This is a genomic window from Simiaoa sp., from assembly GCF_051972595.1.
GTDB lineage: Bacteria > Bacillota > Clostridia > Lachnospirales > Lachnospiraceae > Acetatifactor > Acetatifactor hominis.
Genome location: NZ_JBOKRY010000003.1, coordinates 57672 through 115342, shown reverse-complemented (window position 1 = coordinate 115342; position 57671 = coordinate 57672). Strand labels below are relative to the sequence as shown.

Sequence of the window (57671 nt, the reverse complement as noted above, 5' to 3'; positions counted from 1 at the left end):
TCGGACGGAGAGCTGGGAGAGGAGCTTATGCGACGCAGTGTCCTGGCAGCAGAAGCATTGGGAGTAAAGTGGATGGTAGTTCATCCTTACACTGTAAGACGTAACGGCGGCGGTTATGATTACAGAAAATCTTTTGAATATAACAAAGAATACATGAAGCATTGGGGTGAAATTTTTGCGGATCATCATGTGGGAATGGCTATCGAAAATATGACAAAGCCTACCCATTACGGCAGCTGTGCGGAAGAACTGCTGGAGCTGATTGATGTCATTGACAATCCGAATGTACAGATATGTATTGATACCGGTCATGCAAATATGGTGGGTCTGAATGTTCCCGATATGATCCGTCAGGTAGGATCTCATCTGAAGGCTACCCATATTAACGATAATTACGGTATCAAGGACGAGCATTTCTCACCGTTCAACGGAACGATTCCCTGGAAAGAGGTAGTGCAGGCTCTGCGGGATATTGATTATCAGGAATGTTTTGCTTTTGAAACACATCATCTTACCAGTATGTATCCCAAGGAGGTACAGCCGTACCTGGTAGATTTCTCTTATGCGCTGGGAGAATATCTTCTGAATCTGTAATTTTGTAATAAAAAAGCGCTGTAAAACAGCAGATATTTTAAAGGATAACGAAGGCCGGTACAGTTTGCGACAAGAGACTATGCCGGCCTTTCTTATATGAAAGTATGAAAGGAGAAATACATATGCAGAACTTTGCAAATTATTTTGCGGAATTTACGAATGGAGCCATAGCCTTGCGATTGCTATTAGCGGCTGTACTGGGGTGCGTGATTGGACTGGAGAGAGCAACGAAACATCATCCGGCAGGAATGCGGACATTTGCATTAGTGTGTCTTGGAGCGGCGGCTTCCGCTGTCGTCAATATCTATCTTGGGACAGCCCTGGGCGTCGGAAGCACAGATATGGGACGTATCCCAGCCGGCGTGGTCAGCGGTATTGGCTTTCTGGGGGTGGGAACCATCATTATTACCGGGAAAAATCAGGTCAGAGGACTGACAACGGCTGCCGGATTGTGGACAACGGCAACCCTTGGAATTATGTTGGGATCCGGAATGCTGGAGGTCAGTCTGATGATGTTTGCACTGATCATTGTCACAATGTTCGGAATTGCCAGAGTCAGTCGTGTGCAGGAGCAGTACAATCGTTACATTGGTCTGTATATGGAAATTGATAAGTCAATGACAAGGGGAGTCTATGACTATATCAATGAGTGTGGATATGAGCTGAGTTCTGTGGAGAAAAAGAGAGATAAGACCTTAAAGGGATCCGATATTGTCCTTACAATGATGATGGATCTGAAGAAAAGAAGAAATCATGCAGAGGTTTTGTCGGAAGTGAGTCAGATAGAGGGTGTTCATTATCTGGAAGAAGTATAATTTGAAGTATATTTGTATGGTTTTAATGCAGAAAAAAGGCAATTTTCCTATTATGTCACTAAATATTACAGACATTTATAGCATAAATTTTAAAATATGTATTGACATATTACATGCATAAGCATATTATATAGACATAAGTTACAACATAAAAGGTGAACGAAATGTCAAAGAACAGAAAAGTTAAAAAAGCTGAATATGATGTTGTAGTAATCGGTGGTGGAATGGCTGGCATCTGTGCGGCACTTGCATCTGCAAGACACGGAGCCAGGACAGCGTTGGTGCATGACAGACATGTACTGGGAGGAAATGCATCCAGTGAAATCCGAATGCATATCTGCGGAGCATCCGAGAATCTTGCGAAACCGGAGCTTGAAGAGAGCGGAATTCTCCATGAAATCATGCTTGACAACAAGAGCAGAAATGATTATTTTAATTATTCGATCTGGGATATGGTATTATTTACCGCAGTGAAGAGTCAGCCACATCTGACAGTGTATCTGAATACCGCGATGGAGGATTGCCGGATGGAAGGCAATGAGATCCGTGAAATCGACGCATACCAGCTCACGACAGAGACACATTGGCAGATCAGAGGGAACATATTTATTGACTGTACCGGCAATGCGACCCTGGGATATTATGCAGGAGCGGAATATCGTACCGGCAGCGAGGGAAGGGCAGAATTCAATGAACCGGATGCGCCGGAACAGGCCAACAATGACCGTATGGGAAATACGCTGTTATTCAAGGCGGTGGACAGAGGACATTCGGTGAATTTTAAACGACCGAAGATCGCCAGACATTTTACGGAAGAGGAACTCAAATACAGAACACACTCTGCCGTGCACGAAGCTAAGACAAAGGGAGATGTGGATAAGGCATACTTACGTATGACCTCCTACAGTACCTCCTCTGTGGACTATGGATACTGGTGGATCGAGCTTCCCGGCAAGACAGAAGATATCATAGATGAGTATGAAGAAATCCGTGATGAGTTGGTGTCTTGTATCTATGGGGTATGGGATCATCTGAAAAACGGTGGTGACCATGGAGCCGAGAACTATGATCTGGAATGGGTCGGTATGCTGCCCGGTGTCAGAGAGAGCAGACGTTTGGTTGGAGATTATATATTAACCGAAAATGATATTTTGTCCAATAAAGTATTTGAGGATGCAGTGGCATACGGCGGCTGGGCGATGGATATCCATACTCCCGGAGGTCTATATGATTTTGATGAACTTCCTTCCAGAGTTGTCAGCTTTGACGGAGCCTATACGATTCCGTACCGGTCATATTGCTCCAGAAATATTCCCAATATGATGATGGCGGGACGAAATATCAGTGCTACCAAAATGGCAATGGGATCCACAAGAGTTATGGGAACCTGTGCCATAGGAGGACAGGCAGCGGGAACCGCAGCGGCACTTTGCATCAAATATCACTGCGGGCCGAAAGATATGCCGGAGCACATGGAGGAATTGCAACAGCTTCTGCTGAAGGATGACTGTTATATTCCGGGTTATCGAAACACCGATCCGCAGGATCTGGCGAGAACCGCGCAGATCAGTGCAACCTCTGCCAGAGAAGGGTTCGCTCCGGAGAAAGTGATCAACGGAGTGTCCAGAGATGAAAACGGAATTCGAAATATGTGGAGCTCCGATGGCATAAGCCCGGAAGGAGAGACGTTAACCTTAAAGCTTGCCTCGGTGAAAAAAGTATCCCAGGTCAGACTGACGTTTGATTCCAACTTTAATTATCCGATCAAGATTACTTTATCGAAGAAACGTCAGCTCCAGCAGAGGATAGGAGTACCTCCCGAATTGGTAAAAGATTACACTGTGACACTCTGGCGGGGAGAACAGAAGATGGCAGAACAGAAAGTGACAGAAAATGACCAGAGACAGAATGTTGTAACCTTTGAGCCTACGGAATGTGATAAAGTAACCATTACGATTCATACCACCAATGGGGAAAAAGACGTACATATTTATGAAGTAAGGGTGTATTCCTGAGAAAAACTCAGGTTAACCATAGAAAACTAAAATGTAGGAGGATTACAATTATGAAGAGGAAAATCGCACTTGCATTGACAATGGCAATGTTGGGTACCTGTCTGGCAGGATGTGGACAAGCAGATACAGACACAAATGCATCTACAGAAGCAAAAGATACTACAGCAGCCGTAGGAACCGAAGCAGCGGAAACCACGGAAGCCGAGAAGGAATGGTATGGCACGGAAGACGGAAAGACGATCACACTTCATTTCTGGGGTGGTGTTCAGCCGGAGTACGGATATGATGATCTGTGTGCCAACTTCAATGAGGAGTACAAAGACAAAGGACTTCAGGTAGAATATGTAAGATATGTAAATGATGATAACGGTAACCTTCAGTTGGAGACCTACTTAATGGGCGGTGGTGATGTCGATCTGTTCATTGGCTATGGCGGACGTACCAAAATGGACAAGCGTGTAGACTCCAACCTGCTGCTGGATATGTCCGGTATGCTCAATGATATCGGATTCAATCTGGATGATGAGCTGGGTGTGGCAAATATGGCAGAGTATCACTACGATGATGGTGCCGTATATGGATTCCCTACCAAATACGAGAACTCAAGATGGATTCTGATCAATGAAGATATGTTTAAGGAAGCAGGACTGGATATTCCTTATGATGGATGGACCTATTCCGAATTCCTTGCGGATGCCGAGAAGCTGACACATGGCGAGGGCCAGGATAAGGTATACGGAGTATGCTGGGCACGTAAGCAGAGCGGTAAGAGTATTCTGTATGCATTAGACGGTGTACTGGGTGCAAATCAGATTTACAAGAATGAAGAAGGTACAGAGGTGAACTTCGATAATGATGTATATCGTGCAGGTCTTAACCTTGTAAAAGAGACGCTGGATAAGGGTTATGCGATTCCCATCGAAGATGAATTCTCCGAGGATATCAGCGTTGCCAATACGTTCCTTCAGGGTAAATGTGCCATCATGCTTGGTGTAGCACAGATGAGACTGTGTATGGATCAGGAGAATTATCCTCATGATTTCATGACTGCACTGGTACCAGCACCCGTTCCCGATGATGAGAAATACAACACCGAATTTTATCGTAAGCAGATCGGTACTACCGGTGCAGGAGACCTGCTGAGCATTTCAGCAAATACAAAGTATCCGGAAGCAAGCTTTGAGTTTGCAATGTGGTATTTAAAGGGTGGTATGTCCCCTCTGGTACAGGGCGGAAGAATCCCTCTGTGGAATGGTGTTAATAAGGATGAAGTATTGAGCGTGCTGAAGCAGAAGGCACAGGGCTCCATTGATATGGATTCCATGGAGAACTATCTGTCTCTCGATACTACGCAGGGTGTTGCCGCTATTAAAGGACATGCTTCCTCTGAAATCAGTTCTGCCTGGTTCGAAGAGTTTGATGCTATGTGCTATGGAAAACAGTCTGTAGATCAGACCGTTCAGAACATGGAGAAGAGAGGTAACGAACTGATCCAGACCGAATTAAGCAGTCAGAAGTAAAAAAATAAAAACAGCAGTGGGAAGGGGCGGTCGTTTTCACAGGCGAACCGTCCCCTGCTCTGAAACGAACAAAAGAGGGATAAAGCAAATGAAGAGCAAGAAAAAGAAGACTAAAGGAGAAAGACGAAAAATATTGCATCAGAACCTGGTTGCATATTCCTTTTTGGCACCGAGTCTGATAGGTGTAATATGTTTCAGTCTGATTCCGCTGATAATTTCTTTATATGTAAGCCTGACTGACTGGAATTTCTCTCAAGGACTCGGCAACTGGAATTTCATCGGACTGACAAACTTTATCAATCTGTGGAAGGATGAATGGTTCCTTGCATCTTTGAAAAATACATTGATCTTCACCGTCGTAACCGTGCCCATAGGACTTTTCCTGGCAATTATAATGGCGGTACTGATTGATGAATTTTGTCATAAGAAAATAGCGGGTGTGGTACGTGTCGCTATGTATATGCCGCATATCTGTAATATTGTGGCAATTTCCGTTGTATGGATGGCGTTGTATTCTAAATACGGACCCTTTACACAATTGATGAGGGCTCTCGGATGGCAGGATCCTCCCCGATTCCTGGCAAGCTATGAATGGGCACTTCCCGCGATCATGCTGGTCGTAATCTGGGCAAGCCTGGGATACCGCGTATTTATGTACAGCGCCGCAATCACCGGACTTCCGAGAGATTTGTATGAGGCTGCTGAGATTGACGGAGCGAATTCTATTCAGAAATTTTTCAAATTAACGGTTCCGCTGTTGAAGCCTACGACTTTTTTCCTGACAATTACAGGTATTATATCCAGCTTTAAAGTATTTGGATATACGAACGTTATGACAGGCGGTGGTCCCGGAAGCTCTACCTACACACTGGTTTATTATATTTATACATCAGCATTTAAGTATTATAAGATGGGTTATGCTTCGGCAATTGCCGTAATTCTGTTTGTGATGCTGCTTATTGTGACCATTATCCAGTGGGTACATAACAATAAAGAAGAGAAAGGCTAGGGATTAAGATGAGGAAGAATGTACCTGTTTCCAAAAAGGTAGCCAGAGTATTGATTACCATTGTAATTATTCTGGTTACATTGGTTATGATTGTTCCTTTTGTCTGGATGATCTCAGCATCTTTCAAGACAGAAGCGGATGTTATGAAGATCCCTATTGAGTGGATCCCGAAGTATTTTTACCCGGATAACTATAAGAGAGTATTAAGCATAGGAACGACCAGCTCCACAAATTATCATTTCGGTCTGGCTTATTTTAACTCTATCAAGGTAGCTGTAATCAGTACGGTAGTGGCAATTACTTCCGCAACACTTGCCGGATATGCATTTGCCAAGTTGAAATTCAAGGGCTCCAATGTATTGTTCATTGTATATCTGGCGCAGATGATGGTGCCTTCACAGCTGACACTGATTCCCAGATTCATAATGTTTATGCAGCTGGGATGGATGAATACCCATTTGTCATTGATCGTACCGAAGATCATAGCGGTATCTTCCACCTTTATGCTCAGGCAGTCCTTCTTAAGTACTCCGGATGAACTGCGGGAAGCTGCCAGAATTGATGGAGCCGGTGAATATAGAGCCTTTGCACAGGTTATGCTGCCACTTGTCAAGCCGACGATAGCGGCGACGGCGACAGTACAGTTCCTGGATGCATGGAACAGCTACCTGGATCCTCTGGTATTTATCTCCAACTGGAAGAAATGGACGATTCCTCTGGCTTTGAACCAGTTTGTCGGTACAGAGGTAACACAGTATAACCTGACAATGGCGGCCTGTTGTATGGCGGTTGTGCCGGTATTTATCGTATTCCTGTTCGGACAGAAGTTCTTCCTGAAGGGATTGTCTGTAGGTGCGGTTAAGGGATAATAAATTGAAAATGACAGACACAGTGTGGCAGGACAGGAGAAAACTCTTTTCCTGCTATATTGTTATAAAGGAGAAAATAAAGAGAATAATATGTCAATTCACAGTGAAACCAGAAAATATGAAGTTGTAGTGGTGGGAGGCGGCCTGTCCGGTGTCTGTGCAGCAATCGCTTCCGCCAGAAAAGGGGCCAAAACGGCAATTATACAGAATCGTTCTATGTTCGGTGGCAATGCCAGCTCGGAGATCCGTATGCACATTGTGGGAGCCAACTCCCACGGTGCCAAAAAAAATCTTGGAGAGACAGGAATCCTGCTGGAGATTCTGCTGGCAAACAAACGCAGAAATCCCTATGCATCTTTTCCGGTATTTGATTCCGTCATCTGGGAAAAAGTGCATTTTCAGGAAAATCTGGAATCCTTTCTGAATACGAATATGGATGACGTGATCCTGGAAGGGAAAAAAATAAAGGCCGTAGTCTGTCATCAGAACAGTACGGAAACCGAGTTTACCATCTACGGAGACATCTTTGTCGATGCCACAGGGCACGGTACCTTAGCTACCATGTGCGGTGCGACGGGGCGTATGGGCAGTGAAGGAAGAGACGAATTTAAGGAACCCGATGCTCCGGAAGAACCGAACAGCGATACGATGGGAAACACTTTGTTGTTTTCCGCTGTGGACCGTGGAGAGCCGGTAAAATTTGTGTGTCCGGAATGGGCAAACCATTACACGGAGGAAGATTTGAAATACCGGGAACATGCGAACAGTATTGCCTCCCATATGGAAGGCGGTAAGCTGACCAAATTCGAAGAAGGAAGCGGGAGACTGCCACACTTTTCCAATGTGGACTCCGGATATTGGTGGATTGAACTGGGTGGTGAGGATGAAGATATTATCCGTGACGGTGAGAAAATCCGTGATGAATTGCTGAAATGTGTGTACGGCGTATGGGATCATCTGAAAAATGTGGGAAACCACGGTGTGGAAAATCTGGAGCTGGATTGGGTTGGATTCGTGCCGGGATATCGTGAAAGCAGAAGAATCGAAGGAGACTATCTGTTGAATGAAAAGGATGTACTAGCCAACAGGATATTCCCGGACGCAGTAGCTTATGGTGGCTGGCAGATGGATCAGCATGTGCGCAGGGGACTTCTGGATACGGATAAGATTCCTTCACAGATCCTGAATTTCAACGGTTGTTATACAATACCATGGAGATGCTATTATGCAAAGGATCTGGAAAATGTAATGCTGGCGGGACGTGACATCAGTACTACAAAAATGGCATTTGGATCAACGAGAGTTATGGGAACCTGCGCTGTGGGAGGACAGGCGGTAGGCACGGCAGCAGCAATGGCTGTCAGATATGGCTGTACCCCCAGACAGATCGGGGAACATATGGAAGAACTACAACAGGAGCTTTTGCGGGATGATTGCTATATTCCGGGAGTCCGTAACCGGGATCCGGCTGATTATGCAAAGTCAGCTAAGGTAGCTGCATCCGGATATACACATGGAAATGAACCATGGAAAGTATTGAACGGAATTGCCAGACAGGAGCAGGAAGAAAGTAACTGCTGGGAGGCACCGATAGGAGAACAGGGTGCCGAAATAACCCTTACCTATGACGGGAAACTGGTGCTACATCAGATTCAGCTGACATTTGATACGAACCTGACAAAAGAGATCATGCCATCTCTTACAAGAAATGTACGGAACCGACAGGTAAAGGGACTGCCGGATGAACTTGTACGGGATTATGATGTGCGTGCTTTCAGAGAAGGAAAAGAAGTATTTTGCAAGGAAATACATGACAATTATCAGCGATTGAACAGAATTCCGCTGGGAAATGTAATTTGTGATACCATAAAGGTGACGGTTCACCGTGCTTACGGTATCCATTTTGCAAGAATTTTTGAAATTCGTACATATTAGTACGCTCGATTATTGACATTAAATTCCCAAATTCGCTATACTGTTAGTAATATGTAATATCATAATGAGATTGAATAACAAAAACACAGAAAACGAAAAGGAAAGTGTTAATAGGGGGAAATATGGCAGCCAGATATTCAGAGATTGAAGAATATATCATGAACAAGATTCATACGGGAGAATGGCCGATCGGTTATAAAATTCCGAAAGAAGTGGAGCTTTGTGAACAATTTGGTGTCAGTCGTTCCACAGTGCGTACGGCAATGCTGCGGATGGTGCAGGATGGACATCTGAAAAGAGTTAAGAGAAAAGGTACCTTTGTTACAGCACCACGCGTATTGGAGGATACGACGGTATTTATTGAGAGCTTTTTTAATGAAATGTTTCGCCGGGGCATTGAGGTAGAGACGGAAGTGCTGGAATTCCGTTATATGGAGATGACGGAGGAACTGGCGAAAAAGTTCGAAAACGGTGACAGCAGAGTCATTAAACTGAGCCGTCTCAGATACGTAAAGGATTCTTTTGACAAAGGACCGATTGTATTGACAACGTCCTATATGCCGGAGAGTGATGCATTTTTGTTTGACTATGATTTTACCAAAGCATCTCTGACGAAGGCACTCAATGATCATTCCAAGAATCGATTCAGTCTGGAAAAAGAAATGACGGCCCGTCCGCTGGAGAGCAGAGAGAGTCATCTGATGGGAATGAAGGAAAATGCTCTTGCGATGCTGATTTCTTCTGTTACCAGGAATGAAGAGGGACAGATTATTGAAATATCGGAAAGTATTTATCCTTTGGAGAGAAACAAGTTTGTATGGAAACTGAAGCTGTAACGCTTCGGATACGAGGAAGAATATGAATGAAAAATTGAATAATGTAGAATGGAGTTTCACGCAGGAAACAGGATGCCTGACGATTACAGGGACCGGAAAGATGCAGAACTGGGCGGAACATCAAGAGAGACCATGGGAAGAAATCAGAGATGAAATCCGCCGGGTCAGAATTTGTGTGGGAATGGAGAGCGTGGGAGATTGTGCTTTTCAGAATTGTACTTCACTGAAGGAAGTAGAACTGCCGGAGACGCTTGTCTATCTCGGGGTGTATAGCTTCCGCGGATGTACCGCATTAAGGGATGTAAAATTGCCGGAAGGAATATGCATTATCTGTGCGAAGGCGTTTCATAATTGTTCGGCACTGGAGAAGGTGGAATTGCCTGTCAGCCTGAAAAATATTGATATGAGAGCGTTTGCGAAAGATGAGGCTCTTCATACGGTTATTTATCATGGAACGGAGGCACAGTGGGAGAAAATTCTGATCAGTGGAACCGCATCCGATAATCAATATCTTCTGGCAGCGGAACGAAGATGCCTGAAGGAAGAACCTGCAGGATACCAAAAGACTAATGATAATTCGGTTGCAGATCACTATGAAGAGATGGTTTATTGTGTAAAAAAAGCGTTGTCTTACGGCGGAGACGGTAATCTGTATTTTCTCACACCGGATCTGACAGAGGCGGGAATCCGGGCAAAATGCGGAGATTGTACGCTTGTGGTATTCCCGAATGGCAAAACAATGATGATAGATGCCGGTTACATTGCCTGCAGTGAGCATATTATTTCATTGTTGGATGATCTGGGACTGCATCATCTGGATTATTTTGTATTGTCTCATGCGCATGATGATCATGCAGGAGGAGCCCTGGCTGTGGCACAATATCTGTATGAGCATGGAGGAGGGATTGATGCCTGTTATCGGAGCTCCTATATAGCATCCAGTAAGCAGGAGCCCTTATTTGAGGAATATCTTAAGCAGAAAGGGACACATGTTTATGAAAATGTCCTGGCGGGATATCAGTGGACGGTAGGGGATGTACGTATAACCGCATATCATCCGACGACTGAGGATCTGGAGAAATGTGTCGGAAATGATGAGAGCGTGAACAATGTATCTATTTTGATGAAATTTGTCTATGGAAGATCAAAATATCTCACCGGTGGAGACTTGTATATAGAGATGGAAGAAAAACTGGCAGAGCAATATGGTGATCTTCTGAAAGCAGATGTAATGAAATCGAATCATCACGGCACCTATACCTCAAATGGACAAAAGTGGCTGCAAACAGTACAGCCGAATGCCATTATCACGGATGCGGAGGATATTGGAAATGCACTTTTGGCAGAGTATGCTGCAGAGCATGGAATCAAATATTACAGCGCCGGGATACAGGGACTCATTTTACTGCGAATGAGCAGAATAGAATATGAGATACAATGCCAGACAGGAGACTGTCTGTAAAGATTGTAACAAAAGGGGACATTTATAGTGTCTCCTTTTTGGTAGGAAAAAAAATAAAATATAAGGTTTATATGGTTAGGAAAAATGTGGTAAACTGCACTTTGTAAGGAAGAGTAGCATAATAAATATAGATAGAACAGAGGAGAAAATATATATGCAGATCCATGATACAGCATTTATAGCTCCCGGTGCGGTGGTGTTGGGAGATGTGACGATCGGAGAAAACAGTGGAATCTGGTACAATGCGGTGGTCCGGGGCGACCGGGACTCCATTGTCATCGGCAAAGAGAGCAATATTCAGGACAATGCGGTAGTGCATCTGGGCAGTGGATATTCGGTGAAGATCGGAGACCATGTGACCATAGGACACGGTGCGATCATCCACGGCTGTAAGATCGGCGATAATACCATGATTGGTATGGGAGCCATTCTGATGAATGGCTGTAAGATCGGGAAAAACTGCATCATCGGTGCCAGAGCGCTGGTGACACAGAACGTGGAGATTCCGGATAATTCATTGGTCATCGGCAATCCCGGAAAAGTAAAACGTGCTGTTACAGAAGAAGAGATCCGGTGGAATCTGGAAAACGCACGCATTTACGTAGAGGAAGCACAGAAAGAATTAAGCGACTCTTATCGGCAAAATACAAATGAAATATAAAAGAAAAAAGTTTGAGATATATTGCCGATAATGATATAATATTTCCGGTGAGTAGTTTTGCGGAGGTTGTGTATGAAATATGTAAATGTAAATGAAATAGCTGCAAAATGGAATTTATCAGAAAGAAGTGTAAGAAATTATTGCGCCCATGGAAAAATTCCGGGTGTAATTCTTGATGGGAAAACATGGAGGATTCCGGAGGATGCCGTAAAGCCGGTCAGAAAGAAACGAGCGGAAAAAATAGCAAATGATCTTTTGACCAGATTAAAAATGGAAAAGGAAGCAGGAATACCGGGAGGAATCTACCATAAGGTTCAGATCGAACTGACATATAATTCGAATCATATGGAAGGCAGTCGTTTGACCCATGATCAAACCAGATATATTTTTGAAACGAATACCATTGGAATTCAGGATGAAGTTGTGAATGTGGATGACATTGTTGAAACAGCCAATCATTTCCGATGCATTGATCAAATAATAGAGTTAGCAAACTATCCCCTGAGTGAGGCATTTATTAAACAGTTACATTATATTTTGAAATCAGGAACGTCAGATAGTAGAAAAACGTGGTTTGCTGTTGGTGAATATAAACGTTTTGAAAATGAGGTCGGAGGAAGCGCAACCGCAAAGCCCGCCGATGTACCCGGAGAAATGCGGAATTTATTAAGTAGATATAATCTTTCAAAACAAAAGACGTTGAGGGAAATAATACAATTTCATTATGAATTTGAGAAGATACATCCTTTTCAGGATGGAAATGGCCGTGTTGGAAGATTAATTATGTTTAAGGAGTGCCTCCGTAATGGAATTACCCCTTTTATTATCGAGGATGATATAAAGGAATTCTACTATCGGGGTCTGAAGGAATGGAAGAACGAACAGGGATATCTTATGGATACCTGTCTGACTGCCCAGGATAGATTTAAGGTATACATGGATTATTTTGGACTGGAATATAGGGATTAAAAACTATAACGAAAAAAGAGATCAAAAGAGCCGGATGACTACATTATGTTCGGTAAAAAGAGCACTGTCCTAGCGGAAGTGCTCTTTTGCAAATTCCATATCCTGTACCAGCTCCAGTGTACCAAGATATTGTTCGTTTTTATCCCGGACGGCATAATAGGTCACGAGAAAAGTCCGGCCGCCCTTGTCCATCCAGACCGGTACCTGGTCTAGATTCCCTGTGCGGAATTCTCCGATAATGCGGCGAACCCGTTCTTCGATTTTAGGCGGATGACAGGTGAAGACCTCCCGGCCCAATGCCATACCGGGACGCTTGAATACCTTGGGACCTTCGTTGAAATAACGATTGACATTATCGATGTCTACGAAGGTAATCTCCAAAGGAATCGTATTCAACATGGCGGTCAGTTGTGACAGGGTCAGACTGCCGCCGGGAAGGTGGATTCTGGTCTCACCATCTGCAAAAGCATGTTCCGCAGACATGGTGCCAACCGTAGAGGCAGTGTCAGCCAGATGTGCTTCCGCAGCCTCCCAACTGTCACCCCGGATACCGAAGCATTCCGCATAATCTTTGGCATCCCGGTAGATGTGATACCATTCCTCCTCCGAGAAATTCAGTGCGCAGTTGGGGAAGAGGATATTGGATTCCTTGTAGATCATTTCTTCCATGCGGGATAATACGGCTTTCAAACGTTGTTTCCATGCATCGGTTTCTTTTTGGTGTTTTTGTTTTGCAAGGGCATTCAGTTCATCCCGGATCTCATCATCCACTGTCCACATGACTGCAGAGGGACCGCTGATCCCATATTGCACCTTCAAATGTGGATAAAGTAAGTCTCCCTTTCTGGCATAGTGGATAGCGATCTGGCGCAGCTCATTTAATGATCCGTCATCTATTGTTCCATTTTCCAGAACCTGCTTCGCGCGGGCAATCAGCTTTTCCAGTGCTGCATTTTCCAGCGTAAAAGTCTGCAGGGGATGCCCGGAGATCTGGATCAGGGCGGCAGCAGCGGAGAGCCGTTGGTCCTGTATGTCCTTAGCGTGCAATTTCTGGGCATCTGGAAAATGGGCTGTTGTTTTTTCGGCATTGGAAGTTTTTTCTTCTGTCGTGGAACCATGGAACAGGGCGGAATGCACATCACAGAGCCGCTGCAATTCTTCGATGGAAGTACCCTCCCGCAGCAGCTCCTGCTCGGCCTGCATAATTGCGGCAGGATCCACATCCTTACATTCCCGGACGAAATCCGCCTGGACACTTTCCAGAGTTTCTCCGTGATTCAAACGTTGTAAGTAAGACTTAATCTGATCTTTCATATAAAAATTCCTCCGGAACCAGTATGCCCCGGAGGAAAGTTTGTTATTCTTTTATTTTTATGATTAATCATCGTAGTGTGTTTTGATAAATTCGCAGTCCACTACCAATACATAGAAAACCGAGCCATAATGTTCACTCTCCACGATACGCCCATAATCCAGAACCGTCTTATAAGTTCCATCTTTGACAGCAAGTCGGTATTTGACATAATCATTGTATCCGTTCATGCCGGATTCTATCTGCTGCCAGATGCTTTCTTCTACCTGTGTCAGATCTTCAGGATGCACCAGATTACGGAATTGATGTTTCGTAAAATGCATAAAATCATCCAGATCCGTACATCCTGTCAGCTGAAGCATTTCCTGATTAGCATACAGGATGCGTTCATCCTCCTTTTCGGCCCGGTAGATGAAAAAGGCACCCGGCAGGTTGTCAGAAATATCCGATAATGAAAAACCAAGCTGTGTCCGTTTCGAATTGTGGAAATCCGGCCGGTAGGCCAGAGCACCATGTTTTCCCTGTAATTTTACCTCATAGAGTGCAATGTCGGCATAACGGAGAATGTCAGAGACTTTTTCTGCGTTGGCGGGGTATTCCGCATAGCCCAGGGAAATGCTGTAATTGTGTTCGACGCCTTTGGCTGAAAAAGAGCGGGAAGTCTTGCTGAAAGCGTCTATCATTGGGGCAGCCTCTTCTGCACTGCAATCCTTCAGGATAATACAGAACTCATCACCGCCATTTCTGGCAATAATGGAATTATCCGGAAAAGCCTGCACTAAGGATTGTGAAAGCTGCAATAGAACCTGATCACCGATAGTATGACCATAGACATCATTGATAAATTTAAAATTATCCACGTCAAGTAATATACCGACACAGTTTTTCTGCTTGTTTCCCTCCAGATACTCCTCCAGTTGCAAATTAAATCCGTTACGATTTAAGAGACCGGTCATAGAATCCGTCAGGGAGAGTCTGCGAAATTTTTTGCGTTGCTCGTCAACGAGTAGTATAGATATCGTTAGAACCATCAGTAGTAGGATCACTGTAATGCCACATAATACTATCAGTTGTAAAAGTGTGCCATTCTTCCAGCCACCGGTGGGCATGATTTCCAGCCTCCAGTTACATCCACCCAGAGTAAAATCATAAGAGACGGGATCCATCAGAGTCTCCTCCGACTGGTCTACCACAGTATATTCATCGGTCAGAGGTGAGATGGTCTTCGATAGCCGGTATTGATAACCGAAATTGGTTAAGGCATCAGCGGAATGCTGAAAAATATCAGGAACCTTGATGATAACCATAGTCATGCCCCAAAAATAGGGAGTACCCTTCTCATCCTGTAAAAAAACTGGATTACGGATTGAAAGAACGTGTCCTCCCTGCTCCAGCTCAAAAGGACCATGTATGATAAGCGCATCATTGGCAATGCTGTATTTTACAGTCTCTCCGCGGTATTTGTCATGGATCAGGTCTATTTTACCTGCTTCGTTGCCTTCGGCGGGATAGATATCTGTTACGATGCCCCCGGGAGCCACTTGGATGCTCCGGACGTAATCTGCCATCATTCTGTCCGCAATGATATCAAATTTGTCGATTCTGCCGTCCGTACTGATCAGAATCTGCTCCAGTGTATCCGTGATATTGATACCGGCATTCAGATCTGCGATCATGTTATCACCGTAGGTTACAGCATTTAGTTCCGCAAGAGTGCGGATGTGCCTGGAGTCGTCCTGCTGTACCGCATGAGCGATCATATATAAGACAATACTGCCGATAAGAAGTATCCATAACGGCAGCAGCCATTTGGTATGAGAAAATTTAACTTTCTTCCGTGTCATAGTGCTATGCTTCCTTCGTATGTGTTGGCAAAATGATTTAAATTTAATTATAGCATTTTGACGTTTTTTTGTATAGACATGAGAAGATATTTCATTCCTCTTCGGTCCGTGCTAAACATGTGCCACTGGCACATGGCACCCTACCCTCTACTCGCATATCGAGGGATTATCATCCCACTTTTATGCTCATATCGGGGCGGGTCATAAGTATTTTAGTATCATAAAATAGAATAGAAATGTGGTACGATACCTAGGGAAAGATAATTAGTTACGAAAGAATATGTTAGGAAGCATGCATAAAAGATTATTGGGAATATCAGCTGGACAAGGAGAAGGGCAATAAGGTAATATATTATTGCATGCCGGAACGGAAAAGGAGGATTCCTCCGACGGAAGGAATCGTCTGCGGAATGGAGATTAGTATGGAATATATATCAGATGCACAGGCAAAACAGATGATCTTAGAGGTAGGCCGCAGAATGTATCAGGGCGGCTTTGTGGCAGCGAACGACGGGAATATCTCCTGTAAAGTCGGAGATAATGAGATCTGGGCAACACCAACGGGAGTTTCTAAGGGATTTATGACAGAGGATATGCTGGTGAAGCTGGATCTGGACGGGAATGTGTTGGAGGGAACGCACAAGCCTTCCAGTGAGATCAAGATGCATCTCAGAGTATTCAAAGAAAACCAGAAAGTACAAGGCGTGGTACATGCACATCCTCTGACGGCGACGGCGTTTGCCTGTGCGGGCATCAGTCTGGAAGAACCGGTGCTGATGGAAGGGGTACTGTCCTTGGGCTGTGTGCCGCTAGTGCATTTTGCTCTGCCCGGCACAGAGGAAGTGCCGGAAGCGGTGGCACCCTACTGCCGGGAATACAATGCAGTACTGTTAGCAAACCATGGCGCGCTGACCTGGGGTGACAATCTCATGCAGGCTTATTACCGCATGGAGACCACGGAATATTATGCGAAGATCCTGATGATGAACAACTTCATCTTAGGGAAGAAGACGTTGTTGTCCCAGGGACAGATCGACGATATCATCAAGATCCGTGCCGGATGGGGTATTACCACAGGCGGCAGACCCATTGGACCGGAGAGCGCGCAGAATCTGGAGGATATCTGTGTTTCAAAGAGACAGTAATGGCATAGTGGAGACGGTTGTCTTGCTTTCCAAGGGTGAGGTCGACTCGAAAAAGATTCGGGTTGAGTTCTCTTTGGAAGATATGGATATGTCCGAATTTCAGGATGGGGCAACCTACACCCAGATCAAGGACTATGTGCTGGAGCATAGTGGGTTAAAGGTATCCAACCTGTATATCTCATAAATTAAGCGGAAATGTGGGATTGGGGTCGGTAAGAACTATAATCTGCCGAAGTCCGAGGGCGCAAGAGGTTCGGTGGATCTCTGTTCTGCGCCGACCGGAGCGGGAGCGGAGACTGCCAGACAGCCACAGTGTCCGCCGGAAAAAGAGAAAGCAATCCGAGAAGCATTCAAATATTTTGGGATGATCTAACATCCCATAGAATGGAGGTTTCTAATGGATAGATTGATTTCTTGTGAGTTCAACATGGATAATGCCTGTGTGGAACTGAAATTCTTAGATGGCAGCATGATTGTCATTGATACCATCGCCGTGGAGAATGGGGTCGCCGACAATATGTATCAGCGGTCAGAATTGGACTATCTGATCTACAATGATCCGATTGGATATGCAGACTTGATATTGAACGGTGATCCCGAAATTATCTAAAAACTGTAACTGAATGTAAACCCTTAGATTAAAACTCAGCCCTCTGCCTTTTCATTGGCAGAGGGCCGTTTTTTGCTTAACAGTTATTGAGCATCCCTTAATTGCTCTACAACGCTGCATTTCGCTGCGTTGTCATACATCATGCAAGGAATCAGCCAACCCAGCAGAAGAAATACCGGAATTGTCAGCAGGACAGGCAGAATGGTGAATCGATACTCAAAGAACCAGAACATACTGCCCAGCATTTTTCCCGCAAGAGGTCCCACCGCCAGCGACAGAATAAAGGCCGCCGCTACGGAAGACATTGCGTAAAACAACCCCTCGTAGATCAGCATGGTTTTGAGCTGCCGGTTCGTCATTCCTACAGCCTGAAGCACAGCAAATTCACGGCGGCGGGAAAGGATACCGGTCATCATGGCGTTGGAGAAATTTAGAACACCCACAAGTCCAATGATGGCACAGAGCAATCCGCCCAACAGCAGAAACATATTCTGAAAGTCTTCAAATTCGGCTCGGAGTGTTGCTTTGCTTTCATACATCAATTCGGACAAGTCATTCGCAGTCAAATCAGTAAGATAATTCTCCGCAGATGCTTCTGCCTTATCATCAGGAGTATCGAACAGATAAAACATCGGGATACTCTCATGCTGGCTGTCATTATTTAGCTTTTCGATAGGAAGCACAAAACTGTAGCCTGTTGTATAATAGCGGAAACTCATAGAGTGTGGCACTGTGACATAAGCACATACTGTATATTCTACATCATGGCTTTCTGAAATCTGAAACTGTATATATTTCGATGGCGTGTTTTCATCGCAAAGGTTTCCGGTACGGCTGTCAATATCATGCCCGTCATCAATATAGGTTATGGTCTGAATAGAACCTACAGGCGGGTAAAAATCAAGATTACTTACGTTGCCATAATCATCTGTAAGGACTACTACAGCGATTGCTTTTGAATCCTCTTGGAACATAGGGGATATGTCGCCCTCAACCACAGTTAGTTTCTCAAACAGAGATTCATCCAAACCTTCGATCAATGCACGCTGGCTCACAAGATCATCACGACGATTTTGCTGTTCCAAGAGGGCTTTTGCATTTTCCTCGGATGTATAGTGCATCATGTCCTGTAGCCAGCGTTCCTCACTCATCCAGCCATATGGCTTATAGCCCGTCAGCTTGTAACCACACCCAGAAAGGGACGGAGAAATATTGGTTTCAATTTGCTCAATTTGTTCCTGAGAGATAAAGCTGCCAGAGCGACTATAACGAAAATAGTCCGTAGAGCTTACAATAAAGTCCGCACAGGTCTGTTTTGCAAGATACTTTTCCATATCAAAGCCCCCGGTAAAAGTGACCAGAATATTGAGAAGCACCACGGAAAGCGAAAGAGAGATAACCACAAGGATAGTCTTTCTTTTATTTCGCCCCAAATTAGCAAAAGCCATTTGATGTACTTTTGCGCCATGGGTAGTACAGTGTTTCTTTTTGCTCCTTACAATTTCAGTGTACTTTGTTGCTTCTACTGGAGAAACTTTTGCAGCAATCTTACCCGGACGGGAACAGGAGAGCAAAACTGTAATTAGCGCAAACAGAGCAGACGCAAAGAAAATCAACGGTGAAGTGCTGACGGTGGAAACGCCGACACCAAAAGTGGTTCGTGCCATTACGACTGGCGTCAGAGATGCACCGAAACCATATCCCAACAGCAATCCAATCGGAATGCCTACAACGCACAGAAATAGTGCCTGTTGGCGTATGATGCGCCGCAACTGCCGGGGTGTGACACCAATGGTTTTCAGCAAACCATAGAATCGAATATCTCCGGTAACGGAAATCTGAAATATGTTGTAGATAATCAGATAACCTGTGAAGATTACCAACGTAAGGAAAGCGACAATCGCAATTAGTATGGATGCATCTATGCTTTCGCCAAGCTGTGAAGAAGTGTAGCCCCAGTTTACACCGATGCGTACAAGTTCCCCTTCACCTGTTTCATCCCAAGCATACCCTAAGTCCAGATCCACCTGCTCCATCTGAGCACGGATGTTCATGCTGGATGCCAGCATCACATTCAAATCAATACGGAACGGTTCCAGTCCATTGGACACAGCTTCCGATTCTATTTCTTTTGCGTATTCTTCACTGATATTGATATAGTGAACAGGACTTATATCATCATATTCCCACCATCCCGTCAGAGTAAATGTATCTGTTTTCTCATAAGGCATTTGGGATAAAGCACCAACCGTATAGGTAAGTTCAATTTCTGCTCCTAACTTCGGCTCAATACCCAGAAGTTTCAAGGCATTTGTGTCCATGGCGATTTCTTTGCCGCTCTGAGGCATGTGTCCGGTGGTAGGTTTGGCAAAGCTCCATTTGGTGCAGTTGGCATCCATAAAGCTGACTTCGGCAGGTACTTTGGCAAATGCACCGCTGTCTATATAGCCGGTACTGATGCGCTTGCCGATTTCCTTTATATTTGAATGGGCGGCAATCTTTTGAATCTGTTTTTCTGTCACTTCCTTAAAGGTTCCATGACAGTACCCACCCACCTGACGGAAGGTGTAATTCTCATAGCTGGAATTTATGGACATTATTATGGTAAACAGAGAGGTAAATAGCAGCGTTGTCAGCGCAATGGCAATGATTGCAATGATATTACGCTTTCGGGATGCCCATAAAGAACGCCAGCTTAATTTCCAAATACATTTTCTGTTTTTGACATTCATCGTAGCCACCTCCCGTTAGTTCTGGGAGACGATCCGACCATCTTCGATACGGATAATGCGGTCTGCCATCTGCGCAATTTCTTCGTTGTGAGTGATCATTACGATTGTCTGGGCGAACTTTTGACTGGTGACTTTCAAAAGGCTCAATACATCCTGGCTGGTTTTGGAATCCAGATTGCCGGTGGGTTCATCTGCCAGAATGATAGCGGGTGCTGCCGCCAGCGCACGGGCAATGGCTACCCGCTGCTGTTGACCGCCTGAGAGCTGATTGGGCAGGGCATCCAGACGATCATCCAGCCCAAGTGTCTGTACAATCTGCTGTACGAAATCCTTATTGACCTTGCCACCGTCCAGCTCAATGGGTAGAACGATATTTTCATACACATTCAGCACCGGAACAAGATTATATGCTTGGAACACAAAGCCAATTTTTCTGCGGCGGAAGATGGTCAGGGCTTCCTCCTTCAGGGAGAAAATATTCTGCCCGTCCACCATGACTGTGCCGCTTGTAGGACGATCCAGCCCACCCAGCATATGCAGCAGGGTAGACTTGCCGGAGCCGGATGTACCGACAATCGCCACAAATTCGCCTTTCTGCACACTTAAATCCACTCCGTCCAGCGCATGAACCGCATTATTGCCGGAGCCATAAATTTTTCTCAGGTCTTTTGCCTGTAAAACTTCCATAAACGAGTACCTCCATGAAAAAATCTGTATGTATGCAAAGAGATCATCCTTTGATACATACAGATTATCGCACAGGATTCTTTCCACATTCTTTCCGGCGGAAAATGAAATCTAACAGTTTTGATAGAATTGTTGTTATTTCGGCAGAAATATGGAAAACGTACTTCCTTTTCCCAGAACGGAAGCAACCTTGATATAACCGCCCTCGCCGGATATGATCTGTCGGGCAAGGTATAAGCCGATGCCGACCCCTTCCTGCTCCTGAACCGCCTTTGAATGATAAAAACGGGCAAAGATCTTTGCTTGCTCACTTTCCGGAATGCCTGTGCCGGTATCCGATATATCGATCCTTGCAAACATTTCATAACTTACGGCAGAAATAGTAATGGTACCATGCTCTGTATATTTGATGGCATTGTCTACGATATTAGCCAGCGCTTCTGTTGTCCATTTCATATCAAAGGCAGCAGAAATATCTGTATCATGCAGTCGCAAAGACAACCCTTTTTCAGCAGCTTTGGCGGCATATTGTTCTACTACGCTTTCAAGCAGCGGCTGCAGTGCTCCTTGCTGGGGGGAGAGTAAAATGATCCCATTTTCCAGTCTGGAAAGCTTTACGAGAGAATCGATCAGAAATCGCAGCTTTTCCGATTGTTTGTACAGCGCCTCCACATTTGCCTTCGCCGATGCAGGCAGAGTTTCCTCCATCAAAAGCTCGCTGTATAACAGCAGGTTTGCAATCGGCGTTTTTGTCTGGTGGGAGATGTCCGCAATCAAGGACTTAATTCTGTCTTTCTCCTGTGCTACATTTCGAGAAGATGCTTCTGCTGCGGAAAGATAGTGTGCAAACTTTGTTTCCAAAGCAGACAGCCGGCTTTCATCAAAATTGGTTTCAGAAAAGGAGCCGGTCATGGCAGCGTCCAGCATCCTTTCGATTTCTTCCATCGTTTTTCTGGCCTTTCTCCGCTCCCATAATACAACAGCTATCGCCGCCAGAAAACATAGCAGTATGATCACAATACCGGTTTTATTCATCTTTGGTCACCCAGCTATAACCGATTCCATAGACGGTTTTAATGTATTTCTGTGCACCAAGCTTATCCCTCAGACGCTTGATCGTAACAGACAAAGCATTTTCATCCACATATTCTGCGCCATCTGTCCAGATCCGGTCGACAAGGTCTCCACGGGTCATGGTTCGACCACGGTTTTCAACAAGCAGACGCAGTAATTTTTGTTCTGTTTTACTCAATTCCACTTTTGAATCTCCCACATAAAAGGTCATAGCCTCAAAGTCAAAGTGAAATAGATCCATATGGAACGGCGCATTTTTATGGTTTGACGCTTGCTTTCGCAGTTGGGTATTCACCCTTGCCCGCAAAACCGAAAGAGAAAAGGGCTTGGTAATGTAATCATCAGCGCCCCTCTCCAGTCCGTCTACGATGTCCAGATCGGTGTCATTGGCAGTCAGCAGAATAACAGGAACCCCGGGCATGTTTTCCTTGACCTCCCGGAGCAGCTCAAGCCCACTGCCATCTGGCAGATTGATATCCAACAGGATCAGGGATACACCGCCGCAAAGCAATTGCTCTCTTGCCGCTTTTAGATCATGACAGGATATAATCTGACGGTCATCTGCTTTCAGTGCTTTGCAGAAGCCTTGATTCAAACCGATATCATCTTCAATAATCAATAATTGTTCCATGTATCTCACTCCCTCGTTATTCAAATGCCACCATCATTTCCTTGGGCAATTTTTCGTTCTCACAGTTCAGAAGATAGGCTATTGCTCTGATTGCAAATTTGTTTGTTTTCACTGTATCCCAGTCGGCAAGACGAACTATTTCTGCTGTGCTGCCCTCAAACATAACCGCCAGTTCTTCAAAGGTGGGGCGGCCTTTCCACGAGCCGACACGCCCGCAGGTCATGCAGATCGCCAGCCGCTTTTCAAGCAAGGTCGCAGTTGTATTTCTTTGCAAATTCACTGACCGCACCCTTGGCAGGATCATAGTCCATCAGCTTTTGGAGCATTTGCTCCCGGCAGGAGAGTTTTATATCTATAAATCGGTCTGTGTCGTACAAATCGCCGCCGTCCACACCGAGAAAGTCTTTGATGCGCTTGTTGAGCTGCGGCTCGTAGTGGTGCAGGAAGAATGAGAAATATATAAGGTTCTTTTCCTGTAAGGCAGGCAGGATGTATTCGTTCAGACTGTCCACCGCTGGCGGCTCCGGTTCCAGTTGGAAGATGCGCTCTGCCACATAGGGAATGATGCCATCACCGTGCGGATTGACTTGGTGTTTTGGTATGTATCCGGTCATATTCCATATAAAATCCTTCAGCATAGCGCACCTCCCTTCTAAACAAATGCTTTCTGGATAGTAGCCTGATTTTAATTCTCAGATTGTGTTTCTTTTGCTTCTACTTTTACAATCATACATAGGCTTTGAACTGCATTAAAGAGACGGATGCAATCCATCTCGTCAATTTCAAAATCCGATCTTCCATGTAATAGCCAATGCCTATTTATCGTTTCAGGTTCATCGGCAGAGAAATCGCTTTTTTGATACAGATTTCGGATGAAGTTGTTATAAGAAATCCATACATGTTTTTGAATTGTACTTCCTGTTGACGGGAAGGTATCGACCTTCTTTTGACAAACCTTCATCATCCTTACATCTTGCTTGTCATCGCTAAATTCTGACAGAATACCCTCGATAACCGAGAGTAGCGATGTTGCACAAACAGCATACAATTTATTTTGAAATGCTTGCCAGCACTGGTCTGTGAGATTTTTCAGTCCTTCTTTAATGGGAGATGCTTTGATTCCGTTCACCATATCTTTGGTTTTCTGAAAATCTTCTATTGTAAAAAACCATTTCAAAAATGCATTGATATCATCCAATTTGTTTGTGTTTGCTATTGTTTTGACTGCGTAAATATTTAATTCTGCGGGTAAAGTCCACCCTTCTGTTGATAGCTTGCTCACAACAATATCTAATTCTTTATCAAATTCCTGTACACTTTCTTCAGCCTTCTTTGAAATAGCTTTTTGAATAACCTCCATTTGTTCTTTCGTTAATTCTAACATTCGTATAACCCTCCGAGTTTAAGTGTTCCTATAATTCAGGCTCTCATTTAGCAAAGCCGCCTGTCCCATCTCTTTTTCGTAATCACCTTTGGCATAGGCGACATTGCTCAGCGCTCGAAGCATTTTATCCTTTGCCAGCCTTTTCATAACCTCTGCAAGATCAGCGTCCAGAGTACCACGCTTCACATAGCGGTTTATGGTGTTCAGCCGTTTCTCATAAATCTGTTTCACCGGATGATCGTCCGCAAGCTCCCGTTGTTCTCTGCTTTTCAGGTTGCCGATCTGCCGACAGGTGCGGTGCAGCTTGTCCCCCGGTGCATAGCCGCCGCAGTATTTGGTGTGCCTTGCGTTGGTGGTCAGAAACCACTTTTCGCAGATTTTGCATTTCTTCGGTGCATGACCAACACACAGGCCCTCAAAGAGATCAGACCGGAACATCCCCACAAAGGATACATAGTGCATCCGCTTGACCAGCTTCGCAACTTTTTCGCCGGGACGGATGGTTGCCACATACTGAACAGAGTTATTTGCGACAGACATCCAGGTATTGCCCTCAGCGATGGAGAACTCCGGCGTGAAATAGCTGCCGAACATTCTGGCAAATCCCTCTGCGGTGCGGTCTGCTTCGTTGCAATCCGATTTTTCTGCAAAATCAAGCATGGCCGTTTGGTATTCCCCAAGGGAGTAGGCCAGATGCCCGCATACGGCGGTATAGCGCTGGAGCGTGATTGCTTCGGCATAGTTCTGGATTTCTTCAAATTGCAAAGAATTGGTTGCGGCTTTTGTGGCAAACTCCACATATTTCAGTGCATTGTCCGCAGTAAAGACCCTTTCTATCCGTTCTCTGTGCTTTGATATGTCCATATAAGAGAATGGCGGGGTTTCGCTGAGAATATCCAGCATCGCCAGAGTAGCTTCCCTTGCCATAGGACAGAGTGCACAAGCATCCTGTCCGGCGTTTAATGTTCCGAGCAGCAGATTGATTTTCTCGCCTTGCTCGTTCGCCTTTGCAATGGTATCCGCAGGGACATTCAGTGCATCACAGGCAAGCGTACCGACAGGAAATGTTTTGCCCTCATATATGACCGTATCCTGCCAAAAATCCAAAGTCATCAATTCTTGGTTCATGCTTGCCTTCCTGTCCTGTTTTTTCATTTTTCTAATTATATCATGTAAATGTGAAGAAATCTACGTCCTCAGATAAGTTGTCCTGTCATTAGCCTGTTTTTTGAAAAATCCGGCATAACCATAGTAGAAAGCGTCAAACACCTGCCAATCACGGCGGGTGTTTCGTGTTTTCTGAATACTATGAACGGAGGTTTTTCTATGACAATCTATGAAACCATCAAGGCGGCAATCAGCGTAAAGCAAGCCGCCAAACACTACGGGCTGAATGTCAACCGCAACGGTATGGCTTGCTGTTCGTTCCACAACGACAGGCATCCGAGCTTGAAGCTGAATGAGGACTATTTTTTCTGCTTCAGCTGCGGAGCCAAGGGGGATGTAATCGACCTTGTGGCAAGGCTGTTCGATCTGAGCAGTTATGAAGCAGTGCAAAAACTGGCTGCGGACTTTGAGCTTGACCCGAAACCGCCCACTGCCGCAGCTATGGTCAAGCCGAAGCGTCCTTATATCCGTCAGTTCCGGGAGGATGAAATGTTGTTCAGTACGCTAAGAAAGCAAATGAAACGGGGAAGCTGTATGAAGAGGATCTTGCAGAAATAAAAAAGATGAATAATGAGCAAACAGAGCTTCTAAAAAAGGCACTTGAAGCAGTTATTCATCTATATGAGGAAGATTCAAAGAAGAGAAAGTGAATTGATAAAAAGCGTTAGCGTGGCTCTGCGGTTTATCCGCAGTTCGAGGGGATTGGGGCATTTTCCCCAACAAGCAAAAATGCGCCGGGTATATACCGGGGCACTGCTTGCCAAGTAGCGAAATTAGGAATGACAGAGAGGATAAGACAATGGAAAATGTAACTTTTGATTATAAGTTTTACAGGATACCTAAGAGATTTTTTAAGGAAGACATGTTCAGAGATATGACAAATGCAGCAAAAGTATTATATGGAATACTGCTGGATCGCAAGTGCTTGTCAGACTCCAATGGAGACGCATGGCGTGATGAATATGGAATTACCTATATCATTTTCACGATCGAAGAAATTATGAATCTGATGAACCTGGGGAATAAGAAGGTTAACAAAATGGTGAAGGAGCTGGAGGAGCATGGCTTGATTTACCGAAGACATCAGGGCTTGGGAAGACCGAATAAGATTTATGTTTATGATTTGCTCAAAGCAGATAATTCAAATTGGCTGCCAAAACAAATTATATTCGGAAAAGGGAGCAGCAATGAGAAAGAAGTATTATGAAGATGCAAAAGAGAATGCAGCTTTTGAGAGATGTGCAGATGTAATAACATCCCTGATTCTAAAATATGGACCGGCTTTAAAACGAAAATGGAATCTAGACGAGTGGATTAGGAATATTCAGGCAGAGAGTCTATGGAAAGACATAGCTTGCAAAAGATATCAGCGGTATTTTATTTGCATGATGAATATGAAAAGTCTTCCTGTATGACAAAATCAAATTGACTAATACTAATTAGCAATATATAATATAGACAAAACGAAAATGACATGAACGGAGGAACAATGAAGTGGAGAAGGTTATAACACTCGAGGAAGCATTAAAAAGAATTGAAGAATTAGAAAATGAAAACGCCGAGTTACGCGAAGAACTGGAATATTATAAAAATCGTAAATTAAGTGGAAGGCAGAAGCACAATGCAAAATGGATGGCAATCTACAATGATTTTGTTGATTGCTATGAGAACGGCATGGCTATGATAGAGATTGCAAAACGAAATAATGTCAGCGAGAGGACGATATACAGGTATAAGGCGTATTATGACAAGATGAGGAACACAAAGGAGAATGTGATAGAGTAATTGAAGAAATTAATAGTAAAAAACATATTGCTGGCGTCAGCAATATGTTCATAAGAGGAGGAAATTTGAATGGAAAAGAGAATAATTGAATTGTACAGAAGAAAATTTGATGATATCCGACATGAAGCGGATGGCATTGAGTATTGGTATGCAAGAGAACTAATGAAATTATTGGATTATGTTCAATGGAGAAATTTTGATAATGCAATAAATAAAGCAATGATTTCATGTGAGAATAATGGAAACGTAGCAGAAGATCATTTTTCAAGAATTAACAATACAATTGAAGTTGGAAACGGTGCACTTCGTGAAGTTGAGGATTATATGCTTACTCGTTATGCATGTTATCTTATTGCTGAAAATGGAGATCCACGAAAGGAGCAGATTGCTTTTGCACAAAGCTATTTTGCGGTTCAGACTAGAAAACAGGAATTGATTGAAGAAAGGATTTCTTATATCGAAAGAACAGAGGCAAGAGGAAAATTAAGGGAATCGGAAAAAAGATTGTCTCAAAATATTTATGAACGTGGAGTAGATGATGCTGGATTTGGTCGTATCCGGTCTAAAGGAGATCAGGCTTTATTTGGTGGATTTACCACGAAACAGATGAAAGAACGTTTGGGAGTACAGGATAAAAGACCACTTGCGGATTTCCTGCCAACACTTACCATTGCCGCAAAAAATCTTGCAACTGAAATGACAAATTATAATGTTGAAGAAAAGGATTTGCAAGGAGAATTTGCAATCACTGTTGAACATGTGGAAAATAATACTTCTGTTAGAGACATGCTTGGACAAAGAGGAATTAAACCAGAAAATTTACCGGCATCGGAAGATATTAAGAAACTGGAACGTAGAGTGAAGAGAGAAGAGAAAAAGCTTGCAGAGCAGTCTGGAAAGTTGACAAATGAATAATACAGGAGTGTGAGACTATTGAAGAAGAAAACAAAGCATATAGTTACAATTGAACTGGAGGATAATAAAGTGAAAAATATTGTAAAAGACACAATTCACGCGAATGGAATAGATATTGGAATATATACACAGGATTTTCAAAATGAATTTATATCATTGACGGATATTGCACGCTATAAAAGTGATGAAGCAAAGGATGTAATTAAAAATTGGATGAGAAGCAAAGACACAATAGAGTTTCTTGGTTTATGGGAAAAATTACATAATAATAACTTTAAAGGGGTCGAATTCGACTCCTTTAGAAATTAGGCGGGATCTAATGCATTTACAATGTCACCTACAAAATGGATAGAGACTACTGGGGCAATAGGAATCGTATGTAAATCCGGACGTTATGGTGGCACTTATGCACATTCAGATATCGCATTTGAATTTGCATCATGGATTTCAGCAGAATTTAAACTTTATATAATCATGGATTATAAAAGGCTGAAAGCAGATGAAAATAGCCGCTTTTCATTAAATTGGAATCTAAACAGAGAAATATCAAAATTGAATTATAAAATACATACAGATGCAATCAAAGAAAATTTGATACCACCGGAATTGACACCAGCACAAATCAGTTTTACATATGCAAATGAAGCTGATATGCTAAATGTGGTTCTATTTGGCAGAACAGCAAAACAATGGAAAGATGCGAATCCAGATATAAAAGGTAATATGAGAGATGGTGCAACACTAAATCAATTATTAATTTTGACCAATTTAGAAAGTTATAATGCAGTATTGATTCATCAGGGGAAAAACCAAAAAGAAAGAATGGAATTGCTTCGACAATTGGCTTTACAACAGATTCATACATTAGAATCAATTAGTACAGATAAGCTTCTTAAATTACGATAAAATCAACTTTTTTGATGTAAGTACGGTGGAATGTTTGCTTTTCATCACATTAACAAAAGCTTTTTTCATGCGTAAAAATATAAACCTTATGTTTTTACGGAACAGGGAGCATATCTGAAAATATTGCAGAACCTATAACTCCCAAGGCAGATATTCCATAATGATTGCCAGAACAACCGCCGGAAGCATATTTGCCACGCGGAATTTCTTATCCTAGACAAGGTTCACACCCACGCAGAAGATCAGGATAGAGCCGATGAGGGAGAGATCGGTAATGGCGGCATCTGTCATGACCGGTGCAATCAGTCTTGCCAACAGCGTGACCGCACCCTCGAACAGAGGGTCTTTGGCATTGCCTGTTTTTTTCTTTGGTAAAAAATCTGTTGAATACAGTGCCGGCCAGTCCGGCCACAGCAATGCCTGCGGTATTGATTATAGTTCCCAGTCCGATCATCTTATGTGCTATTTGCTATTCGAAAGCTTAAAGCGACTTACCTCTGAGCCTTAGAATAGTCTCCTTCTTATAATTATCAAAATAGAAAATTACAGACAAATTTCCAACAGTCAGTATAACTTACTTCCCATAAAAATAAAAGAATCCCGGACACAGAATTTTCACAGAGTGAACACTTTATTAATACAAAATTCCCCTATACTTGAGAAAACAAGTAATTCTGAACGGAATCATAATCGGAGGTTTACCGTGAAAAACAAGAAGATCAAACAGCTGATAAACTCTGAGAGAGCAGAAAAAAAGGGTAAGAATGACCGTAAAGGACGTAAGAAGTGGATGGTTGTTGTCCTGATTCTGGTACTGGCGATAGGAGGCGGTTCGGTGACAGCAGTTGTGATACTGCGTAAAAACGGGAATGCGACAGCATTTTCCATGCCGGGGAATATGGCAGGACTCACACTGACGGAAGATATGGTGGCGGCTTCCGGTGTGACCAATGTCGGTATTACAGAGGAGACCTTCGATGTGGAGAATCTGACCACTGATCTGGAGATAGAGGAAGTATACGCTGTCTCCGGGGAAGAGGTAACTGCCGGGGATAAGATCCTGAAGCTGACGGAAGACAGTGTGGCGGAAGCGAGAAAAGAACTGGAGAGGACGCTTCGGGATGCAGAGCTTTCGTATCGTACCGGCAAGATCGAATATGAGCAGAATCTCATCACGGCAGAATACACAAAAGACAGCGCGATCCTCACCAGACAGCAGGCGAAAGAGGTCTATGACGAGACGGTGGCGAGTCTGCAAAGTGCTGTGACGAAAGCAGAGGAAGAACTGCAGGAAGCCGAGGATGACATTGCGGAGTATGAATCCTATGTGAATGACGGTTCCTATAAGAGCTATTTTAAAGTCGATGAGTATCAGGCAATCTATGATGAAAATTTGAAAGCCCTGACGGACAAGATGGACGAATGGGGTGTCAGCTGGTCGCAGGTCACCGGCGGTGGCGGCTCGGTACAGATCGGTGGCGGAGCCAGCGGTAATATGCAGAGCGGAGGAACGTCTAATGCAAGCATTTTAGCTTCCCTCTACAGTGTTCTGGAGCAGAACCTGAAGGATCTGGAAGAGGCACAGGAGAAATATGACGATGCCGTCACCAATGCTTCTTTTAACTTACAGACATTACAGTTAAAGCTTCCCAGCCTTCAACAGGCAGTCACGGAGGCAAAGGAAAATAAGGAAATCCAACAGGCACAGGCGAAGCTGACCTACGAGACGGCACTGTCTACGGCGGATCGTGCAGAGAGCGACTACAATACGACGGTGGAAAAGGCAGAATCCGATCTGGCGGCACTGAAGAGCACTTATGAAGATGCAAAAGAAAATCTGAAACTGTTTGAAAGCAGTGTGGGCGATGGTTATTTTTATGCTTCCGAGGATGGAACCATCCTGCGGACTGTTGTGCGGGCAGATCAGAATCTGACTTCCGATGCGGTGGTATTCGTATACAGCAATTCGAAGGAACTGACCGTGACTGTATCTGTTGACCAGGCAGACATTGCGAAGCTGACCGTGAGTGACAGCGCGTACGTGCAGTCTTCCGCAAACGGCGGATTCACCGGTGAGATCACAGCCATCGATCCGGTATCTTCTTCCGACAGCCGCACCAGTGTTACTTACAGTGTAACCGTGAAAATCATGACAGAGGACGAAGAAAATGAAAATAGTAGCAGCCTGAGTGCGAACGAATCCGTGACGGTCATCTTCGGTATGAAGGAAGAGGAGATTGCGCAGATGCCGCAAGGAAATTCCGAAGATGGTGTGATTCCGGGAGATGGAACGGTGCCGGAAGGAAATTCCGGCAACAGAGAGCACCCACAGGGTAGACCCGGTGATGAGAGTTCGGGAAATGACAATGCCCAGGGTGATGATCAGCAGGGAGGACAGACACAGTCATGAAATTAAAAAGTCCACTTTTTGAAAAACTGAAATCCCTCACAAAGAAGCAGAAAAAACTGATCCTGGCGGGGATTGCACTGCTTCTGCTGATCCTGGCAGCCAGTTATACCGTGTTTATCGCACCGTTATTGCAAAAAGAGCAATGGATCTACAAGGAAGAGACCGTGGAGCGAGGTACTTTAAAGGTAGGTGTGACGGAGAGCGGGTCTCTGGAATACAACACAAAATCCATAGATTACGATTTGGATCTGGACGTCAGTGAAGATGACGAAGACAGTGATAGTGACAGTGATGACGATGAAGATACGGTACAGAAATATTTAAAAATTGAAGAAGTCTATGCCGCCAGCGGGCAGAGAGTCACTGAGGGACAGGAACTTCTGAAATTCACGGAAGATAGCGTGGAAGCAGTCCGGGCATTGCTTAAGAATGCCGTCGTAGAGGCGCAGGCGGACTACGCGGAGGCAGAGAGCACCTATGAATTATCTCTGTTGGAAGCGCAGACAGACTACGATACCCAGAAGATTAGTGCTTCTTATGCGTCGTCCATTCGGAATACTTCGGCAAGCAGTGTGGCAAATAACGTGACTTCCTTACAGGTGCAGTTGGAGCAGAAGCAGTCCAACGCAGCATCCCTTCAGGAAAAACTGGCTGCGGCGCAGGAAGATTATCAGGATGCATTAGAGACTTACGAAGCGGCAAAAGAAGGTTATGAAGGAGCCGGAACAGACAATACGGTGAATTTCATGACTATTCAGAGCGGTTATCTCAGTGCCAGAAGTAAGTATCAGCAGGCCAAAACCGCACTGACTCAGGCGGAAAATGCAGTCACGGAAAATGAAAGTGCCATCGCGAATCTGCAGAATCAGCTGGCTGCGGCGCAGGCAAAGCAGAAGATCAATCAACTTGACATGGAAGAAACTTATCAGGAAACCGTGATTACCGGGCAGAATGCGCAGACCACTTATAATGCTACCGTGGAAGATCTGAAAGAGACTTTGCAGGAAGCGGAAGAGACCAAAGAAAAAAGAGAAGAACAGCTGCAGGCGTTTGAGAATTTTGTCGGAAGTGACGGTATCCTGTATGCGGCGGAGGACGGTGTGATCACCGGCGCCGGTTACGAAGCGGGAGACAGACTGACCACCACCGGAATCATATGTTCCTATGCGACGGCAGATGATATGCGGATCTCTGTGGATGTGACCCAGGAGGATATTGTGGATCTGCAGGTAGGGGATGCGGTAGATATCGCCTTTACGGCATACCCGGAGGAGTCCTATACCGGAAGCATTCTCTCCATCAATACCGCGGCTACTTCTGATTATAGTAATACCGTAAGCTACACTGTGGAGATCAGCGTAGAAGGCGCGTTGGAGAAGCTGTATGGGGGAATGACCGCAGATGTCATTTTCGTAACGGAAGAAAAAGAGGATATTCTTTATGTGTCCCGTAAGGCCATTGTCGAAGAAAACGGCAAAACCTATGTATATCGCAAGACAGCACTGGGAGGTAAGGAACTTGCAGAGGTAGAGACCGGTATTACCAACGGTGTGGACATTGAGATCCTGTCAGGACTGGAGGAGGGCGATACTATTTACCTGGCAAGTAAGGTCAGCTCTGAGGCGGAAGTCAGGAGCACGGACGAGGATTCCGGCAGCAGTGCTGATTTCACAACCGGCAGTGATATGGAGCTTCAGGAATTCAACGAATCCCTTATGCCAGAGGATATGCAGATGCCTTCCGGAGGAGAAATGCCGCAGGGGGGGCCCGGGGGTGGTAATTCCGGCAGCTTCGGCGGCGGAATGCCGGGAGGTCCCGGAGGACAATAAATCAGGCTGATGGAGCAAATGTTGAGAAGCAGACAGAAATGATTGGGAACAGTTATGAAGCAGAATGAAAATGGGAAAAAGATCAAGGAAACTATAAAAAATCGGATGAGCTGGATCGAATCATGGAAAAGCTGGTTGAAAAGGCGCAAGCTCACCACAGGTATCTGTGGTGTCTGCGTGATCGCTGTAGTGGCTGGTGCCATTGGTCTCTCCGGTGGTTCCGACACGGAAGTCATTTATAAAGAGACCACCGTAAAATACGGGACACTGGTCAAAGGTGTGACGGAGAGCGGCTCCGTGGATATCAGTACGGTGGATCAGACCTTTGATCTGGATATGAGTGCCCTGCAGAGAACGGATACTTCCGGCAGCAGTTCCTCCGGCAGTTCATCAGGTGGCTCCTCCGGTAGTACTGCCGGCAGCAGCTCTGGATCCGGTGGATTTGGCGGCATGAGTGCTTCCGGCGGCGGAGCTCAGGGAGGCTTAGACATGTTTGGTCAGATCTTCAATATGGGCGGCAGCAGCTCCGGCAGCAATGGTGACGATTCTACCCTGACCGTGGCGGAGGTAGTGGTCTCCGTGGGGCAGCAGGTGTCCGAGGGAGATCCCCTGTACCTGCTGGAAGAAGACAGTGTCTCCGACCTGGAAGACGAACTGCAGTCTAACGTGGAGAAAGCAAAAGCCGATCTGGAGGCGGTGGAAGCCGACCAGACCCTGTCAAAACAACAGGCAAAATACACTTATGACAGCAGCACTGCCTATGGCAGTTATATTAATACCGAGTACAGTACTACATTGCAGGAACTTCAGAATACAGTAGATTCTGCGGAGAGCACGCTGGAGCAGGCGAAGAGCAGCCTGGAAGATTACCGGGCACAGCTGGAGGAAGTAACGGCAGCCTATGAGGATGCGGCACAGGTATTGTCGAACTGTAAATACAGCCTGAACAGTACAGACGCAGCCGATGATACTTACGGATATGTCTATTACGCGCAGCTGACGGAGCAGGCACAGTCCACGGCAGATTCCCTGGAGCAGCAGAAGGAAGAGCTGGAACAGAGAGTAGAGCAGGCGGAGGAAAATGTAACCACTGCCGAAACCGCCTACAATAAGGCAGAACGGGAACTGGAGCAGGGGAAACTGACCGCAGCCGAGACCCAAAAACTGCGAACACTGGCTTACAATACCGCACAGGAGACCTATGACATTGCACTGGGGTATCTTGCGCAGGAATTGTCCGATCAGCAGGAAACCTATAATGAGACACTGGAAAAATGGAATGAGTTCAGCACTTATATCGATGGTAATGCAGTATGTGCAAGATACAACGGTGTCATCACCGGCGTGGAGCTGGAGGCCGGAGATAAGATCAGTACCGGAACCTCTCTGGTTACTTTATACGATATGGACGAAGTGACCATGACGGTAACGGTGGATGAAGATGACATGACGGATATCTCTCTGGGATCTGCGGCGAATATTGCATTGACGGCGTATCCGGAAGATACCTTTACGGCAAAGGTGACGGCTATTGGAGATGCGACATCGGATTCCAGTGGAAACATAACTTATGACGTAACTGTCACATTAGAAGGGGATGTCTCCGGACTGTTCCAGGGTATGACAGGAGATGTGACTTTCGTTACGGAACAAACGGAAGAAGTGCTGTATGTCTCACGCAGAGCCATTATCACAGAGGATGACAAGACTTATGTAAAAGTGAAGACTGCAGATGGCAGCATTGTGAAAAAAGAAATAACGACAGGACTGTCAGATGGCTCTAATGTGGAGATCTCCGGAGATGTTGCAGAAGGAGATACCGTATTGATCGAAAGCAGCATTACGAAGTAGAGCGGAGACCTGTGGGAAAGTAAGGTCAATGGAAGGGAAGAAGTAGAATATGAGATTATCCGAAATATTGCGTCTGGTGTGGCTGAACCTGTCACAGAATAAATTCAAAGTGATCCTGACTTCCATCGGTATCGTTGTGGGATCCGCCACCATAATGCTGGTGCTGGCGATAGGTACCGGTGGAAAAGAAGAAGTGGCGGAGCAGTTCAAGAACCTGAATGCCGGAGCCATTGATATTTCCTGTGACAGCAGTGACAGCGGCGGTTTTAGTTTTGAAATGCCGGGCGGTGGAGGAAGTGTTACCGTCACCAATATGGGCGGAAGTCCCGGAGGAGGTTCCGGCGGCGGTATGTCTGGTGGTCCCGGCGGTGGCATGGATTTCGGCGGATTTTTCGGTTTTGGACAGGAGGAAGAGAGCGAAGCCGTGACATTGACCAGTGAAGACTGTGATGATCTGGCGACTTTTGTATCGGGAATCTCTGCAACTACGATCTCTTATTCCACCACAGCGTCGGTGGAGGGAGGCGATATGACCTCTGCTTCCCATTACACCATCGCCGGTGTGGAGGACAATTATGCCACTATCAGTAATCTGGAAATGGCCATCGGGGATTTCCTCACAGAGGAAAACAACGAGAGCAAGGAAAAGGTGTGCGTACTGGGTGCCACCGTGGCAAAGGAAATTTTCGGCAGCGCCTACGACGCCTATGACGGTACAGTCTATATTGATGGCCGCCCCTATATAGTGTCAGGGGTACTATCCGAGATGGGAACTGTGGCATCCGGCATTAGTCCGGATACGGCGATCTATGTACCTTATGAAACCGGCATCAAATATATTACCGGTACGAGTATCAGTCCAACCATCACGGTCATCGTGGAGGATGTGAATCAGGTGGATACCGCAATGACGGATGTGGAGAGTGCCTTAAAAGACAGCTATCCCAACACTACATTTACCATCAGCGATGCCGGAAGCAAGATGGAAGCAGCCTCCGCTTCCAATGAGACTTTGACATTACTGCTGATCTCTATGGCAGTGATCGTATTTATCGTTGGCGGTATCGGTATTATGAACGTGCTGTTTGTATCCATCAAGGAGCGCACCAACGAGATCGGTATTTTGAAAGCACTGGGTTGTTCCCGGAAGGATATCCTGTTGGAGTTTTTATTGGAGGCAAGCTTTACCAGTCTGGTAGGAGCGGTGCTGGGGGTGCTGGTGGCTCTTGGAATTACGCCATTCGTGCAGCTGTTCAACGTGAGAGTGTCCCTGTCGGTACAGGGTGCAGTGCTATCGTTATTGTTTGGTGTCTTCACCGGAAGTATCTTCGGCTTCTATCCGGCGTATAAGGCATCGAGACTGATCCCCGTAGAAGCTTTAAATCAGGAATAGTGCGAAAAGTGTGAAAAATAAATTTTTCACACGCAAATTTGTGCCGATGGCCCAAAGTTTGCAGGTTATTGAAAGACGTAAAGATAGGATGGAAAACGCAATGATCACCATGAAAAATATAAATAAAGGCTATATGCTGGGAGAGGAGCGTCTGCCGATCCTGAAGGACATCAATTTTCAGGTAAATAAGGGAGAATATGTGGCAATCTTAGGCCCTTCCGGTTCCGGTAAGACTACGTTAATGAATATGATCGGCTGTATGGATGTGATGGATAGTGGGGAATATTATCTGGATGGCATGGCAATCCACGAGACCAAAGAGGATGATCTGACCATGGTGCGCAACCAGAAGATCGGGTTCATTTTCCAGAACTATCAGCTGATCCCGACCTACAATGTCATGCAGAATATTATCATGCCCCTATTGATGCGTGGCATGACGCATGAGGAAGCAGAGGAAAAGTGTAAAAATACTATCAAGCTGCTGGGGCTGGATCATCGTATCGGACATAAGCCAAACGAGCTGTCCGGCGGACAGAAGCAGAGAGTATCCATTGCCAGAGCACTGGTGGGACAGCCGGCGATCCTGTTAGCGGATGAGCCTACCGGTGCCTTGGATCAGACCAGCGGCAGAGAAGTGCTGAAGCTGTTCCGGGAACTAAACGATATGGGCAACACCATCGTCATGATCACCCATGACCTGGGCGTAGCACAGTCTGCGAAACGTATCGTGCGTATTGTGGACGGACAGTTACAGGAATAAGGGATAGTCACTCAGCCAACGGGAAAGAGGCTGGGACTGTTCCAGACCGGATTTCAGGGTACGGTCGGCATCCGATTTATTTTCTGCCGGTATTATCAGCAGAAATTCTTTCCCGTCCATAAGTACACCGCAGAATACGGTTTTCAGATCCCGGGAGATAAGAAACATATTTCCCGGGATATTTGTTACAGATTCGGTCAGGCAGGAGTAATAGGGTTCTTCATCGATAAAAGGTGCATAGAATCCCATGTCATCCGCACCTTCCACGAAAAGCCTCTCTCCGTTCATCCAGACATTTCCCGCTATGGCGTCTTCCTGATTCCCCCAGAGATAATGTAACGCTTTCCCGTGGATCTCCACCGATACCTGTTCGAAGGTATCCGGTTCCGTCAGACTGACCAGCATTCCGGTTCCGGTATAGTCATAATCCTTTTTGATGGGAGTATGATAATAGCGGATCCCGTAGTCTCCAAGGCAAAATAAGGCAAATACGAGCAGAAAAATCAGAATGCCGCAGAAAACGGTTCTTAATTTTTTATTTCGCATCATGGTTCTTGCCTCCTTTTTATTTTATTATACAATCAGATATCCATACTGGCAATGAGCTGAAACATTTCCTCGGCGGTCATGTGATCTGCGGTGATCACATATACATAATTGTCAGCTTCATAATAAGCCATGACGTAACCATCCACATAAGTATATACCGTGGCAATGTGACCGCCGATGATATGTTCCTCTTCGGCATCGTATTCATTGTCTAATACGAATGTCAAGGCATTATTTGCGGAAATTAGCATTTGCTCCCAGATGATCTGTTCTCCGGCATTGTTTTCATAGAAAATTTCACAAAAAAGAGGACTGTCTCTTCGGTCTGTCTCTGTATAGCCCTCCGGGATGCAGGTCGGTATCGTGGGAGCGAGTACCGCATCTTTTTCCTCGGAAGAGTAGTTATACTGCGTAGCATCCTCGCGCAGGGTCTTTAGTGTCATGAAAAACTTATCCCGATAGGCATCCACACTTAACGTCAGAACCAGTCCGCCACATACGATACCGGTGAAAAAGATTGCAATGCGTTTTAGGAGCTGTTGTGCACCGGTCAGCACCGGATGGGCTTCCCGGCGGATCACTTTTTGCATTTTTTGTTCAAAACGTTTTGAAAATACATATTCCCGATCAACCTGATTTTCTAATGCTGTTATCATGGCATTGTCCACCACAGGCATATGCTGATAGAGCCATTCATCCGTTACTTCCATGGATCTCATTATTTTCCTCCCGTTTATTCAAAGCTTCCTGTATCATAATCTTTCCCCGGGATAATCGCTGCCGGATCGTTCCTTCGGTGATGTTTAATACATTTGCGATTTCATCGTTGTCCATATTGCCGGAGTATTTGAGGAGAAATACATCCCGGTATTTTACGGGCAGGCGCCTAAGGATGTCCAGTATTCCGTCATCCACATCCGTCTCCGCATAAGTCACCGGGACATTACATTCTTCCAGCTCATCCACATAGATTTCCCGTTGAAATTGATGGCTTCGCTTCCGGTAAATATCTATAGTCGCATTTTTCGTTATGGTAAGCAGGTAGCGTTTCGTCACCGTGGCGTCGATTTCCCCTATTTTTTCCATGTTTTTCGCAATTTTTATAAACGCCTCATGTACGGCATCTTCCGCAAGAAAAGTATCCTTCAGCACATTCAGAGCTACTTTCATCATAAGGTGCCGATAGGTTTCATAGAGAATAGCAAACTTTTGTTTGTCTTCTTCGGCGTCGATCATCATCAGATATATCATTTGTTGTTCCCAGGCCTTTCTATGAGTCATAACGAAGGTTCCTGTTCCTATTGTTACAAAAACGTAAAAATATTTCAATTGCAGGTTTATATGTTTGTCCCAATAGTATCTTTTGGGTAACCGGGGCACTTTATTGTGCCTGCTTTACGGATCCCGGCGAAGGGGGATATAATGATTTCATTACAGGAGAGCGTAAAAAGAGCAGAAACGAGCATAGGAGAAGCAAAATGGGAGAACAGGGGCATGAGGAACCCACCGGACAGGCGAAGATCACGAAAGCCTACAATCTGCCCTGACGTTATGTCCTGCATACCGTAGGTCCTATTGTGCAGGGAAAGCTGACGGAGAAACATTGCGCATTGCTTCGGTCCTGTTACTTGTCCTGTCTGGAACTGGCATCGGCATACGGGCTGGAAAGTGTGGCGTTCTGCTGTATATCCACTGGGGTATTCTGCTTTCCGAACGACAAGGCGGCGCAGATTGCCGTACAGACGGTACAGGAGTATTTGGAGGAGACTCCTGACAGTAGTGTCAAAAATGTGATCTTTAATGTGTTTAAGAATGAGGATTTGCAGATCTATGAGAGAATTCTTCGGTCGTAGATTTTCGATTACTCTAAATGCAGAGAAAAACTTGCACCCGGCAGATTGCTGTGATACATTGGCTGTAAAAGAAATACAAGAGAGGAAAAGAAAATGGCAGGATATCTGATTAAGGATACCACAAAAGAAGAAAGGGAGCAGATCGTGGCGGAGTCACTGGGATATATGGAAGCAAACTGCGATGGCTGCAGTTCGGGACTGGCGGAAATGTATCAGGCATACATCGACGGGGAGAAGGAGCTTCGGGACATCAATATGGAATTTCATGCAGGTTATGTATCCGGAGAGGAAGTGCCCGGCCGCAGGTCCTGTCCCATGTAATAATAGTGTGCGGGAAAGATGGATTTCCGGCATAAATGAAATGTTATCTGCAAAAACTCTTAGTAACAGAATGCGAAAGGCAGGAAAGAGAAATGCAGATGCGGGACGATCTTGGAATTACAATAAAACTGGAAAATGGCAAGGCTTATCTGGAATTTGCCCTGCCGGAAAAGATAGGGCGTTTGTTGTCCGCTTTACAGATTGAGATCTGGGAAGGTGCGGAGGGCGAACGCCTTATTTTTCATGGGGAATACTCATCAGAAGAAGCGGATTCCATGACGGCGTTGCTGTTGCGGCCGCATCTCTGGGACGGCATGCGGGATCCCTATGTCTATCTGGTGAAGGCGCAGGGAAGGTTCGGAACCGTGGAGTATGGAGAAAATATGGGGGGTACAAAGAACGAGGAAGAATCAGATCATGCTGAGGATATAACCGAGGCAGTGGAAGTGTACTGGCAGCAGGAACTGGCAATTTATGACGTGCATGTCATCGATAAAAAGGGAATCTTTCTCAATGAAAAAGAGTTTCTGCCACATGAAGTAGTCTACCGGCTTCCCCCGCAGATCAGTGATACCGGGACGAGGGTGGAGCAGGTACGAAGAGATCTGGAACGGCTGGTCCGGATGGGGGGAAATGTGATCCGGCTGGAAGGAACCGGGACCGGGGCAGAGGGGGTGAACTGCTCCGAAGTGAGAACGTTTTACAGCCTGTGCAGAAAGCGTGGATTCCTCACTGGGGACCTGTGGATAAGACCGGAAAATCTTCCGGTATATCGTGGATTATCCGGAGAAACGGCAGAAGATGCACTTCTTTCGGCGGATGGCAGAACGCTGACGGAGCGGTATTACTATTATCAGGCGAAGTGGAGCAGCGAACCGGTGCTCTATCCGGCACTTTCCACCCTGCATCGTCAGAAGAACGGATTACTTTCCCTGACAATTTACAGCAATCAGAAAAAAGTGGTGCTCTATGTGGACGGAGTACTTTTTTTATTCCAGTCGGCCGCATCCGGTGATCCGGAGTTCATTTTTGAAGACATTCCTGTGGCAAAGCTGCCGCTGCATCTGGCGGCGGAGGCAGGAAATTTAAGCATTTCTCTGACCGTGTCGAAGATTTAAGGGTTGTGGTTTCACACAATTTTCACAAAGGTTTCACCTTTTCATGACATTTGAGACATATACTGATACCAAAATCGAAAAGTCCGAGACCACATGAGCTTGCTCAGATGTGGTTGAGAGACTTTGAGATTTGCCCCGATATGAGTACAAAAGTGGGATGATAATCCCACGATGTACGAATAGCGGGTAGGATTGTGAGAGTGCGCAGCACGGAACAATCCGTAGGTATCAGTTCCGGGTACCCATAGGTATCAGGTGGGGGATCACACCATATCAGGGAGGCAAATATGATAGAAGTAAGCAATCTTACAAAAAAATATGGTGACCATATTGCCGTAGATCATCTCTCTTTCCGTGTGGAAAAGGGACAGATTTACGGCTTTCTTGGTCCTAACGGCGCCGGTAAATCCACGACAATGAACATCATCACGGGTTACCTGGCAGCCACGGAGGGCACTGTGACCATCGATGGCAAAGACATCCAAAAAGATCCGGAGGAGGCAAAGCGTGCCATCGGTTATCTGCCGGAGCTTCCGCCGCTGTATGTTGACATGACTGTCAGAGAATACCTGGATTTCGTGGCAGAACTGAAAAAAGTGCCGAAAAAAGAGCGGAAGCAGCAGATTGACGAGGTCATGGAAATGACACAGATCACCGATATGCAGCAGCGCCTGATCAGGAATCTGTCAAAAGGTTATAGGCAGAGAGTCGGACTGGCGCAGGCAATCCTTGGTTACCCTGAGGTCATCATTCTGGATGAGCCTACGGTAGGGCTGGATCCGAAACAGATCATCGAGATCCGTGATCTGATTCGCAAGCTGGGGGAGAATCATACCGTGATCCTCAGCTCCCATATTCTGTCGGAGGTCAGCGCGGTTTGCGACCATATTATGATCATAGCCCACGGTAAGCTGGTAGCCAGCGATTCTCCGGAGAATCTGCAGAAGCTTATGAGTGGTTCCATGGAACTGAACCTGGAAGTAAAGGGAAGCGCCGCTGCGGTGAAGAGTGCATTGCAGGAGATCTCACAGATCGACCGGATCGAAGAAAATACCGAGACTCCCAAAGATATAGCAAAATTGAAAGTGATCTCCAAAGAGAATGCCGACATCAGAGAGCAGGTATTCTATGCACTGGCAGAAGCAAAGCTGCCCATTTTAGAGATGACCCATGCGGAGAAGTCTCTGGAAGACATCTTCCTGGAACTGACCGAGGACGTGGCACCCACACAGCCGGAGAAGCACAAACTATTCTCAAAAAGAAAAAAGCCGGAAATGTCAGATGCTGCTGCACAGCAGACAGAAGCTTCGGAAGAGGAAGTACAGCCCGGAGAAGAGAAAAAAGAAACTGTAACTACAAAGGAGGCGGAATAATATGTCAGCCATTTATAAGAGAGAATTGAAATCCTATTTCCGTTCCTTTATCGGATTTTTATTTATTGCAGTCACCCTGTTTTTCCTGGGACTGTATTTCAGTGTTTATAACCTGATGAACGGATATCCTTATTTTGCGTATGTGGTATCCAGCGTTACCTTTTTATTCATGCTGACCGTGCCGATTCTGACCATGCGCATTCTGGCGGAGGAAAAGCGGAGCAAGACGGATCAGCTGATCCTGACGGCACCGGTGTCCGTAGGCGGCATCGTTATGGGAAAATTTCTGGCGCTGTTGACCATATTTGCCATTCCCGTAGCGATCATCTGCTTTTACCCGCTGATCATGGCGCAGTACGGCAGTGTTCCCATGGGAGAGGCTTACCTGTCGATCCTGGCATATTTCCTCTTTGGGATGACCGCCATTGCCATCGGTCTGTTCCTGTCTTCCGTGACAGAGAGCCAGGTCATCGCAGCAGTACTTACTTTTTTAGTATTGTTCCTGGGATATATGATGGATTCCATCTGCTCCATTATTTCCAGTACCGGCAATCTGTTGACAAAGCTGCTTCGTTGCTTTGACCTTTATACACCGTTTTCCAACTTGTTAAACGGCACGCTGGATGTATCTTCTATCGTATATTACGCATCCGTTACGGCGCTGGTTCTGTTCCTGACGGTACAGTCCATTCAGAAACGCCGTTACAGCATGTCCGTGAAGAACTTAAGCTTCAGTGCTTACAGTACCGGTATGATCGCCGTAGCGGTAGCGCTGGTAGTAGTCGTTAATATTATCATGGGCGAGATGCCTTCTAGCTGGACAGCAATCGACATGACCAGCCAGAAGCTCTATTCCCTGACGGATCAGACCGTTGACTATGTGAAAAATATGCAGAATGATGTGACAATCTATGTGTTGGTAAATCAGGACAATCAGGATACCACATTGGGGCAGACTTTACAGAGATATGATGAACTGTCGGATCATATCACCGTGGAATATGTGGATCCCACCGTTAACCCGATGTTCTATACCCAGTACACCACCGGCAACATCAGCACGAACAGCCTGATCGTGGTCAGCGAAAAGCGCAGCAAGGTCATTGATTACAACGATATCTATGAGTCTTCCTATGATTTTGACTATTCGACCTACAGTTATAACACCACGACTACCGGTTATGATGGCGAAGGACAGATCACCAGTGCGCTGGATTATGTGTTAAATGATGATATGCCCAAGGTATATATGACAACAGGACATAATGAACTGAGTTTAAGTAACACTTTTACATCCGCACTGAACAAGGAAAATGTGGATTATGAGACCGTGAATCTGATGGATCTGGATACTATCCCCGACGATGCGGCCTGTCTGTTCATCAACGGCGCTACCAGTGATTTCTCTTCCGATGACAAGGATAAGGTGATCGACTATCTGAATAATGGCGGTAAGGTCATTCTGGTGACCGGTTATACCGATGAGGAGACACCTAATATAGATGCTATCTTAAGCTACATGAATCTGAGCATTGCCAAAGGACTGGTAGTGGAGAATGATTCCAACGGCTACTACAGAAGTCCGTATTATATCCTGCCGACACAGAGCTCTGACAGCTATACCTCAGGCACCTACGGAAAATATCTGTTCCTGCCGTATTCTCAGGGCATCATCGTTCCGGAGGAAGTAAGTACCGACGAGACAGTTACCGGCGATATTACCTATGATGTATTCCTGAGCACCTCCGACAGCTCTTTTGCAAAACAGGATGTTAACAATACACAGGATTTTTCACAGGGTGAAAATGATGTGAATGGTCCCTTCGCATTAGGTGTTGAGGCAGTAAAGACTTTGGATGATGGGGATGCGACACTGGTCGTGTACGGTTGCGAGCAGCTGTTCACGGATGATGCAAATTCTGTCGTCAGCGGTGCGAACCTGACTCTGTTCACCAATACTTTCAGTGGAATGGCAGATCATGAGACCTCGGTATCCATTCCGGTAAAAAGTTATGAGGTCTCTAATCTGGTAGTGGATTCCGCACAGATTCTGTTGTTGGGATTGCTGGTTACCGTGATCCTTCCCGTCGGTTGTATGATCGCCGGATTCGTGATCTGGTTTGGCAGACGGAAGAGATAAAAACGATTGCTGCAAAACAGGGCAATAAGCATAAGGACAGAAAACGAAGACAGAAAGGTCAGAGTGTTATTATGAAAAAGAAACAAAGACAGACGATTGGAATGCTGCTGGCACTGGTGGTGCTGGCGGCAGCATTCCTGGGCATCCGACAGTATAATAAAAATGCATCGTCCGCGACGTCCACCATTGAGGATACACAGGAGACGGTGTTGGATGTGAACTCCGATGATATTATCAGCTTCCGCTATGTATATGAGGGAGAGACCTATGCCTTTGAAAAAGAGGATGACACATGGTACTATGCGGACGACCATTCCCTTAATCTGAACCAGGATCGGATCAAGGCGATGATCCTGAAGGTGGCACCGTTAAAGGCAGATCAGGTGATTGAGAATGTGACGGATATGTCACAGTACGGACTGGCAGATCCGGAGCGTACCATTCAGTACGAGACTGCAGATCGCAGCGTGATCATTAATGTCGGTAATCTGAATTCCATGACCAGCCAGTATTACATTGCATTTCCCTCTGAAATGAAAGTGTATGTCGTGGCCACCAACGTGGTGACAGGCTTCAATTATACACTGGATGATCTGGTGGAGGAGACTACGGAGGAGACAGAAAGCACCGAGGCGGCAGAGACCGCTGAAACAGAAACCACGGAAGCTGTGGAAACGGAAACTGCAGCGACGGAAGCAGATTAGGAATGCTCCCCACGAATGACAATGATGTCATTTAACCTTAATATCGTATCTTTTTGAGGCAGAATGGACAGATCCTCCCGCAGAATGAGGAAGATCGTGACCTGTTCTGCCTCTTCCATTTCTTCCACAGATTTGCCGGCAAAGCGCTTATCTACGAAGATCTCGGCGATCTCATGAATATCTGCTTCTTTAATATTAGAGAGACTGCTTTTGCGCTGATACTGTTCTACGAAACCGGCGCTGATGATACCGGTGGGGATAGCCACGGCACCGACACCGAGATAAGCGATACAGATCGCCATGATCCGGCCAAGTGTGGTGATGGGATAGATGTCACCGTAGCCCACGGTGAGCAGCGTTGACATGCTCCACCAGATGCCGCTGAAGGCATTGCGGAATACTTCCGGCTGGGAATCATGTTCCACGCTGTACATGCACAGACTGCTGGCGAGCATCAGGATCAGTACGATGAACACGGAGGAAATGATCTGATTGCGTTTTTCATACAATACCGTAGTGATGACATTGAAGGAATCATACCGTGCATTCAGGCGGAACAGATGGAAGATCCTCGCTACTCGAAGCATCCGGAAGATGACCATACCGGACAGGAAGAAAAAGGGTAAAATTGTCAGCAGGTCGATAATGCCGTCGAAGGAGATCAGAAACCGCAGCCGGGAGCGGAACTCGTTTTTATCAGGATATAGATAGTCCGCAGTCCAGATCCGCAGGATATATTCTACACAGAAGATCAGAATAGTGAGAACCTCGACCACATGAAATACCGGAAATAAAAAAGCAAGCTCATCAAAGGTTTGCAGAAAAGTCACCAGAATATTTGCACAGATAACGATAGCAATAAAAATATCAAAGAGCCGGCTCAGACGGTTACTTTTGTCACCGATCTGGATGATGTTAAATACTTTTTTCTTCATGTTGAATCCTCATTGTTTTCCGGGGCAGCGCAAGTGAATACTTGTGATTCCATCATACGGAGGTGGAAGAGGAAAGTCAAGAAATGCGGTGACAGAATCCGTCAACTTTCTTAAAAACAGTCATATATTATAGTAAATCCAAATACAATGAAAGGATACAAAAATATATGGCTAGATTTACAAATCAGGCACAGCTTCGCTATGGAAATGAGATTACAAACTCCAATATAGCAGTGGGTGAGATCACGGAGGTATTGTCTGCAACCAAGACAGCAGTGCGTGATACCTACGGGCAGAATGAAAATGTGACGTATGTGATCAGCATTGTGAACTCAGGCACTACTGCATTTAACGGAATTACAGTAACGGATAATCTGGGAGAGTATTTGTTTAATACCAGAGAACTGACACCTCTGACGTATATTCCGGGGACCGTAAAATACTATGCAAACGGAATTTTACAGGCAACACCGGCTGTAACGGCAGGACCTCCTCTCACAATCACGGGAATTACCGTGCCTGCGGGAGGTAATGTGACACTTACCTATGAGGCTGAGGTGAACTCTTATGCGCCGCTGGCAGCAGAGGCTTCCATTACGAATACGGCGACGATTGCCGGGGCCGGGGTCACCCCTGTTACTGTGAACGAGACAGTAAATGCGGTAAGCGGACCGCTTCTTACGATCACAAAGTCCGTCAGTCCCGTACCCGTGACAGAGAATGGAACATTGACGTATACGTTCCTGATACAGAATCTGGGTAATACGGCAGCAGATGCAGCTACCGGTGTCGTGATCACGGATACCTTTAATCCCGTATTGGAGAATCTGACTGTGAATTTTAATGGAACTGCATGGGCAGAGGGAACAAACTATACGTATGATACGACTACCGGATTATTTACCGGAACTGCAGGAGGTATTACCGTACCCGCAGCGACTTACACCCAGGATCCCGTTACGGGAGCGTGGGGGATAAATCCCGGTGTCAGCACGCTGGTGATCTCCGGAACCGTATAAGGGCTGTCGCCGTATAAATCTAAAATAAAAAGTCACTGGAAGTACATAAATGTCCTTCCGGTGACTTTTTATTTTATCCTTGCATGGCTTGTAGCTTAACCAAAGTATCTCTTTAACAGACCTTCAAATGCCTTTCCGTGTCTTGCCTCGTCACGAGCCATCTCATGAACGGTATCATGGATTGCATCCAGGTTCAGAGCCTTGGCTCTCTTAGCCAGATCAAACTTACCTGCGGTAGCGCCGTTCTCGGCATCTACTCTCATCTCCAGATTCTTCTTGGTGGAATCGGTTACGACTTCACCTAACAGCTCAGCGAATTTTGCAGCGTGCTCAGCTTCTTCGTAAGCAGCCTTCTCCCAGTACAGACCGATCTCGGGATAACCTTCTCTGTGAGCAACTCTTGCCATTGCCAGATACATACCAACCTCAGAGCACTCGCCCTGGAAGTTCGCACGCAGATCAGCAATGATATCCTCGGGAGCACCCTTTGCTACACCTACTACATGCTCAGCAGCCCAGGTCTTGCCTTCCTCCTGCTTGGTGAATTTGGAAGCGGGAGCGTGACAGATGGGGCACTCTGCGGGAGCCGCATCACCTTCATAAACATAACCACATACCTGACATACATACTTTGCCATAATTTTTTCTCCTTTTCTCTAATGAAATGTTTTGTTTTTAGTTTTCTCTTTTTGCGTGTGCTTTATCAGCACAAATATATTATGGAACGAAGCCAGTTATCATTCAGAAAACTAGGACTCCGTAGCAACCCTGGTACAGGCGGGACAAGAGCCGTAGAAATAAGTGACATGTCCCCGGATCCGGCCGTCAAATCTATCTCCGGCCGTCTCCATGATGGAATCAATACTATCCATGTCCAGATCAATAACGCTTCCGCATTCCGTACACACAAAATGATAATGTTCGGAAGTATCAGCATCAAAATGGTCAACACCGTCACCGACCCGGAGTCGTAAGATCTCTCCCATATCCGACAACAGAGTCAGATTACGGTAGACGGTACCGAGACTTAAGTTCGGATCCTGCTGCTTCAGATTAGAATAGATCACATCAGCGGTAGGATGATCCTTGCGTCCCATGAGAAAGGATTTGATCATTTCCCGTTGTCTGCTTCGTTTCAGTGCCATGATAAGCTCCTTTCTCGATAATAGTAATGATTACTGTTTCTTATAAACTTATTATACATGATGCGAGAATAATGTCAACAGAAAAATGAAAAAATTTTGTTTATATTTTTTTAATGATATTCTTGTTTCCTTTATACACAGGAGGTGGGAATCATGCTATAATGAGCGAAAGTAAAGTATAAATTAACATGCGCAAACTTGTGCTACACCGTGTACAGAAGTACATGGCACTAAAGTCACGGAAAGTTAAAGGCAAGAGTAATATGAAATTTAAAACCAGACTTCGTGTAACATTTATAAGTATTATATTACTTCCGCTGTTGCTGACGATCATGGCGTTCGTGATGATTGCTATTTACCTGATGAATTACTCTCAGGGTCTCAGCCTGACGGATATTGATTATTCCATGATGTCGGAGAATTTCAGGGAATTCACCAACACCACGGATCAGGCGTATTATGTGCTGCTGGACCAGGTGAAGGAAGACAGCAGCAGGCTGGAAGATAAAGAATATCTGGATCATATCAATGAGGAGGTATCGCGGAAGTCTACTTATATTATAGTAAGAAAGGGTGATAAGCTTTACTATGCCGGCAATGAAGAAGCCGCACAGAACATTTTTGAAAAACTGCCTGCCTACGGTGAAGAGAATCTGTCGGATGACAGCGGATATTTCTACAATGAACTGGAGAAGTATGTAAAACAGATTGATTTCACTTTCCGGGATGGAACACCGGGCAGTGTCTTTATTGTAACGAAGGTCAATTCGCTGATCTCGAGACATCTGCTGATCGATATGTTCGTGGCTATCATTGTGATCCTGATCTTCACGAGCCTGATGCTGACCCAGTGGATCCACAAGGGCGTATTTGAGCCCATCAATGAGCTGAATGTGGCAATGCGCAAGATCAAGGAAGGCAACTTTGATTATGTTCTGGAGACAGATGCCAGGGGTGAGATCGGTGATCTCTACCGCAATTATGAGGATATGCGTCTGCGGCTGAAGGAATCCACGGAAGAGAACGCCCAGCATGAGAAGCAGAACAAAGAGCTGGTCAGCAATATTTCCCATGATCTGAAGACCCCTATCACAGCCATTAAGGGTTATGTGGAAGGAATCATGGACGGTGTGGCAGATACGCCGGAGAAGATGGATAAATACATCAAGACCATCTACAATAAAGCCATTGATATGGATCGTCTGATCAACGAGCTGACCACTTATTCCGGAATTGATAATAACCGGATCCCGTACAATTTCCATCGGATCAACGTGGCGGATTATTTCGGCGACTGTGTGGAAGAAGTCGGACTGGATCTGGAGCAGCGGGGTATCAAGCTGAACTATTCGAATCTGGTATCTCCTGACACAGTTGTCATCGCGGATCCGGAACAGATGAAGAAGGTCATCAATAATATTATCAGTAACAGCGTAAAATATATGGACAAGCCGAATGGGCACATTGATATCCGGATTCTCGACGAAGTGGATGCTATCCGGGTAGAGATCGAGGACAACGGCAAGGGAATCGCGCAGAAGGATCTGCAGAAGATCTTCGAGCGGTTCTACCGCACGGATGCTTCCCGCAATTCCGCCCAGGGCGGCAGCGGCATCGGACTTTCTATTGTGAAGAAGATCATCGAGGATCACGGCGGTTATGTATGGGCAACAGCCAAAGAAGGAGAAGGCACCTGTATGCATTTTGTCCTGAGAAAATACATTGAACTGCAGCCGGGTGGAACCAAGTAATGAATAAGGAATCAATAAGGAATGAAACAGAAATAGCATGATAACTGATGATGCAAGGACTTTCTGTAAATGGAGGATAAATAATGAGTAAGATTTTAATTATTGAAGATGAAGTAGCAATTGCAGATCTTGAGAAGGATTATTTGGAGCTCAGTGATTTCAAGGTAGATATCTGCAATACCGGAGATGAGGGACTGAAGACCGCTCTGACAGGCGATTATGATCTGATCATTTTGGACCTGATGCTGCCCGGCATGGACGGCTTCGAAGTATGTAAGAAGATTCGGGAGGAGAAAAATATTCCCATTCTCATGGTATCAGCGAAGAAGGACGACATTGATAAGATCCGTGGCTTAGGGTTGGGTGCGGATGACTATATGACCAAACCTTTCAGCCCCAGTGAGCTGGTAGCCCGCGTGAAGGCGCACATGGCCCGTTATGAGAGACTGGTGGGAACCAACCAGAAGCAGCAGAATGATATCGTGGAGATCCGCGGTATCCGTATTGATAAGACTGCAAGACGTGTCTATGTGGACGGTGTGGAGAAGACGTTTACGACCAAGGAATTCGATCTGCTGACGTTCCTGGCGGAGCATCCGAACCATGTATTTACCAAAGAAGAATTGTTCCGTGAGATCTGGGATATGGATTCTATCGGTGATATTGCCACCGTTACCGTGCACATCAAGAAGATCCGTGAGAAGATTGAAAAAGATACTGCAAAACCTCAGTATATCGAGACCATCTGGGGTGTGGGCTACCGATTTAAAGTATAAAAGAAGAAAAATAAGATCAGAAGAGAACTCCTATGATGGATTCGGCAACAAACTGTCTCCAATAGGAGTTTTTTATCTAAAAGTGTGTTATAATCATAACATTGCGGATTGCACCCGTGAAATTTGATTAGCGATTCCACTGATGAGATAAAGCGTCGGCGGAATGGAGTGTGTTATGAACAGTAAAAAAATAATACAGTTGTCTACGACACAGAAGATCATGCTTAGCTTTCTGTGTGCCATTTTAGTGGGAAGCTTCCTGTTGGCATTACCCATCAGTTCAGCCACCGGAGAAGCGGTTCCTTATATAGATGCTTTATTTACAGCCACCACGTCTATCTGTGTGACCGGTCTGGTGACGGTTCCCACATATTCCACCTGGAGCGTCTGGGGACAGATCGTGATCCTGTTTCTGATCCAGTTGGGAGGTCTGGGGGTCATTACGGTCATGTACGGTGTGATGATGGGACTGCACAGACGACTGGGACTGGGTAACCGGTGGATGCTGCAGGATGTATTTAATCTGAATAATATCTCCGGAATCGTGAAATTCCTCCGCAAGGTCCTAATAGGTACTCTGGTGGTGGAGGGATGCGGAGCTCTTTTGTATATGACAGTATTTGTGCCGGAATACGGACTCAGAGGCATATGGATTTCGATTTTTAATGCTGTATCTGCCTTCTGCAATGCCGGAATGGATATTATGGCGGAAGACAGTCTGTGCGGCTATGTATTTCAGCCAATGGTCAATCTGGTCACGATGCTGCTGATCATATTGGGTGGCTTAGGTTATATCGTCTGGTGGGATGTACTGCGGGTTTTGAAAAATATCCGGAGCCAGAAGCTGAAATGTTTCCGACTGCTGACACTTCACAGTAAAATAGCACTCACGGTGACAGGAATACTTATTGTAGTGGGAGCGGCGGCATTTTATATTTTTGAATACAATAATCCCCTGACGATGCAGGATTACACGGTGCCGCAACGGATCTGGGCATCCCTGTTCCAGGCAGTAACTACGCGAACCGCAGGTTTTGCCACGATTCCACAAGAGGATCTGACCAATACCTCTGCGATCATTTCGGTGCTGTTGATGCTGATCGGCGGCTCTCCGGTGGGAACCGCAGGAGGAATGAAGACAGTTACGATCGCAGTGCTACTGGTATCCATGTTTGCCACCATAGGTAATAAGGAAGATGCAGAGCTTTTTGGGAGAAATATTCCGAAGCAGGCGGTGAATAAATCGGTAGCAGTTGTAGGTATGTTTTTTATCATTGCATCGCTGTCCTCGATTTTTTTATCTGCAGTGACAGATGCGGATGTGATAGATATTGTGTATGAAACAGTGAGTGCCACAGCTACTGTGGGATTAAGCAGGAACCTGACTTCCATGCTGAATCTTTGGGGAAAACTGATTATTATCGTGACCATGTATCTGGGAAGAATCGGCCCCATATCGCTGGTAGTGGCATTCAGCACGCAGAAAAAGAACAAAAATATTGTGAAGAACCCGACAGAAGAGATCAGCGTCGGATAAAGCAGATCGAAGCAACAGGAAGGAAGAGACTATGGGAATCAATCAGACCTATGCGGTATTTGGACTTGGAAGATATGGAAGAGGTGTGGCGAAGGAGTTGGCAGAGAACGGCGCAGAGGTGGTAGCGGTGGACAACAGAGAGGCAGTTGTCAATGCGGCAATTTCAGAGATTCCATACTGTAAATGTGCGGATGTTACAGATCCGGAAGCGTTGAGACAGATCGGTATTGCGAATATTGATGTGGTCATCGTGACCATGGCAAATCATCTGGAAGCCAGTGTTATGGCAACCATGCTGTGTAAAGAACTGGGCGTAAAGACCGTTATCACCAAATGCGCCACTGAGATAAACTGTAAGATCCTTACGAAAGTAGGGGCAGACCGGGTAGTATTTCCTGAGAGTGAGTCAGGGATTCACCTGGCCAAAAATCTGTTAAGCTCCGGTTTCATGGATATTATCGAATTGTCCCAGGATGTGTCTATGGTGGAAATGGAAGTCAAACAGCAGTGGATCGGCAAGAATCTGATCGAGCTGAATCTGCGGAAAAAATATTCCGTGAATGTGGTTGCCATCATTCAGGGGAAAAATGTGAATACGAATATCGACCCGGAGATGCCTCTGACACAGGATATGAGGCTGATCGTGATTGCCAACCGGGCAAAATTGAATAAACTGAAATAGATAGCTCCGAACTATAAAAAAGTGAAACATCTGACGGGCACTTGTGCACATGACAGGATGTTTCACTTATTTTTATACGTTGGCGGTCACCTGAAAAGTTGTAAACCGATGATCAGCTGTCAGCCCGGAAAGTCTTCTCATTAAAAGCACCCTGCTGCTTGGCAACAATGGTAGTACATACGGCATCACCGGTGATATTGACAGCGGTACGCAGCATATCCAGGATACGGTCGATACCCATGATCAGTGCAATGCCTTCGGTAGGCAGTCCCACGGAGGTCAGTACCATGGACAGGGTGACCAGACCGACACTGGGGACACCGGCAGTGCCGATGGAAGCGATCGTCGCGGTGGCAATGACGGTAGCAATGGCAGCCGGGGTCAGAGGAATACCGTAAGCCTGTGCTATGAAAACAACTGCTACGCCCTGCATAATGGAAGTACCGTCCATGTTAATGGTGGCACCCAGAGGAATCGTAAAGGACGAAATCTGTTTGGAGACACCGATTTTTTTATACAGAGTGTCGATAGACAGAGGGATCGTCGCATTACTGGTGGAAGTGGAGAAGGCAAAGGTCATAACCGGGAAGAACTTTTTAATGAACTTAAAAGGATTCAACCGGGTGAACACAAACAGCATGACCTGATATACCACGAAACACTGTACTGCCAGTGCCAGAATGACGCTTCCCATATATTTCAGCATAGGCACAAAAGCGTCGAAGCCGATACCTGCGAAGGTCTTGGCAATCAGGCAGAAGACACCGACAGGGGCTGCTTTCATGACTGCAATCGTCATTTCCATCATAATGTCATTGAACTGACTGAAAAAGTTCGCCACAGTGGAGACCCGGTTGCCCATGGCAGCCAGAAGAATGCCGACAAATAAAGCAAAGAAGATGATCGGCAGCATATCTCCGGTGGACAGAGAGGTAAAAATATTTTTCGGAATAATATTCAGCAGCGTCTCCGCAAAATCTACCTGGGTGGTCGCAACTTCGGTGGCATCCTCCGGCAACGCAATATTTAAACCGACGCCGGGATTGATCAGACTGGCAATGCCCAGTGCCACGCAGATCGCCAAAGCAGTGGTGCACAGATAGAACAGGATCGTTTTCACACCCACAGTTCCCAACGTTTTCGTATCACCGATGGCCATGGCGCCGCAGACCAGGGAGCAGAATACCAGAGGAACCACCAGCATCTGCATCAGGCGGATAAAACCGTTGCCCAGTACATAGAGAATACCGTTGATCAGAATCGTATCTCTAAAGTACCCTTCCGGCATATAATAATGGATCAGCACACCACACACTGCACCGGTTAAAAGGGCGATAAAGATTTTGGTGGACAGACCGAGTTTTTTCTTTTCTTTTTCGTGTTTTTCCACTATTCCAGTCCTCCGGTTTCTTTCATGTAGGAAGCAAGTGTCTCTCTCCAGCCACTGGGTTCTTCGATGCCGGTGAGACGCAGCATCATATTATCCAGTACGGAATATTTCTCCGGGGTGCCGTCTTTTACTGTGACGGTAAGCCGGTCCTCTTTTCCGGCAAGACGCAGGATCTCTTTCGCGAATTCCAGGCGTGTGCAGGAACCGCCGCTGCATACGGCGTGATAGATACCGTAATGGTCGTTGTCGATGAAAAATTTTACCACGCGTGCAAGCTCAGCAGCGGAGGTAGGTACCGCACGGTCGTTATTTAGCAGTTCCATAGTGGATATCTGAGGGTCCGCGGCTGCTTCGAGTACTTCATTCAAAAAGTCTTTGCCGATGCCGTAGATCCAGGAACTGCGGATAATGACATAGCGGGTCATCAGCTGGATGACGAATTTCTCTCCGGCATATTTGGATTTCGCAAACAGTCCCACGGGATTTACATCATCGAACTCATTATAGGGTGTGTCGGATGCGCTGGAAAATACATCATCCGTAGAGATCTGTATGAGTTTTGCCTGAATGCTCTCCGCAGACTGCGCCAGATTTCTCGCACCTACGGCGTTTACCTTGTAAGCCATATCTGTCTCCGACTGCGCTGCACCGGCGGAAGGATGATATCCTGCACAGTTGATGACGACATCGGGACGATTCCGGTGCATGAACAGGGAAACTGCATGTTCATCCGTGATATCCAGCTCATCCTTATCGGTCTCGTATAATTCATATTCCATCATGTCTAACAACCTGATCAACGCCTGCCCCATGTGACCGAGGGAACCGACGATCCATATTTTTTTCATTGTAATATAACCTCCTGCAATTTGTGTGTAACTGAGAACAGTATAACAAGTATATCATAGGAAAGATTCCCGGGAAAAGAGAAAATTAAAAAGTGAGAGAAACTCCATAAAAATTGATATTAACAGGGAGAAAAGGATTTGCTATACTAACCACAGAGAGCAGAATTCGAAGGAAAAGCTCAGGATATATTTGACAGGCAAAATCTGGAAAGGCAGGGAGTTTATATGGCAAAATTACGTCTGGGTGCATTGGAAGCCGGCGGTACAAAAATGGTCTGTGCTATTGGGGATGAGAATGGTACAATTTATGAACAGGTATCGATTCCTACAACTACACCTAAGGAGACGATTCCTAAGATGATCGCTTATTTTAGGGACAAGGGGATCGATGCATTGGGAATTGCCTGTTTTGGACCCATTGAGCTGGACAGAGATTCCGAAAAATACGGTTATATCACAACCACGCCAAAGCTGGCCTGGAGGGACTGCGATATTGTGGGGCAGATGCAGGAGGCACTTCATTGCCCCGTGGGATTCGATACAGATGTGAATGGTTCTGTCCTCGGCGAAGTGACTTTCGGACAGGCACAAGGGAAAAAGTGCGTCATGTATCTGACCATCGGTACGGGTGTCGGCGGTGGTATTTATAGTAACGGAGAGCTGCATCACGGAATGCTCCATCCGGAGACAGGACATGTGTTGATCACGAAGCGGACCGCAGATACTTATGCCGGAAGATGTCCTTATCATAAGAATTGTCTGGAAGGTCTGGCGGCAGGCCCTGCTATCGAAGAACGCTGGGGCAGGAAAGCAGTGGACCTGGCAGATTGTCCGGAAGTATGGGAGCTGGAGGCAGATTACATTGCTCAGGCCCTGACCGGCTATGTCATGACGGTATCTCCGGAAATGATCATTTTAGGCGGCGGTGTCATGCACCAGGAGCAGTTGTTCCCGCTTATCCGCAAGAAGCTTAAGGAATACATCAATGGCTATATTGTAACGGATGAACTTGCAGACATGGAGCATTATGTGGTGCCGGCATCTCTTCACGATGATCAGGGCATCATGGGATGTCTGGAGCTGGCAAGAAGAGCGCTGTATCAGTAGGGTTTTCCCTTGCGGTACTGCAGTGGTGACATCTGGTAAGTTCGGTGAAAACTGCGGATAAAGTGACTCACATTGGAGAAACCGGATTGTAAGGCAACTTCTGTCACCGGCAGGTCTGTAGTCTCCAATAAATGGCAGGCGTGGGTCAGGCGCAGATGTACCAGATACTGCGTTACTGTCAGGTGAAAATGTTGCTTAAAATAGCGGGACAGGTATTTTTCGGACAGGTGAAATTGCTTGGACAAATCCTCCAGCCGAAGAGGTTCCGCATAGTTTTGTTGAAGAAATGTCAGAAGTTCCCGCTGCATGGGATCGTTTCTTTTGGTAGTTTCAGGCCGTACTGTTCCGTAGACCGCAATTTTTTGAAGTAATGAAAGCAATAAAACACGCAGCTGTAATTGTTGTTCTATACAGGGAGGAAGCTGTTCCGTATGTAGAATCTCATTTAGGAGAAGAATCATATCGGGACAGCTTTTTTCGTGAGATAAATCATGCCGCAGCAGGAGGTCGTGATTCCTTAAAGGAAGAAAAAAGTCGGTTTCCAGAGCATCGTCCGATTGAAAAGAGATAAATTCCGGAGGAAACAGCAGTGTATAATAATCGACTCCGGCGACAGAAGCCCCCATAAAGTGAAGCTCTCCCGGATTCACGAAATAGACAGATCCGGGAGCTGCCTCGTATTCTTCCCCCTCGATGACTACCTTTAAGGGTCCCTTCAAGACATAGATAATTTCTATTTCCGGATGCCAGTGAACCGGAACCTGGAATAATTCCGGCATATAGCTCAGGTGATAACAGGTAAAAGGAAAATCTCTTGTTCCGTGGGTACGTTCTTCACGCAATTCTAAATACATGACAAGCTTTCATCCTTTCAGAAAATAGTATGTAAAACAAATCAAAGATACGATAGTGTGTTTCGTATTGCAATTTGACTACAGAATACTACACAGGTAGAAATAAGTCAATTTCGTGTTACAATAATGCAAGATTTCTCTCTAAACAAGTGGTAATCTGTAAAAAATGAAGTGAGCAAGCTGACAGCAGCTTTGAGATCATTTTATGGTTACGTTTTCGGAAAGGATGCTGATATGTTTATGGAAGGACAGAAGAAGACATTATTTCAATTGTTTGTTCCGTTGTGTCTGGAGACTTGTTTTTACATGTTATCCGGAATGGTGGATACGTTGATGTTATCTTCCGTGGGAGATCAAGCAGTGGGTGCGGTCGGCACAGCCAATACTTACATTGGTGTGTTTATCATTATGTTTTCGGTAGTATCCATGGGGATGCTTGCGGTAAT

The 57671-nt window shown here is 45.6% G+C and carries 56 protein-coding genes and 2 pseudogenes (2 of these 58 cut by a window edge); 38 read left to right on the top strand and 20 right to left on the bottom strand.

Annotated elements, in window-relative coordinates; all coding sequences use genetic code 11:
- From ACTRDR_RS01995 to ACTRDR_RS01945, 11 genes are all read left to right on the top strand, one after another.
- Positions 1-594: the 3' portion of a sugar phosphate isomerase/epimerase family protein gene (locus tag ACTRDR_RS01995; protein WP_118669285.1), read on the top strand. It extends 279 nt beyond the left edge of the window; 594 of the gene's 873 nt are visible here — the last part of the coding sequence; its start codon lies off the left edge, out of view; the stop codon is at positions 592-594.
- 122 nt (positions 595-716) lie between these two features.
- Complete coding sequence (locus ACTRDR_RS01990) at positions 717-1409, top strand: MgtC/SapB family protein (protein WP_440525970.1); 693 nt, start codon at positions 717-719, stop codon at positions 1407-1409.
- A gap of 164 nt (positions 1410-1573) precedes the next feature.
- Complete coding sequence (locus ACTRDR_RS01985) at positions 1574-3424, top strand: FAD-dependent oxidoreductase (protein ID WP_440525969.1); 1851 nt, start codon at positions 1574-1576, stop codon at positions 3422-3424.
- Between the two features lie 50 nt (positions 3425-3474).
- The gene (locus tag ACTRDR_RS01980) at positions 3475-4944 is read left to right on the top strand and encodes an ABC transporter substrate-binding protein (RefSeq protein WP_440525968.1); all 1470 of its coding nucleotides are present in this window, start codon (positions 3475-3477) and stop codon (positions 4942-4944) included.
- A gap of 88 nt (positions 4945-5032) precedes the next feature.
- Positions 5033-5953, top strand: coding sequence for a carbohydrate ABC transporter permease (locus tag ACTRDR_RS01975; protein WP_118669281.1), 921 nt, complete (start codon positions 5033-5035; stop codon positions 5951-5953).
- Positions 5954-5961: 8 nt separating this feature from the next.
- Positions 5962-6822, top strand: a complete 861-nt coding sequence (locus tag ACTRDR_RS01970; protein ID WP_118538915.1) for a carbohydrate ABC transporter permease — start codon at positions 5962-5964, stop codon at positions 6820-6822.
- A gap of 90 nt (positions 6823-6912) precedes the next feature.
- The gene (locus tag ACTRDR_RS01965) at positions 6913-8757 is read left to right on the top strand and encodes an FAD-dependent oxidoreductase (protein WP_440525967.1); all 1845 of its coding nucleotides are present in this window, start codon (positions 6913-6915) and stop codon (positions 8755-8757) included.
- Positions 8758-8879: 122 nt separating this feature from the next.
- Positions 8880-9593 carry a GntR family transcriptional regulator gene (locus ACTRDR_RS01960; protein ID WP_118538917.1) on the top strand — a complete coding sequence of 238 codons (714 nt, stop codon included), beginning with the start codon at positions 8880-8882 and terminating at the stop codon, positions 9591-9593.
- Between the two features lie 22 nt (positions 9594-9615).
- Complete coding sequence (locus ACTRDR_RS01955) at positions 9616-11055, top strand: leucine-rich repeat protein (RefSeq protein ID WP_440525966.1); 1440 nt, start codon at positions 9616-9618, stop codon at positions 11053-11055.
- Positions 11056-11209: 154 nt separating this feature from the next.
- Complete coding sequence (locus ACTRDR_RS01950; protein ID WP_440525965.1) at positions 11210-11716, top strand: gamma carbonic anhydrase family protein; 507 nt, start codon at positions 11210-11212, stop codon at positions 11714-11716.
- A gap of 72 nt (positions 11717-11788) precedes the next feature.
- On the top strand, positions 11789-12685 hold the full coding sequence (locus tag ACTRDR_RS01945) for a Fic family protein (RefSeq protein WP_440525964.1): 897 nt from the start codon (positions 11789-11791) through the stop codon (positions 12683-12685).
- 69 nt (positions 12686-12754) lie between these two features.
- Here ACTRDR_RS01945 and ACTRDR_RS01940 read toward each other — a convergent pair whose 3' ends face one another.
- Together ACTRDR_RS01940 and ACTRDR_RS01935 are read right to left on the bottom strand one after the other, a co-directional pair.
- Positions 12755-13999: a DUF438 domain-containing protein gene (locus ACTRDR_RS01940; protein WP_440525963.1), complete on the bottom strand. Its 1245-nt coding sequence runs from the start codon at positions 13997-13999 to the stop codon at positions 12755-12757.
- A 63-nt stretch (positions 14000-14062) separates the two neighbouring features.
- The gene (locus ACTRDR_RS01935) at positions 14063-15841 is read right to left on the bottom strand and encodes a diguanylate cyclase domain-containing protein (protein WP_440525962.1); all 1779 of its coding nucleotides are present in this window, start codon (positions 15839-15841) and stop codon (positions 14063-14065) included.
- 422 nt (positions 15842-16263) lie between these two features.
- Between ACTRDR_RS01935 and ACTRDR_RS01930 the strand changes: the two genes are divergently transcribed.
- From ACTRDR_RS01930 to ACTRDR_RS01920, 3 genes are all read left to right on the top strand, one after another.
- Entirely contained in the window at positions 16264-16986 is a 723-nt protein-coding gene (locus tag ACTRDR_RS01930) for a class II aldolase/adducin family protein (RefSeq protein ID WP_440525961.1), read from the top strand.
- Positions 16967-17170: a hypothetical protein gene (locus tag ACTRDR_RS01925; RefSeq protein ID WP_330595996.1), complete on the top strand. Its 204-nt coding sequence runs from the start codon at positions 16967-16969 to the stop codon at positions 17168-17170. Before ACTRDR_RS01930 ends, ACTRDR_RS01925 begins: the two co-directional genes overlap by 20 nt.
- Positions 17171-17383: 213 nt before the next feature.
- A complete protein-coding gene (locus tag ACTRDR_RS01920; protein ID WP_330595997.1) occupies positions 17384-17596 on the top strand; it encodes a DUF6061 family protein in 213 nt (70 codons plus the stop codon).
- Positions 17597-17679: 83 nt separating this feature from the next.
- On the opposite strand, the gene ACTRDR_RS01915 is transcribed toward ACTRDR_RS01920, so the two are convergent.
- The 8 genes from ACTRDR_RS01915 to ACTRDR_RS01880 form a co-directional block, all read right to left on the bottom strand.
- Complete coding sequence (locus ACTRDR_RS01915) at positions 17680-20328, bottom strand: ABC transporter permease (RefSeq protein ID WP_440525960.1); 2649 nt, start codon at positions 20326-20328, stop codon at positions 17680-17682.
- 15 nt (positions 20329-20343) lie between these two features.
- Positions 20344-21015 (bottom strand): ABC transporter ATP-binding protein, encoded by a 672-nt coding sequence (locus ACTRDR_RS01910; protein WP_117465202.1) that lies wholly within the window; start codon positions 21013-21015, stop codon positions 20344-20346.
- A gap of 135 nt (positions 21016-21150) precedes the next feature.
- Entirely contained in the window at positions 21151-22050 is a 900-nt protein-coding gene (locus ACTRDR_RS01905) for a sensor histidine kinase (protein ID WP_440525959.1), read from the bottom strand.
- Entirely contained in the window at positions 22043-22720 is a 678-nt protein-coding gene (locus tag ACTRDR_RS01900; RefSeq protein WP_440525958.1) for a response regulator transcription factor, read from the bottom strand. Before ACTRDR_RS01900 ends, ACTRDR_RS01905 begins: the two co-directional genes overlap by 8 nt.
- A gap of 16 nt (positions 22721-22736) precedes the next feature.
- On the bottom strand, positions 22737-22994 hold the full coding sequence (locus tag ACTRDR_RS01895) for a hypothetical protein (protein WP_249326315.1): 258 nt from the start codon (positions 22992-22994) through the stop codon (positions 22737-22739).
- A complete protein-coding gene (locus ACTRDR_RS01890) occupies positions 22963-23358 on the bottom strand; it encodes a hypothetical protein (protein ID WP_440525957.1) in 396 nt (131 codons plus the stop codon). The genes ACTRDR_RS01895 and ACTRDR_RS01890 overlap by 32 nt, the downstream gene beginning before the upstream one ends.
- Positions 23359-23405: 47 nt before the next feature.
- A complete protein-coding gene (locus ACTRDR_RS01885; protein ID WP_117465204.1) occupies positions 23406-24104 on the bottom strand; it encodes a hypothetical protein in 699 nt (232 codons plus the stop codon).
- A gap of 18 nt (positions 24105-24122) precedes the next feature.
- Positions 24123-25232 carry a DUF6076 domain-containing protein gene (locus ACTRDR_RS01880; RefSeq protein WP_440525956.1) on the bottom strand — a complete coding sequence of 370 codons (1110 nt, stop codon included), beginning with the start codon at positions 25230-25232 and terminating at the stop codon, positions 24123-24125.
- A gap of 198 nt (positions 25233-25430) precedes the next feature.
- Between ACTRDR_RS01880 and ACTRDR_RS01875 the strand changes: the two genes are divergently transcribed.
- The 6 genes and pseudogenes from ACTRDR_RS01875 (at position 25431) to ACTRDR_RS01850 (ending at position 28877) form a co-directional block, all read left to right on the top strand.
- Positions 25431-25829 (top strand): CHC2 zinc finger domain-containing protein, encoded by a 399-nt coding sequence (locus tag ACTRDR_RS01875; RefSeq protein WP_440525955.1) that lies wholly within the window; start codon positions 25431-25433, stop codon positions 25827-25829.
- 241 nt (positions 25830-26070) lie between these two features.
- Positions 26071-26478 carry a replication initiator protein A gene (locus ACTRDR_RS01870; protein ID WP_118538941.1) on the top strand — a complete coding sequence of 136 codons (408 nt, stop codon included), beginning with the start codon at positions 26071-26073 and terminating at the stop codon, positions 26476-26478.
- Positions 26459-26686, top strand: a complete 228-nt coding sequence (locus ACTRDR_RS01865; RefSeq protein ID WP_109257873.1) for a hypothetical protein — start codon at positions 26459-26461, stop codon at positions 26684-26686. Before ACTRDR_RS01870 ends, ACTRDR_RS01865 begins: the two co-directional genes overlap by 20 nt.
- 79 nt (positions 26687-26765) lie before the next feature.
- The gene (locus ACTRDR_RS01860; RefSeq protein WP_109257874.1) at positions 26766-27056 is read left to right on the top strand and encodes a helix-turn-helix domain-containing protein; all 291 of its coding nucleotides are present in this window, start codon (positions 26766-26768) and stop codon (positions 27054-27056) included.
- Between the two features lie 69 nt (positions 27057-27125).
- A complete protein-coding gene (gene dinD / locus ACTRDR_RS01855; RefSeq protein WP_440525954.1) occupies positions 27126-27971 on the top strand; it encodes a DNA damage-inducible protein D in 846 nt (281 codons plus the stop codon).
- Between the two features lie 69 nt (positions 27972-28040).
- A pseudogene (locus ACTRDR_RS01850) lies at positions 28041-28877 on the top strand (KilA-N domain-containing protein).
- Positions 28878-29090: 213 nt separating this feature from the next.
- On the opposite strand, the gene ACTRDR_RS01845 reads toward ACTRDR_RS01850, so the two are convergent.
- The gene (locus tag ACTRDR_RS01845) at positions 29091-29294 is read right to left on the bottom strand and encodes a DUF554 family protein (protein WP_440525953.1); all 204 of its coding nucleotides are present in this window, start codon (positions 29292-29294) and stop codon (positions 29091-29093) included.
- Between the two features lie 286 nt (positions 29295-29580).
- Between ACTRDR_RS01845 and ACTRDR_RS01840 the strand changes: the two genes are divergently transcribed.
- The 5 genes from ACTRDR_RS01840 to ACTRDR_RS01820 all read left to right on the top strand — a co-directional run bounded on the left by ACTRDR_RS01840 (position 29581) and on the right by ACTRDR_RS01820 (position 37123).
- Positions 29581-31287, top strand: coding sequence for an HlyD family efflux transporter periplasmic adaptor subunit (locus ACTRDR_RS01840; protein ID WP_440525952.1), 1707 nt, complete (start codon positions 29581-29583; stop codon positions 31285-31287).
- The gene (locus tag ACTRDR_RS01835) at positions 31284-33116 is read left to right on the top strand and encodes an HlyD family efflux transporter periplasmic adaptor subunit (protein ID WP_440525951.1); all 1833 of its coding nucleotides are present in this window, start codon (positions 31284-31286) and stop codon (positions 33114-33116) included. Before ACTRDR_RS01840 ends, ACTRDR_RS01835 begins: the two co-directional genes overlap by 4 nt.
- Before the next feature lie 54 nt (positions 33117-33170).
- Entirely contained in the window at positions 33171-34967 is a 1797-nt protein-coding gene (locus ACTRDR_RS01830) for an HlyD family efflux transporter periplasmic adaptor subunit (RefSeq protein ID WP_440525950.1), read from the top strand.
- A gap of 49 nt (positions 34968-35016) precedes the next feature.
- Positions 35017-36360, top strand: a complete 1344-nt coding sequence (locus ACTRDR_RS01825; protein WP_440525949.1) for an ABC transporter permease — start codon at positions 35017-35019, stop codon at positions 36358-36360.
- A gap of 88 nt (positions 36361-36448) precedes the next feature.
- Positions 36449-37123, top strand: coding sequence for an ABC transporter ATP-binding protein (locus ACTRDR_RS01820; protein WP_440525948.1), 675 nt, complete (start codon positions 36449-36451; stop codon positions 37121-37123).
- On the opposite strand, the gene ACTRDR_RS01815 is transcribed toward ACTRDR_RS01820, so the two are convergent.
- From ACTRDR_RS01815 to ACTRDR_RS01805, 3 genes are read right to left on the bottom strand one after another with little or no spacing between them, the layout of a single operon-like run.
- Positions 37112-37672, bottom strand: a complete 561-nt coding sequence (locus ACTRDR_RS01815; protein ID WP_176865781.1) for a hypothetical protein — start codon at positions 37670-37672, stop codon at positions 37112-37114. The two genes, ACTRDR_RS01820 and ACTRDR_RS01815, sit on opposite strands and share 12 nt — an antisense overlap.
- A gap of 32 nt (positions 37673-37704) precedes the next feature.
- Positions 37705-38391, bottom strand: coding sequence for a DUF4367 domain-containing protein (locus ACTRDR_RS01810; protein ID WP_440525947.1), 687 nt, complete (start codon positions 38389-38391; stop codon positions 37705-37707).
- The gene (locus tag ACTRDR_RS01805) at positions 38366-38953 is read right to left on the bottom strand and encodes an RNA polymerase sigma factor (RefSeq protein ID WP_440525946.1); all 588 of its coding nucleotides are present in this window, start codon (positions 38951-38953) and stop codon (positions 38366-38368) included. The genes ACTRDR_RS01810 and ACTRDR_RS01805 overlap by 26 nt, the downstream gene beginning before the upstream one ends.
- A 197-nt stretch (positions 38954-39150) precedes the next feature.
- On the opposite strand from ACTRDR_RS01805, the pseudogene ACTRDR_RS01800 reads away from it, so the two are divergent.
- From ACTRDR_RS01800 to ACTRDR_RS01775, 6 genes and pseudogenes are all read left to right on the top strand, one after another.
- Positions 39151-39525, top strand: a pseudogene (locus ACTRDR_RS01800) (macro domain-containing protein); the annotation flags it as partial.
- Positions 39526-39618: 93 nt separating this feature from the next.
- On the top strand, positions 39619-39846 hold the full coding sequence (locus tag ACTRDR_RS01795; protein ID WP_176865789.1) for a purine biosynthesis protein PurH: 228 nt from the start codon (positions 39619-39621) through the stop codon (positions 39844-39846).
- Positions 39847-39938: 92 nt separating this feature from the next.
- Entirely contained in the window at positions 39939-40964 is a 1026-nt protein-coding gene (locus ACTRDR_RS01790; protein WP_440525945.1) for a hypothetical protein, read from the top strand.
- 287 nt (positions 40965-41251) lie between these two features.
- A complete protein-coding gene (locus ACTRDR_RS01785) occupies positions 41252-42337 on the top strand; it encodes an ABC transporter ATP-binding protein (protein WP_440525944.1) in 1086 nt (361 codons plus the stop codon).
- A 1-nt stretch (position 42338) separates the two neighbouring features.
- Positions 42339-44477: a Gldg family protein gene (locus ACTRDR_RS01780; protein ID WP_440525943.1), complete on the top strand. Its 2139-nt coding sequence runs from the start codon at positions 42339-42341 to the stop codon at positions 44475-44477.
- 71 nt (positions 44478-44548) lie between these two features.
- Positions 44549-45181: a DUF4340 domain-containing protein gene (locus ACTRDR_RS01775; protein ID WP_440525942.1), complete on the top strand. Its 633-nt coding sequence runs from the start codon at positions 44549-44551 to the stop codon at positions 45179-45181.
- On the opposite strand, the gene ACTRDR_RS01770 is transcribed toward ACTRDR_RS01775, so the two are convergent.
- Positions 45178-46116: an ion transporter gene (locus ACTRDR_RS01770; RefSeq protein ID WP_440525941.1), complete on the bottom strand. Its 939-nt coding sequence runs from the start codon at positions 46114-46116 to the stop codon at positions 45178-45180. The two genes, ACTRDR_RS01775 and ACTRDR_RS01770, sit on opposite strands and share 4 nt — an antisense overlap.
- Before the next feature lie 167 nt (positions 46117-46283).
- Between ACTRDR_RS01770 and ACTRDR_RS01765 the strand changes: the two genes are divergently transcribed.
- Entirely contained in the window at positions 46284-47135 is an 852-nt protein-coding gene (locus ACTRDR_RS01765; protein ID WP_022154064.1) for a DUF11 domain-containing protein, read from the top strand.
- 95 nt (positions 47136-47230) lie between these two features.
- Here the strand turns inward: ACTRDR_RS01765 and ACTRDR_RS01760 are convergent, their stop codons facing one another.
- Together ACTRDR_RS01760 and ACTRDR_RS01755 are read right to left on the bottom strand one after the other, a co-directional pair.
- The gene (locus ACTRDR_RS01760; RefSeq protein WP_022154063.1) at positions 47231-47773 is read right to left on the bottom strand and encodes an NADH peroxidase; all 543 of its coding nucleotides are present in this window, start codon (positions 47771-47773) and stop codon (positions 47231-47233) included.
- A gap of 111 nt (positions 47774-47884) precedes the next feature.
- Positions 47885-48280 (bottom strand): Fur family transcriptional regulator, encoded by a 396-nt coding sequence (locus ACTRDR_RS01755; protein ID WP_440525940.1) that lies wholly within the window; start codon positions 48278-48280, stop codon positions 47885-47887.
- Positions 48281-48543: 263 nt separating this feature from the next.
- Here ACTRDR_RS01755 and ACTRDR_RS01750 point away from each other — a divergent pair, with 263 nt between their 5' ends.
- The 4 genes from ACTRDR_RS01750 to ACTRDR_RS01735 all read left to right on the top strand — a co-directional run bounded on the left by ACTRDR_RS01750 (position 48544) and on the right by ACTRDR_RS01735 (position 53026).
- Positions 48544-50031 (top strand): ATP-binding protein, encoded by a 1488-nt coding sequence (locus ACTRDR_RS01750; protein WP_440525939.1) that lies wholly within the window; start codon positions 48544-48546, stop codon positions 50029-50031.
- 83 nt (positions 50032-50114) lie between these two features.
- Positions 50115-50807 carry a response regulator transcription factor gene (locus ACTRDR_RS01745; protein ID WP_118552039.1) on the top strand — a complete coding sequence of 231 codons (693 nt, stop codon included), beginning with the start codon at positions 50115-50117 and terminating at the stop codon, positions 50805-50807.
- Positions 50808-50982: 175 nt separating this feature from the next.
- Positions 50983-52344, top strand: a complete 1362-nt coding sequence (locus tag ACTRDR_RS01740) for a TrkH family potassium uptake protein (RefSeq protein ID WP_440525938.1) — start codon at positions 50983-50985, stop codon at positions 52342-52344.
- A gap of 31 nt (positions 52345-52375) precedes the next feature.
- Positions 52376-53026, top strand: a complete 651-nt coding sequence (locus tag ACTRDR_RS01735) for a potassium channel family protein (RefSeq protein ID WP_440525937.1) — start codon at positions 52376-52378, stop codon at positions 53024-53026.
- 112 nt (positions 53027-53138) lie between these two features.
- Here the strand turns inward: ACTRDR_RS01735 and ACTRDR_RS01730 are convergent, their stop codons facing one another.
- Positions 53139-54416, bottom strand: a complete 1278-nt coding sequence (locus ACTRDR_RS01730; protein WP_440525936.1) for a dicarboxylate/amino acid:cation symporter — start codon at positions 54414-54416, stop codon at positions 53139-53141.
- Complete coding sequence (locus tag ACTRDR_RS01725; protein ID WP_118545915.1) at positions 54416-55264, bottom strand: SDR family oxidoreductase; 849 nt, start codon at positions 55262-55264, stop codon at positions 54416-54418. The genes ACTRDR_RS01730 and ACTRDR_RS01725 overlap by 1 nt, the downstream gene beginning before the upstream one ends.
- A 225-nt stretch (positions 55265-55489) precedes the next feature.
- On the opposite strand from ACTRDR_RS01725, the gene ACTRDR_RS01720 reads away from it, so the two are divergent.
- Positions 55490-56371, top strand: coding sequence for an ROK family protein (locus ACTRDR_RS01720; protein WP_440525935.1), 882 nt, complete (start codon positions 55490-55492; stop codon positions 56369-56371).
- On the opposite strand, the gene ACTRDR_RS01715 is transcribed toward ACTRDR_RS01720, so the two are convergent.
- Complete coding sequence (locus ACTRDR_RS01715; protein WP_440525934.1) at positions 56365-57225, bottom strand: helix-turn-helix domain-containing protein; 861 nt, start codon at positions 57223-57225, stop codon at positions 56365-56367. The genes ACTRDR_RS01720 and ACTRDR_RS01715 overlap by 7 nt on opposite strands.
- Before the next feature lie 240 nt (positions 57226-57465).
- On the opposite strand from ACTRDR_RS01715, the gene ACTRDR_RS01710 reads away from it, so the two are divergent.
- Positions 57466-57671, top strand: partial view of an MATE family efflux transporter gene (locus tag ACTRDR_RS01710; RefSeq protein WP_440525992.1) — the 5' end (the start) only. 1117 nt of this gene lie beyond the right edge of the window; 206 of the gene's 1323 nt are visible here — the first part of the coding sequence; it begins with the start codon at positions 57466-57468; its stop codon lies off the right edge, out of view.

Coding starts and splice junctions, on each gene's coding strand:
- ACTRDR_RS01990 (WP_440525970.1), top strand. CDS start 717: ATGCAGAACTTTGCAAATTATTTTGCGGAATTTACGAATGGAGCCATA.
- ACTRDR_RS01985 (WP_440525969.1), top strand. CDS start 1,574: ATGTCAAAGAACAGAAAAGTTAAAAAAGCTGAATATGATGTTGTAGTA.
- ACTRDR_RS01980 (WP_440525968.1), top strand. CDS start 3,475: ATGAAGAGGAAAATCGCACTTGCATTGACAATGGCAATGTTGGGTACC.
- ACTRDR_RS01975 (WP_118669281.1), top strand. CDS start 5,033: ATGAAGAGCAAGAAAAAGAAGACTAAAGGAGAAAGACGAAAAATATTG.
- ACTRDR_RS01970 (WP_118538915.1), top strand. CDS start 5,962: ATGAGGAAGAATGTACCTGTTTCCAAAAAGGTAGCCAGAGTATTGATT.
- ACTRDR_RS01965 (WP_440525967.1), top strand. CDS start 6,913: ATGTCAATTCACAGTGAAACCAGAAAATATGAAGTTGTAGTGGTGGGA.
- ACTRDR_RS01960 (WP_118538917.1), top strand. CDS start 8,880: ATGGCAGCCAGATATTCAGAGATTGAAGAATATATCATGAACAAGATT.
- ACTRDR_RS01955 (WP_440525966.1), top strand. CDS start 9,616: ATGAATGAAAAATTGAATAATGTAGAATGGAGTTTCACGCAGGAAACA.
- ACTRDR_RS01950 (WP_440525965.1), top strand. CDS start 11,210: ATGCAGATCCATGATACAGCATTTATAGCTCCCGGTGCGGTGGTGTTG.
- ACTRDR_RS01945 (WP_440525964.1), top strand. CDS start 11,789: ATGAAATATGTAAATGTAAATGAAATAGCTGCAAAATGGAATTTATCA.
- ACTRDR_RS01940 (WP_440525963.1), bottom strand. CDS start 13,999: ATGAAAGATCAGATTAAGTCTTACTTACAACGTTTGAATCACGGAGAA.
- ACTRDR_RS01935 (WP_440525962.1), bottom strand. CDS start 15,841: ATGACACGGAAGAAAGTTAAATTTTCTCATACCAAATGGCTGCTGCCG.
- ACTRDR_RS01930 (WP_440525961.1), top strand. CDS start 16,264: ATGGAATATATATCAGATGCACAGGCAAAACAGATGATCTTAGAGGTA.
- ACTRDR_RS01920 (WP_330595997.1), top strand. CDS start 17,384: ATGGATAGATTGATTTCTTGTGAGTTCAACATGGATAATGCCTGTGTG.
- ACTRDR_RS01915 (WP_440525960.1), bottom strand. CDS start 20,328: ATGAATGTCAAAAACAGAAAATGTATTTGGAAATTAAGCTGGCGTTCT.
- ACTRDR_RS01910 (WP_117465202.1), bottom strand. CDS start 21,015: ATGGAAGTTTTACAGGCAAAAGACCTGAGAAAAATTTATGGCTCCGGC.
- ACTRDR_RS01905 (WP_440525959.1), bottom strand. CDS start 22,050: ATGAATAAAACCGGTATTGTGATCATACTGCTATGTTTTCTGGCGGCG.
- ACTRDR_RS01900 (WP_440525958.1), bottom strand. CDS start 22,720: ATGGAACAATTATTGATTATTGAAGATGATATCGGTTTGAATCAAGGC.
- ACTRDR_RS01890 (WP_440525957.1), bottom strand. CDS start 23,358: ATGCTGAAGGATTTTATATGGAATATGACCGGATACATACCAAAACAC.
- ACTRDR_RS01885 (WP_117465204.1), bottom strand. CDS start 24,104: ATGTTAGAATTAACGAAAGAACAAATGGAGGTTATTCAAAAAGCTATT.
- ACTRDR_RS01880 (WP_440525956.1), bottom strand. CDS start 25,232: ATGAACCAAGAATTGATGACTTTGGATTTTTGGCAGGATACGGTCATA.
- ACTRDR_RS01875 (WP_440525955.1), top strand. CDS start 25,431: ATGACAATCTATGAAACCATCAAGGCGGCAATCAGCGTAAAGCAAGCC.
- ACTRDR_RS01870 (WP_118538941.1), top strand. CDS start 26,071: ATGGAAAATGTAACTTTTGATTATAAGTTTTACAGGATACCTAAGAGA.
- ACTRDR_RS01865 (WP_109257873.1), top strand. CDS start 26,459: ATGAGAAAGAAGTATTATGAAGATGCAAAAGAGAATGCAGCTTTTGAG.
- dinD (WP_440525954.1), top strand. CDS start 27,126: ATGGAAAAGAGAATAATTGAATTGTACAGAAGAAAATTTGATGATATC.
- ACTRDR_RS01835 (WP_440525951.1), top strand. CDS start 31,284: ATGAAATTAAAAAGTCCACTTTTTGAAAAACTGAAATCCCTCACAAAG.
- ACTRDR_RS01830 (WP_440525950.1), top strand. CDS start 33,171: ATGAAGCAGAATGAAAATGGGAAAAAGATCAAGGAAACTATAAAAAAT.
- ACTRDR_RS01825 (WP_440525949.1), top strand. CDS start 35,017: ATGAGATTATCCGAAATATTGCGTCTGGTGTGGCTGAACCTGTCACAG.
- ACTRDR_RS01820 (WP_440525948.1), top strand. CDS start 36,449: ATGGAAAACGCAATGATCACCATGAAAAATATAAATAAAGGCTATATG.
- ACTRDR_RS01815 (WP_176865781.1), bottom strand. CDS start 37,672: ATGATGCGAAATAAAAAATTAAGAACCGTTTTCTGCGGCATTCTGATT.
- ACTRDR_RS01810 (WP_440525947.1), bottom strand. CDS start 38,391: ATGAGATCCATGGAAGTAACGGATGAATGGCTCTATCAGCATATGCCT.
- ACTRDR_RS01805 (WP_440525946.1), bottom strand. CDS start 38,953: ATGACTCATAGAAAGGCCTGGGAACAACAAATGATATATCTGATGATG.
- ACTRDR_RS01795 (WP_176865789.1), top strand. CDS start 39,619: ATGGCAGGATATCTGATTAAGGATACCACAAAAGAAGAAAGGGAGCAG.
- ACTRDR_RS01790 (WP_440525945.1), top strand. CDS start 39,939: ATGCAGATGCGGGACGATCTTGGAATTACAATAAAACTGGAAAATGGC.
- ACTRDR_RS01785 (WP_440525944.1), top strand. CDS start 41,252: ATGATAGAAGTAAGCAATCTTACAAAAAAATATGGTGACCATATTGCC.
- ACTRDR_RS01780 (WP_440525943.1), top strand. CDS start 42,339: ATGTCAGCCATTTATAAGAGAGAATTGAAATCCTATTTCCGTTCCTTT.
- ACTRDR_RS01775 (WP_440525942.1), top strand. CDS start 44,549: ATGAAAAAGAAACAAAGACAGACGATTGGAATGCTGCTGGCACTGGTG.
- ACTRDR_RS01770 (WP_440525941.1), bottom strand. CDS start 46,116: ATGAAGAAAAAAGTATTTAACATCATCCAGATCGGTGACAAAAGTAAC.
- ACTRDR_RS01765 (WP_022154064.1), top strand. CDS start 46,284: ATGGCTAGATTTACAAATCAGGCACAGCTTCGCTATGGAAATGAGATT.
- ACTRDR_RS01760 (WP_022154063.1), bottom strand. CDS start 47,773: ATGGCAAAGTATGTATGTCAGGTATGTGGTTATGTTTATGAAGGTGAT.
- ACTRDR_RS01755 (WP_440525940.1), bottom strand. CDS start 48,280: ATGGCACTGAAACGAAGCAGACAACGGGAAATGATCAAATCCTTTCTC.
- ACTRDR_RS01750 (WP_440525939.1), top strand. CDS start 48,544: ATGAAATTTAAAACCAGACTTCGTGTAACATTTATAAGTATTATATTA.
- ACTRDR_RS01745 (WP_118552039.1), top strand. CDS start 50,115: ATGAGTAAGATTTTAATTATTGAAGATGAAGTAGCAATTGCAGATCTT.
- ACTRDR_RS01740 (WP_440525938.1), top strand. CDS start 50,983: ATGAACAGTAAAAAAATAATACAGTTGTCTACGACACAGAAGATCATG.
- ACTRDR_RS01735 (WP_440525937.1), top strand. CDS start 52,376: ATGGGAATCAATCAGACCTATGCGGTATTTGGACTTGGAAGATATGGA.
- ACTRDR_RS01725 (WP_118545915.1), bottom strand. CDS start 55,264: ATGAAAAAAATATGGATCGTCGGTTCCCTCGGTCACATGGGGCAGGCG.
- ACTRDR_RS01720 (WP_440525935.1), top strand. CDS start 55,490: ATGGCAAAATTACGTCTGGGTGCATTGGAAGCCGGCGGTACAAAAATG.
- ACTRDR_RS01715 (WP_440525934.1), bottom strand. CDS start 57,225: ATGTATTTAGAATTGCGTGAAGAACGTACCCACGGAACAAGAGATTTT.